General features: G+C 71.6%; 58 protein-coding genes, 1 tRNA gene and 1 pseudogene (2 of these 60 only partly in view). 24 read left to right on the forward strand and 36 right to left on the reverse strand.

Features of this window, described 5'->3' with window-relative positions; genetic code table 11:
- From ACFFBG_RS15815 to ACFFBG_RS15825, 3 genes are all read right to left on the reverse strand, one after another.
- Window positions 1–29 carry the beginning of a glutamyl-tRNA reductase gene (locus ACFFBG_RS15815; RefSeq protein ID WP_375480427.1) on the reverse strand. It extends 1,270 nt beyond the left edge of the window, so only the first 29 of its 1,299 coding nucleotides appear in the window; the start codon lies at window positions 27–29; its stop codon lies off the left edge, out of view.
- Window positions 26–712 carry a redox-sensing transcriptional repressor Rex gene (locus tag ACFFBG_RS15820; protein WP_375480429.1) on the reverse strand — a complete coding sequence of 229 codons (687 nt, stop codon included), beginning with the start codon at window positions 710–712 and terminating at the stop codon, window positions 26–28. Before ACFFBG_RS15820 ends, ACFFBG_RS15815 begins: the two co-directional genes overlap by 4 nt.
- Window positions 713–925: 213 nt before the next feature.
- A complete protein-coding gene (locus ACFFBG_RS15825) occupies window positions 926–1,174 on the reverse strand; it encodes a glutaredoxin family protein (protein WP_375480431.1) in 249 nt (82 codons plus the stop codon).
- A 165-nt stretch (window positions 1,175–1,339) separates the two neighbouring features.
- On the opposite strand from ACFFBG_RS15825, the gene ACFFBG_RS15830 reads away from it, so the two are divergent.
- The 3 genes from ACFFBG_RS15830 to ACFFBG_RS15840 all read left to right on the forward strand — a co-directional run bounded on the left by ACFFBG_RS15830 (window position 1,340) and on the right by ACFFBG_RS15840 (window position 4,497).
- Window positions 1,340–2,179, forward strand: coding sequence for a sigma-70 family RNA polymerase sigma factor (locus tag ACFFBG_RS15830; RefSeq protein ID WP_375480433.1), 840 nt, complete (start codon window positions 1,340–1,342; stop codon window positions 2,177–2,179).
- Between the two features lie 108 nt (window positions 2,180–2,287).
- Window positions 2,288–3,601: a DUF5667 domain-containing protein gene (locus ACFFBG_RS15835; protein ID WP_375480435.1), complete on the forward strand. Its 1,314-nt coding sequence runs from the start codon at window positions 2,288–2,290 to the stop codon at window positions 3,599–3,601.
- A 35-nt stretch (window positions 3,602–3,636) separates the two neighbouring features.
- Window positions 3,637–4,497, forward strand: coding sequence for an HAD family hydrolase (locus tag ACFFBG_RS15840; protein WP_375480437.1), 861 nt, complete (start codon window positions 3,637–3,639; stop codon window positions 4,495–4,497).
- Here ACFFBG_RS15840 and ACFFBG_RS15845 read toward each other — a convergent pair.
- The 8 genes from ACFFBG_RS15845 to ACFFBG_RS15880 all read right to left on the reverse strand — a co-directional run bounded on the left by ACFFBG_RS15845 (window position 4,421) and on the right by ACFFBG_RS15880 (window position 10,856).
- The gene (locus ACFFBG_RS15845; RefSeq protein WP_375480439.1) at window positions 4,421–5,368 is read right to left on the reverse strand and encodes a lysophospholipid acyltransferase family protein; all 948 of its coding nucleotides are present in this window, start codon (window positions 5,366–5,368) and stop codon (window positions 4,421–4,423) included. The two genes, ACFFBG_RS15840 and ACFFBG_RS15845, sit on opposite strands and share 77 nt — an antisense overlap.
- A 181-nt stretch (window positions 5,369–5,549) precedes the next feature.
- Window positions 5,550–6,614, reverse strand: coding sequence for an NAD-dependent epimerase/dehydratase family protein (locus ACFFBG_RS15850; protein ID WP_375480441.1), 1,065 nt, complete (start codon window positions 6,612–6,614; stop codon window positions 5,550–5,552).
- Between the two features lie 49 nt (window positions 6,615–6,663).
- Window positions 6,664–6,762 (reverse strand): 30S ribosomal protein bS22, encoded by a 99-nt coding sequence (locus ACFFBG_RS15855; RefSeq protein ID WP_012854759.1) that lies wholly within the window; start codon window positions 6,760–6,762, stop codon window positions 6,664–6,666.
- 82 nt (window positions 6,763–6,844) lie between these two features.
- Entirely contained in the window at window positions 6,845–7,099 is a 255-nt protein-coding gene (locus tag ACFFBG_RS15860; protein ID WP_375480443.1) for a helix-turn-helix domain-containing protein, read from the reverse strand.
- Between the two features lie 161 nt (window positions 7,100–7,260).
- A complete protein-coding gene (proC, locus tag ACFFBG_RS15865) occupies window positions 7,261–8,070 on the reverse strand; it encodes a pyrroline-5-carboxylate reductase (RefSeq protein WP_375480445.1) in 810 nt (269 codons plus the stop codon).
- A gap of 19 nt (window positions 8,071–8,089) precedes the next feature.
- A complete protein-coding gene (locus tag ACFFBG_RS15870) occupies window positions 8,090–9,040 on the reverse strand; it encodes a proline dehydrogenase family protein (RefSeq protein ID WP_375480447.1) in 951 nt (316 codons plus the stop codon).
- Between the two features lie 5 nt (window positions 9,041–9,045).
- Entirely contained in the window at window positions 9,046–9,894 is an 849-nt protein-coding gene (locus ACFFBG_RS15875; protein WP_375480449.1) for a sugar phosphate isomerase/epimerase family protein, read from the reverse strand.
- A gap of 29 nt (window positions 9,895–9,923) precedes the next feature.
- On the reverse strand, window positions 9,924–10,856 hold the full coding sequence (locus ACFFBG_RS15880; RefSeq protein WP_375480451.1) for a hypothetical protein: 933 nt from the start codon (window positions 10,854–10,856) through the stop codon (window positions 9,924–9,926).
- A gap of 34 nt (window positions 10,857–10,890) precedes the next feature.
- Between ACFFBG_RS15880 and ACFFBG_RS15885 the strand changes: the two genes are divergently transcribed.
- Window positions 10,891–11,685, forward strand: coding sequence for a hypothetical protein (locus ACFFBG_RS15885; RefSeq protein ID WP_375480453.1), 795 nt, complete (start codon window positions 10,891–10,893; stop codon window positions 11,683–11,685).
- Here the strand turns inward: ACFFBG_RS15885 and ACFFBG_RS15890 are convergent.
- On the reverse strand, window positions 11,682–12,362 hold the full coding sequence (locus tag ACFFBG_RS15890; RefSeq protein ID WP_375480455.1) for a response regulator: 681 nt from the start codon (window positions 12,360–12,362) through the stop codon (window positions 11,682–11,684). The genes ACFFBG_RS15885 and ACFFBG_RS15890 overlap by 4 nt on opposite strands.
- 19 nt (window positions 12,363–12,381) lie before the next feature.
- A complete protein-coding gene (locus tag ACFFBG_RS15895) occupies window positions 12,382–13,647 on the reverse strand; it encodes a sensor histidine kinase (RefSeq protein WP_375480457.1) in 1,266 nt (421 codons plus the stop codon).
- A gap of 144 nt (window positions 13,648–13,791) precedes the next feature.
- Between ACFFBG_RS15895 and phoU the strand changes: the two genes are divergently transcribed.
- Window positions 13,792–14,463 carry a phosphate signaling complex protein PhoU gene (gene phoU / locus ACFFBG_RS15900; protein WP_375480459.1) on the forward strand — a complete coding sequence of 224 codons (672 nt, stop codon included), beginning with the start codon at window positions 13,792–13,794 and terminating at the stop codon, window positions 14,461–14,463.
- Between the two features lie 9 nt (window positions 14,464–14,472).
- On the opposite strand, the gene ACFFBG_RS15905 is transcribed toward phoU, so the two are convergent.
- From ACFFBG_RS15905 to mshA, 3 genes are read right to left on the reverse strand one after another with little or no spacing between them, the layout of a single operon-like run.
- Window positions 14,473–15,216, reverse strand: a complete 744-nt coding sequence (locus tag ACFFBG_RS15905) for a phosphoglyceromutase (RefSeq protein ID WP_375480461.1) — start codon at window positions 15,214–15,216, stop codon at window positions 14,473–14,475.
- A 26-nt stretch (window positions 15,217–15,242) separates the two neighbouring features.
- Window positions 15,243–15,800: a YbjN domain-containing protein gene (locus ACFFBG_RS15910; RefSeq protein WP_375480463.1), complete on the reverse strand. Its 558-nt coding sequence runs from the start codon at window positions 15,798–15,800 to the stop codon at window positions 15,243–15,245.
- A 22-nt stretch (window positions 15,801–15,822) separates the two neighbouring features.
- On the reverse strand, window positions 15,823–17,133 hold the full coding sequence (gene mshA / locus ACFFBG_RS15915; RefSeq protein WP_375480551.1) for a D-inositol-3-phosphate glycosyltransferase: 1,311 nt from the start codon (window positions 17,131–17,133) through the stop codon (window positions 15,823–15,825).
- 150 nt (window positions 17,134–17,283) lie between these two features.
- Here mshA and ACFFBG_RS15920 point away from each other — a divergent pair, with 150 nt between their 5' ends.
- Complete coding sequence (locus ACFFBG_RS15920; RefSeq protein ID WP_375480465.1) at window positions 17,284–18,030, forward strand: SDR family NAD(P)-dependent oxidoreductase; 747 nt, start codon at window positions 17,284–17,286, stop codon at window positions 18,028–18,030.
- A 79-nt stretch (window positions 18,031–18,109) separates the two neighbouring features.
- On the opposite strand, the gene ACFFBG_RS15925 is transcribed toward ACFFBG_RS15920, so the two are convergent.
- Window positions 18,110–19,177: a UDP-N-acetylmuramate dehydrogenase gene (locus ACFFBG_RS15925; protein WP_375480467.1), complete on the reverse strand. Its 1,068-nt coding sequence runs from the start codon at window positions 19,175–19,177 to the stop codon at window positions 18,110–18,112.
- Between the two features lie 26 nt (window positions 19,178–19,203).
- On the opposite strand from ACFFBG_RS15925, the gene ACFFBG_RS15930 reads away from it, so the two are divergent.
- Entirely contained in the window at window positions 19,204–20,031 is an 828-nt protein-coding gene (locus ACFFBG_RS15930; protein WP_375480469.1) for a class I SAM-dependent methyltransferase, read from the forward strand.
- Window positions 20,032–20,172: 141 nt separating this feature from the next.
- Here ACFFBG_RS15930 and ACFFBG_RS15935 read toward each other — a convergent pair whose 3' ends face one another.
- Window positions 20,173–20,805, reverse strand: coding sequence for a GNAT family N-acetyltransferase (locus ACFFBG_RS15935; protein WP_375480471.1), 633 nt, complete (start codon window positions 20,803–20,805; stop codon window positions 20,173–20,175).
- A gap of 266 nt (window positions 20,806–21,071) precedes the next feature.
- Between ACFFBG_RS15935 and ACFFBG_RS15940 the strand changes: the two genes are divergently transcribed.
- The 3 genes from ACFFBG_RS15940 (at window position 21,072) to ACFFBG_RS15950 (ending at window position 24,552) form a co-directional block, all read left to right on the forward strand.
- Window positions 21,072–23,513, forward strand: a complete 2,442-nt coding sequence (locus ACFFBG_RS15940; protein ID WP_375480473.1) for a LamG-like jellyroll fold domain-containing protein — start codon at window positions 21,072–21,074, stop codon at window positions 23,511–23,513.
- Window positions 23,514–23,611: 98 nt separating this feature from the next.
- On the forward strand, window positions 23,612–24,439 hold the full coding sequence (locus ACFFBG_RS15945) for an alpha/beta fold hydrolase (RefSeq protein ID WP_375480475.1): 828 nt from the start codon (window positions 23,612–23,614) through the stop codon (window positions 24,437–24,439).
- A gap of 40 nt (window positions 24,440–24,479) precedes the next feature.
- Window positions 24,480–24,552, forward strand: a tRNA-Lys gene (locus ACFFBG_RS15950).
- A gap of 130 nt (window positions 24,553–24,682) precedes the next feature.
- Here ACFFBG_RS15950 and ACFFBG_RS15955 read toward each other — a convergent pair.
- On the reverse strand, window positions 24,683–25,264 hold the full coding sequence (locus ACFFBG_RS15955) for a TetR family transcriptional regulator (protein WP_375480477.1): 582 nt from the start codon (window positions 25,262–25,264) through the stop codon (window positions 24,683–24,685).
- 70 nt (window positions 25,265–25,334) lie between these two features.
- Here ACFFBG_RS15955 and ACFFBG_RS15960 point away from each other — a divergent pair, with 70 nt between their 5' ends.
- Window positions 25,335–26,222: an SDR family NAD(P)-dependent oxidoreductase gene (locus ACFFBG_RS15960; RefSeq protein ID WP_375480479.1), complete on the forward strand. Its 888-nt coding sequence runs from the start codon at window positions 25,335–25,337 to the stop codon at window positions 26,220–26,222.
- A gap of 170 nt (window positions 26,223–26,392) precedes the next feature.
- Here ACFFBG_RS15960 and ACFFBG_RS15965 read toward each other — a convergent pair whose 3' ends face one another.
- The 3 genes from ACFFBG_RS15965 to ppk2 form a co-directional block, all read right to left on the reverse strand.
- Window positions 26,393–29,269 (reverse strand): invasin domain 3-containing protein, encoded by a 2,877-nt coding sequence (locus ACFFBG_RS15965; protein WP_375480481.1) that lies wholly within the window; start codon window positions 29,267–29,269, stop codon window positions 26,393–26,395.
- A 173-nt stretch (window positions 29,270–29,442) separates the two neighbouring features.
- On the reverse strand, window positions 29,443–30,021 hold the full coding sequence (locus ACFFBG_RS15970; protein WP_375480483.1) for an anti-sigma factor antagonist: 579 nt from the start codon (window positions 30,019–30,021) through the stop codon (window positions 29,443–29,445).
- A gap of 151 nt (window positions 30,022–30,172) precedes the next feature.
- Window positions 30,173–31,063, reverse strand: a complete 891-nt coding sequence (gene ppk2, locus ACFFBG_RS15975; RefSeq protein ID WP_375480485.1) for a polyphosphate kinase 2 — start codon at window positions 31,061–31,063, stop codon at window positions 30,173–30,175.
- A gap of 103 nt (window positions 31,064–31,166) precedes the next feature.
- Between ppk2 and ACFFBG_RS15980 the strand changes: the two genes are divergently transcribed.
- From ACFFBG_RS15980 to ACFFBG_RS16000, 5 genes and pseudogenes are all read left to right on the forward strand, one after another.
- Window positions 31,167–32,288: a 5'-3' exonuclease H3TH domain-containing protein gene (locus tag ACFFBG_RS15980; protein ID WP_375480487.1), complete on the forward strand. Its 1,122-nt coding sequence runs from the start codon at window positions 31,167–31,169 to the stop codon at window positions 32,286–32,288.
- Window positions 32,289–32,387: 99 nt separating this feature from the next.
- Complete coding sequence (locus ACFFBG_RS15985) at window positions 32,388–33,110, forward strand: response regulator transcription factor (RefSeq protein ID WP_375480489.1); 723 nt, start codon at window positions 32,388–32,390, stop codon at window positions 33,108–33,110.
- On the forward strand, window positions 33,107–34,498 hold the full coding sequence (locus tag ACFFBG_RS15990; protein ID WP_375480491.1) for an ATP-binding protein: 1,392 nt from the start codon (window positions 33,107–33,109) through the stop codon (window positions 34,496–34,498). The genes ACFFBG_RS15985 and ACFFBG_RS15990 overlap by 4 nt, the downstream gene beginning before the upstream one ends.
- 155 nt (window positions 34,499–34,653) lie before the next feature.
- Window positions 34,654–35,325, forward strand: a pseudogene (locus ACFFBG_RS15995) (DUF222 domain-containing protein); the annotation flags it as partial.
- The gene (locus ACFFBG_RS16000) at window positions 35,283–35,933 is read left to right on the forward strand and encodes a DUF222 domain-containing protein (protein ID WP_375480493.1); all 651 of its coding nucleotides are present in this window, start codon (window positions 35,283–35,285) and stop codon (window positions 35,931–35,933) included. The pseudogene ACFFBG_RS15995 and the gene ACFFBG_RS16000, both read left to right, overlap by 43 nt.
- A 52-nt stretch (window positions 35,934–35,985) precedes the next feature.
- Here ACFFBG_RS16000 and ACFFBG_RS16005 read toward each other — a convergent pair whose 3' ends face one another.
- Window positions 35,986–36,459, reverse strand: a complete 474-nt coding sequence (locus tag ACFFBG_RS16005; RefSeq protein ID WP_375480495.1) for a hypothetical protein — start codon at window positions 36,457–36,459, stop codon at window positions 35,986–35,988.
- 186 nt (window positions 36,460–36,645) lie between these two features.
- Here ACFFBG_RS16005 and mptB point away from each other — a divergent pair, with 186 nt between their 5' ends.
- Complete coding sequence (gene mptB, locus ACFFBG_RS16010; RefSeq protein WP_375480497.1) at window positions 36,646–38,145, forward strand: polyprenol phosphomannose-dependent alpha 1,6 mannosyltransferase MptB; 1,500 nt, start codon at window positions 36,646–36,648, stop codon at window positions 38,143–38,145.
- Here mptB and ACFFBG_RS16015 read toward each other — a convergent pair.
- From ACFFBG_RS16015 to ACFFBG_RS16045, 7 genes are all read right to left on the reverse strand, one after another.
- Entirely contained in the window at window positions 38,129–39,451 is a 1,323-nt protein-coding gene (locus tag ACFFBG_RS16015) for a cytochrome P450 (protein ID WP_375480499.1), read from the reverse strand. The two genes, mptB and ACFFBG_RS16015, sit on opposite strands and share 17 nt — an antisense overlap.
- A gap of 28 nt (window positions 39,452–39,479) precedes the next feature.
- Complete coding sequence (locus tag ACFFBG_RS16020) at window positions 39,480–39,767, reverse strand: DUF2516 family protein (RefSeq protein WP_375480501.1); 288 nt, start codon at window positions 39,765–39,767, stop codon at window positions 39,480–39,482.
- Window positions 39,768–39,880: 113 nt separating this feature from the next.
- Window positions 39,881–40,558: a hypothetical protein gene (locus ACFFBG_RS16025; RefSeq protein ID WP_375480503.1), complete on the reverse strand. Its 678-nt coding sequence runs from the start codon at window positions 40,556–40,558 to the stop codon at window positions 39,881–39,883.
- Window positions 40,559–40,607: 49 nt separating this feature from the next.
- Window positions 40,608–41,045: a helix-turn-helix domain-containing protein gene (locus tag ACFFBG_RS16030; RefSeq protein WP_375480505.1), complete on the reverse strand. Its 438-nt coding sequence runs from the start codon at window positions 41,043–41,045 to the stop codon at window positions 40,608–40,610.
- A 109-nt stretch (window positions 41,046–41,154) separates the two neighbouring features.
- Window positions 41,155–42,222 (reverse strand): YgfZ/GcvT domain-containing protein, encoded by a 1,068-nt coding sequence (locus ACFFBG_RS16035; RefSeq protein ID WP_375480507.1) that lies wholly within the window; start codon window positions 42,220–42,222, stop codon window positions 41,155–41,157.
- Between the two features lie 10 nt (window positions 42,223–42,232).
- On the reverse strand, window positions 42,233–42,712 hold the full coding sequence (locus ACFFBG_RS16040; protein ID WP_375480509.1) for a Fur family transcriptional regulator: 480 nt from the start codon (window positions 42,710–42,712) through the stop codon (window positions 42,233–42,235).
- Window positions 42,713–43,036: 324 nt separating this feature from the next.
- Window positions 43,037–43,945, reverse strand: a complete 909-nt coding sequence (locus ACFFBG_RS16045) for a diiron oxygenase (RefSeq protein WP_375480511.1) — start codon at window positions 43,943–43,945, stop codon at window positions 43,037–43,039.
- 122 nt (window positions 43,946–44,067) lie between these two features.
- Between ACFFBG_RS16045 and ACFFBG_RS16050 the strand changes: the two genes are divergently transcribed.
- The gene (locus ACFFBG_RS16050) at window positions 44,068–44,781 is read left to right on the forward strand and encodes a TetR/AcrR family transcriptional regulator (protein WP_375480513.1); all 714 of its coding nucleotides are present in this window, start codon (window positions 44,068–44,070) and stop codon (window positions 44,779–44,781) included.
- A 113-nt stretch (window positions 44,782–44,894) separates the two neighbouring features.
- On the opposite strand, the gene ACFFBG_RS16055 is transcribed toward ACFFBG_RS16050, so the two are convergent.
- From ACFFBG_RS16055 to ACFFBG_RS16080, 6 genes are all read right to left on the reverse strand, one after another.
- Complete coding sequence (locus ACFFBG_RS16055; protein WP_375480553.1) at window positions 44,895–45,194, reverse strand: DUF1416 domain-containing protein; 300 nt, start codon at window positions 45,192–45,194, stop codon at window positions 44,895–44,897.
- Between the two features lie 88 nt (window positions 45,195–45,282).
- Complete coding sequence (locus tag ACFFBG_RS16060; protein WP_375480515.1) at window positions 45,283–46,116, reverse strand: sulfurtransferase; 834 nt, start codon at window positions 46,114–46,116, stop codon at window positions 45,283–45,285.
- 114 nt (window positions 46,117–46,230) lie between these two features.
- The gene (locus ACFFBG_RS16065) at window positions 46,231–46,338 is read right to left on the reverse strand and encodes a putative leader peptide (RefSeq protein ID WP_375480517.1); all 108 of its coding nucleotides are present in this window, start codon (window positions 46,336–46,338) and stop codon (window positions 46,231–46,233) included.
- A gap of 95 nt (window positions 46,339–46,433) precedes the next feature.
- Window positions 46,434–47,186 carry a DUF2993 domain-containing protein gene (locus ACFFBG_RS16070; RefSeq protein ID WP_375480519.1) on the reverse strand — a complete coding sequence of 251 codons (753 nt, stop codon included), beginning with the start codon at window positions 47,184–47,186 and terminating at the stop codon, window positions 46,434–46,436.
- Window positions 47,187–47,199: 13 nt separating this feature from the next.
- A complete protein-coding gene (locus tag ACFFBG_RS16075; RefSeq protein ID WP_375480521.1) occupies window positions 47,200–48,084 on the reverse strand; it encodes a hypothetical protein in 885 nt (294 codons plus the stop codon).
- Complete coding sequence (locus tag ACFFBG_RS16080; RefSeq protein ID WP_375480523.1) at window positions 48,077–48,907, reverse strand: alpha/beta hydrolase family protein; 831 nt, start codon at window positions 48,905–48,907, stop codon at window positions 48,077–48,079. The genes ACFFBG_RS16075 and ACFFBG_RS16080 overlap by 8 nt, the downstream gene beginning before the upstream one ends.
- A 154-nt stretch (window positions 48,908–49,061) precedes the next feature.
- Between ACFFBG_RS16080 and ACFFBG_RS16085 the strand changes: the two genes are divergently transcribed.
- The 6 genes from ACFFBG_RS16085 to pstB form a co-directional block, all read left to right on the forward strand.
- Window positions 49,062–49,844 carry a DNA-binding response regulator gene (locus tag ACFFBG_RS16085; RefSeq protein ID WP_375480525.1) on the forward strand — a complete coding sequence of 261 codons (783 nt, stop codon included), beginning with the start codon at window positions 49,062–49,064 and terminating at the stop codon, window positions 49,842–49,844.
- Window positions 49,845–49,871: 27 nt separating this feature from the next.
- Window positions 49,872–50,717: a mycothiol synthase gene (gene mshD / locus ACFFBG_RS16090; RefSeq protein ID WP_375480527.1), complete on the forward strand. Its 846-nt coding sequence runs from the start codon at window positions 49,872–49,874 to the stop codon at window positions 50,715–50,717.
- Window positions 50,718–50,877: 160 nt separating this feature from the next.
- Window positions 50,878–52,002 carry a phosphate ABC transporter substrate-binding protein PstS gene (gene pstS / locus ACFFBG_RS16095; RefSeq protein WP_375480529.1) on the forward strand — a complete coding sequence of 375 codons (1,125 nt, stop codon included), beginning with the start codon at window positions 50,878–50,880 and terminating at the stop codon, window positions 52,000–52,002.
- A 117-nt stretch (window positions 52,003–52,119) separates the two neighbouring features.
- On the forward strand, window positions 52,120–53,241 hold the full coding sequence (gene pstC, locus ACFFBG_RS16100) for a phosphate ABC transporter permease subunit PstC (RefSeq protein WP_375480531.1): 1,122 nt from the start codon (window positions 52,120–52,122) through the stop codon (window positions 53,239–53,241).
- On the forward strand, window positions 53,238–54,200 hold the full coding sequence (gene pstA, locus ACFFBG_RS16105) for a phosphate ABC transporter permease PstA (protein ID WP_375480533.1): 963 nt from the start codon (window positions 53,238–53,240) through the stop codon (window positions 54,198–54,200). Before pstC ends, pstA begins: the two co-directional genes overlap by 4 nt.
- Before the next feature lie 20 nt (window positions 54,201–54,220).
- Window positions 54,221–54,753, forward strand: the 5' portion of a protein-coding gene (gene pstB, locus ACFFBG_RS16110) for a phosphate ABC transporter ATP-binding protein PstB (RefSeq protein ID WP_375480535.1). 247 nt of this gene lie beyond the right edge of the window; 533 of the gene's 780 nt are visible here — the first part of the coding sequence; the start codon lies at window positions 54,221–54,223; the stop codon falls past the right edge of the window.

Below are 54,753 nucleotides of genomic sequence, written 5' to 3' on the forward strand. Positions count from 1 at the left end.
TGCGAAAGCCCGACGACTAAAAGCGTCATCCCTGGGCCACCCGGGTCGACCGCTCGATCGCCTTGCGGGTCTCGTGGAAGGAGAGGATCTGCAGCTCGGCGGCGAGGTCGACCTTGCGCAGGTCGACGTGCGGCGGCACGGCCAGCACCACCGGCGCGAAGTTCAGGATGCTGGTGACGCCGGCCCCGACGAGCTGGTCGCAGACGTCCTGGGCGGCAGATCCGGGCACGGCCAAGACGGCGATCGTGATCTCGTGCTCGGCGACCAGTTCGGCCAGCTCGGCTGCGTCCCGAACGGGCAGGCCGTGCACCACGCGGCCCACGCGCTGCGGATCGGCGTCGACCAACGCGGCGATCCGGAACCCTCGCGAGGCGAAGCCCGCATAGCCGGCGAGCGCCTCACCGAGGTGGCCGACCCCGACGAGCACGACATTGCGGTGCACGGTGAGCCCGAGCGTGCGCGAGATCTGCTCGGTGAGGGTGGTGACGTCGTAGCCGACCCCGCGGATGCCGTAGGAGCCGAGATATGAGAGGTCCTTGCGCAGCTTGGCCGAGTTCACCCCGGCGGCCACGGCGAGTTCCTCCGAAGACACGGTGGCCACGGCTCGCTCGGCCAGGATTGACAGCACGCGCAGGTAGGTCGCCAGCCTGGCGACCGTGGCCTCGGGCACCCGGCTGTCGCCGGACGCGCGGCCCACGCGCGGCTCAGTCATCGGCACCCTCGAGGCGACTCGGCGCTCGCGCTGCGGAGGCGGTCCGTCGACTTGCGACAGCACCCCGGGACGCGCGGCCGGACCCGTGTGGTAGAAGCGGATTGATCGAGAGCGAACGCTACGCCGCTCGTGAAAGTTTTCCCAAATCGCGGCGGGCGTGCTATTGGCGTTGTCGCAGCCGTCGTCAGCGCCGCAGTCGCGGTTTCGCTGTCGTCAACGGGCGAGGCGGGCGCGCAGCCGCGCCTCCTCGACGCGCCAGTACCCGTGCTCCTTGCCGTCGACCACGATCACCGGCACCCGGTCGGAGAACGCCGCCAGCAACGCCGGCGCGGCGTCGACGTCCACCTCGTCGTAGCCGAAGCCCAGCTCCGCGGCCAGCGAGCGCAACACGCTTTCGGCCTCTGCGCAGAGGTGGCAGCCAGCCCGCGTGACGAGCGTGACGCGGTGATCGCGGGGCGGCATCGGCGCTCGGCTCCGTTCGAGGACAGGACGACGGTAGGACAACCGACCGAGTTCGGGTTAGCGTTATAGCGATCTTCGCACGGGAACCTTTCAGTTCTGACCGCCGCTGAGGAGCTTGCTGTGTCGCCTGGCGCCGTGCCGTCGCGCCAGCTGCGACCTGCCCGGATGCCTGGTCCTGCGGCGCCGCCAGCACCGTCGTCGGCTGGGTTGCGGGAGCTGTTCGAGCTGCTCAACGACGCGCTGGCCGCAACGGTTACGCGCCGGTCCGGCGTGGCCGCGGCGGCCTGTGCTGGTTCTCCCGGCGGGTTCGCGATGGCGTCGCTCGGGACGGACCTGTCGACCGGCCGCGGTCGGCGTCGGGCGAGCCGTTCGGCGCAGCCCGCGTCCGGCCCGCAGCCGGAACCGCGCGCCGGACCGGGCGAACCGGGTTCGGACGGGGCAGCTGGGGTCGATGCGGAGCACGCCGAGATCTGGCAGCTGGTGCGGCGCGCGCAGGACGGCGACGGCGAGGCGTTCGGCCAGCTCTACGACCGCTATGTCGACGTCGTCTTCCGCTTCATCTACTACCGGGTCAACGATCGCGCGCTCGCCGAGGACTTCACCAGCGAGACGTTCCTGCGGGCGCTGCGCCGCATCAGCGGCATCAGCTACCAAGGCCGAGACATCGGCGCCTGGTTCGTGACCATCGCCCGCAACATCGTGCTCGACCACGTGAAGTCCGCGCGCAACCGGCTCGAGACGCCGACCGCGGACACCCTCGAAGGTCGGGAGCGCCAGCCGAGCACCGAGAGCGCGGTGCTCGCCCACCTGCAGTCCGAGCAGCTCATGGCGGCGGTGTCCCAACTCGGCGGCGATCAGCGCGAATGCGTTCTGCTGCGCTTCGTGCAGGGCATGTCGGTCAGCGAGACAGCGCAGATCATGGGCAAGAACGACGGCGCGATCAAGGCGCTCCAGCACCGTGCCGTGCGCAAGCTCGCTGATCTGGTCGGAAACGAGCTCAGATGACCGGGTTGCTGAGTAACGAACCGCGGCGCCGCTCGTTGATCTCGGCGGACCGCATACCGCGGACCTGCCGGCATCGCGGCATGCAGATTCGCCTGGGAGGCCGCCGACATGCGTGAGCATCGCGTTCCCCTGCGGGGCGGCTCGCTGCGCCGGCGCCGGCATCCCGACCCCGATCGGTCCGCCGACCCACGGGTCCAGGCGGTTCTCGCCGGCCTGCGGGCAGCGCCCGCGCCCTCGCCGCGGGCCCACTTTCGCGCGGAACTGCGCGCCCAACTCGTCGCCGTCGCACCCAGGATCGTCGCCGAGGGCGAGCCGACCCTCGCCACCCGGCCGACAACCGAGCCGGCGGCGGCCGACCCGGGCAGCGTCCGCGCGGCCGGCCGCCCGACGCCTGGCGCGACTCGGCGTCGGGACGCCGCCAGCCGAGGCGCCCGGAACGGCTCCGCGCACGGCGCCCGACACGGCGACGGCGTGCTCGCCGGCCACGGTCTCGCCGCGGCGCTGGCCCGGCCGTTGAAGATCAGCGCGGCCGCCCTGCTCGTCCTCGCGCTCGCACTCGGCGGGGCGGTCTGGCTCAGCCGCGGCTCGTTGCCCGGCGACGCGCTCTACGGCCTCAAGCGCGCCAGCGAGAACCTTCAGCTGGCCACCGCATCCGGGCCGACCGACAAGGCGCACGACTACCTGGGCTTCGCCGGCACGCGGGTGGGCGAGGTGCAGGACCTCCTCGACCAGTCGTCCACCTCCAGCCTCGGGCGCGGGCCGTCGGCGGCCGGGGCCGTCGACGCGCACACCGCGAAGCTGGTCACGGACACGCTTGGCGCCGCCGACTCGGACGTGCGCTCGGCGGCCGCGCTGCTCGGCAAGCAGGCCGTGTCCACGCGCTCGGCCACCCCGCTCGCGGTCCTGACCACGTGGGCCCCGGCCCAGCTCGCGCGCTTGCAAACGGTCGCGGGCCGGCTGCCGGGCGGCTCGCTCAAGCAGCGGATCGTGGCGTCCGAGGCTGTTGTCCAGACCGCGAACAGCCGGGCGAGCGCGCTCGAGCGGACTGCGCCCTGCGGCTCGCAGCACGGCGCCGACGAGTTCGGGCCGATTCCAGGGGCCGCGTGCTCGGCGCAGAACACGCCGTCGACCTCGGCTCCTCCGTTGCCCGGCACGGCCAGCACGCGCGGCGCGCCCCGGGCGCACACCCCGCGGGTGTCCGCGCCGAAGAACTCCGGCCACGCAGGCGGCAGTGGCCTGACCGGCTCGATCGGCGGCGGGTCCAGCACGTCGCCGGCGGCGCCGCGCCTGCCGATCACGTCGGCGCCCAAGTTGCCGATCACCGGCGGCTCGTGCGGGATCAGCGCGTCGCTCGGCGGCGCCGGCGTCGGGGTCGGCGTATGCACCCCCGGGGTTCAGGTGTCGACGCCGACGGTGAAGTAGCCCGAGCGCAGCGGTATCTCGTTACCCTGGCGCGCATGGCGACGGGCCCCGACGTTTCCGACCCGTCGGCCGCCGCTTTCTTCGATGTCGACAACACGATGATGGTCGGCGCGTCGATCTTCCACTTCGCGAAGGGCATGGCGGCGCGCGACTTCTTCTCCTGGCGTGACCTGCTGTCCTTCACCGCCCGCCAGGCCCGCCTGCGCCTCGGCGGGGAGAACTCCGCCGACATGCACACCACCCGCGAGTCGGCGCTCGCGTTCGTGGCCGGGAAAAAGGTGGCGGAGATCGTCGCGCTCGGCGAGGAGATCTACGACGAGGAGATGTCCGATCGGATCTGGCGTGGAACGCACGCGCTGGCGAAGCTGCACCTGGAGGCGGGCCAGCGGGTGTGGCTGGTGACCGCCACACCGGTCGAGCTCGCCCGGATCATCGCCGAGCGGCTCGAGCTGACCGGCGCGCTGGGCACGGTCGCCGCGTCCGTCGACGGCGTCTACACCGGCCGGCTCGTCGGCGACGTGCTGCACGGCGAGGCGAAGGCCGCTGCGGTCCGGGCCCTCGCCGCGCGCGAAGGCCTCGACCTGGCGCACTGCTCGGCGTATTCGGACTCGATCAACGACCTGCCGATGCTGTCGATGGTGGGCCGGGCGGTCGCCGTCAATCCGGACTCGGCGCTGCGCGCGGAGGCGAGGGCGCGCGGATGGGAGATCCGCGATTTCCGCGCCGGCCGCAAGGCCGCGCGCATCGGGATTCCGGCAGCGCTCGGCCTCGGCGCGACGGCGGGCGGCGTCGCCGCGACGATCGCGGCGCGACGCAGCCTCAGCGCCAGACGGACCGGCGCTGGGTCAGCAGCCGGTACAACGCGCTCTGGATGGTCTCGCGGACCCGGTCGGTGAGGTCGAAGACGGTGACGGGGTCCTCGGCGGCGTCCGGGGCGTAGCAGTCGGTCTCGATCGGCGCGCCGAACTCGATGTACCACTTGCTCGGCAGCGGCACCAATCCCAGCGGGCCGAGCCAGGGGAACGTCGGGGTGAGCGGGAAGTAGGGCAGGCCGAGCACCCGGGCGACGGTGCGCGCGTTGCCCAGCACCGGGTGGATCTCCTCGGCGCCGATGATCGACACCGGGATGATCGGGACCTGCGCCTTGAGCGCGGCGTACACGAATCCGCCGCGGCCGAAGCGCTGCAGCTTGTAGCGGTCCCGGAAAAGCTTGCCGATGCCCTTGAAGCCCTCGGGCCAGACGCCGACGAGTTCGCCGGCGGCGAGCAGCCGCTCGACGTCGCGGGCGCACGCGAGGGTCGCCCCGGTCTTGCGGGCGAACGCGCCGAGGCCCGGGGTCCGGAAGACGAGGTCGGCGCCGAGCATGCGCAGATAGCGGCGCTGCGGGTGCTCCCGGCGGACGGCGAGCGCGGTCATCGCGGCGTCCATCGGCCAGAGGCCGCCGGCGTGATTGGCCACCAGCAGCGCGGCGCCCTGCGCCGGGATGTTCTCGACGCCGTTGACCTCGACCCGGAACCACCTGTCATACAACGGGCCGAGCAGCGGCACGACGACGTGCTCGGTCAGGTCCTGGTCGAATCCGAACTCGTCGATCGCGTAGTCGCCCGTCATCCGGCGCCGCAGCACGGCGAGCACGTCGGCGACGCTGGCCTCCCAACTCGCCGGCGTCCCGTCGGGCCCCGGCATCTCGGCCCGCTCGCCCGGCCCAAGGTCGACCAGCCCGGGCTCGACCGGGCTGGTCTCGCCCGGTGCGGGCAGCGCATGCACCGAAGCGCCGGCGCCGCCAGAACCGGAGCCGCAGCCGGAGCCGGCAAAATCGTGCGCGCCGAGCAGCGCACGGCTGCGCCGGTCGGCCGCGCGGCGTTCGCGTGCCGGCGCGTTGTCGTCATCGGCGTGCAGCGGGATGACGCGGGCCTGCGGTGTCTCGCGGTCGATGTCGCACCGCCTCTCAGACCGTGATCTGCGGCCGTCGCCGAGCTGTCGTCGCGCGGTCGCTGCGGCGAGCGTGGAGCAAATCCGACCCTACGCCGAGAACGGACAGGCCCAGGCGGGGGATTGCGGGCACGCCGTTGCCGAACGCGTCCACCGTCTGCTCGGTCGTGTACGCCGGCCGGTAGCCGAATTCGGTGAGCAGGCGCGTCGTGTCGACGACCCGGCCGAAGCGCAGGTAGCCGGCTTGCTGGGCGTCGAGTTCGGCGGCAGCGGCGTTGCGGGCGACCGCGCCCGCGGCGGCCAGCGCGAGGCCGGGGACCGGCACCCGGAGCCGGCCCAGGCGGCGCACGATCTGGGCGAGCGACAGCACGCCGGCGCCGGCGACGTTCACCACGCCGGGCCGCGCGGACACCGTCGCGAGCCGCAGCGCCTCGACGGCGTCGGACTCGTGCAGCAACTGCAGCCGCGGATCGAACCCGGCCGGCGTGGGCACAATCGGACCGCGCAGGTAGCGGCCGAGCGCGGTGTCGGCGCCCGTGCCCAGCACCGGCGCGAAACGCAGCACGGTGACGTCGACGTCCGGCCGGCGCCGCGCGAACCCGCGCACGTATCCCTCGACCTCGGCGGCGTCCTTGGAATACCCGCTCAAGCCGCCATCGCCGGCTGGCCCGTCCTCGACGAACACGGCGGGATCACCCGAGCCGGCGCCGTACACCGCGGTCGTCGAGCGCAGGACGACCCGGCCGACGGTGTCAGACTTCTGGCAGGCGGCCAGCAGCTGCATCGTGCCGATGACGTTCATCTCCTGCGTCGACGTGCGGCCGCCGACGCTGCCGACGCCGTCGAGCAGGCCTGCGTGCACCACGGTCGTGACGCCGGCCTGGGACACGACCTGGGCGATCAGCGGGTTGCGGATGTCGGCACGGACGAACTCGGTGCGCCCGAGCAGCGGCAGATCGGCTCTGCGCGGCGGCGCGGTGTCGATGCCGATCACCCGCTCGACGGTGGGGTCGGCAGCCAGCTGCGCGGCCAGCCGCAAGCCCAGCGAGCGGCTGACTGCGGTGATCAGAACAACGGACATGGCAGTCCTGGCGGCGAGGTCACGAGAGGAGGGCTCGCGCTCGCGGCGGCTACTTCTTGTTGCGCCGCTGCACGCGGGTTTTCTTCAGCAGCTTGCGGTGCTTCTTCTTCGCCATCCGCTTGCGCCGCTTCTTGATAACTGAACCCATGAAATGACCTCGTTGCGTTGCCTGGTGGTTGGGCCCAGCCTACCGGGAGGCGCGCACGCGTCGACCGGGCGTGAACCCAGACTCAACCGGCCTCGGTGAAGGCGGCGCGCAAGTAGTCGTGCACGGCCTGCTCGGGCACCCGGAAGGAGCGGCCGAAGCGACCCGCGGGCAGCTCGCCGGCGTGCACCATGCGGTAGACGGTCATCTTGGACACCCGCATGACGGCGGCGACCTCGGCGACGGTGAGGAACTTGACGCCGTCGAACGAGGCGTCGAGCGTCGGCTCGACCGGACGGACCGGCGGTTTGGGCTGGTCGTCGCTGTCGCGTGCGGGCATGAGTCACCGGGTGCTTTCGGCACGTGTCGGTGCGTCGGCTTCCCCACCGACGAACGGGACACGCACGTGCTGTGCCCGAGACTAGCGGTACCAGTGGGGCGCATGCGATACCTGGCCCCCACCTGACGGCGACGACCTGCCGGTTTTCCGCGGGTTTGCGGCTATTGCGCCTCGCCAAGTTCCTTGCTGCGGCGCGCGGCGGCCTCGATCGCGGCCAGCAGGGCCGCCCGCACGCCGTGCGCCTCGAGCTCCCGGATCGCGGCGATCGTCGTCCCGCCCGGGCTGGTGACCGCCTCGCGCAGCTGCACCGGGTGCTCGCCGGAGTCGCGCAGCATGGTCGCCGCCCCCACGGCGGTCTGCACGATGAGCTCGGCGGCGAGCGTCCTGGGCAGGCCGAGCAGGATGCCGGCGTCGATCATCGCCTCGACGAGGAAGAAGAAATACGCAGGACCCGACCCGGACAGCGCGGTGACCGCGTCCAGCGAGGACTCCGGCACGCGCACCACCCGGCCCACGGCCCGCAGCAGCGATTCCGCGACAGCGAGGTCGGCCTCGCTCGCGTGGCTCCCACCGGCGACGGCAGTCATCGCCTCGTCGACGAGCGCAGGCGTGTTGGGCATGCACCGCACGACCGCCGTCGCCTCGGGCAATGCGCGCTCGATGCGCCAGGTGGGGACGCCGGCGGCCACCGAGATGATCAAGTGTCCGGCGGTGGTGACGGTCGCGAGCTCGGCGAGCAGCGCGTCGATGTCCTGGGGCTTGACCGCGATGATCGCGATGCGCGCCTGGGCGAGCGCGCCGGCGACGTCGACGGACTTGACCCCGTAGGCGTCGAACAGCTGGGACGCCCGCTCCGGGTACTTCTCGCAGACCACGATGTCGCTTGCGGTGTGCGTTCCGCGCAGCAGCCCGGACAGCAGCGCCTCGCCGATCTTGCCGCCGCCGAGCACGGCGATCGAGTCCGTCGTCATGCGCCGATCATCGCGCGGCTCATCGCCTGGACGCCAACGCCCGCGCGAAGAACGCGAGGTTCGCCGGCCGCTCGGCGAGGCGCCGCATGAGATACCCGTACCACTGCCCGCCGTAGGGCACGTACACGCGCACCAGGTTGCCGGCGGCGGCCAGCCGGCGTTGCTCGTCCGGGCGGATGCCGTAGAGCATCTGGTACTCCAGGCTCTGCGCCGCCGTGCCGAGCGTGGCCGCCCGCGCGCCGACGATCTCGATCAGCCGCGGGTCGTGCGTGGCGAACATCGGGTACCCGCCGCCGGCCAGCAGGATGTTCGCGCAGCGGACGTAGGAGCGGTCGACGTCGATTCGCCGGTCGAAGGCGACCGACGGCGGCTCGTCGTAGGCGCCCTTGCACAGCCGCACCCGGCTGCCGGCGTGCGCGAGGTCGCGGCAGTCGCTCTCGGTGCGCCGCAGGTAGGCCTGCAGCACTGCCCCCGTCTCGGGGAAGTCGATCCGCAGATCGCGCAGCACGCCGAGCGTCGAGTCGGTGGTGGTGTGGTCCTCCATGTCGAGGGTCACCGTGGCGTTGCGCCGGCGCGCGGCGTCGGCGATCGTCCGGGCGTTGTCCAGGGCGATCTTGCCGCCGTCCGCCCCGAGGGACTGGCCGACGGCGCTGAGCTTGACGCTGACCTCGGCCTTGGCGCGCAGCTGCCCGATGCGCTCGGTGAGCCCGGCGTCGTCCAACGCGGCGAGCAGGTCCAGGTAGGCGGCGACGGTGGCGTCGGCCTGCGCGCGGTTGCGGGTGTCCTCGCCGAGGTGGTCGAGGGTGACGGTCAGGCCGGCGGCCGTCAGCCTGCGCGCGGTCTCGACTGCGGCGGCGGTGTCCGGTCCGCCGACGAAGCGGCGGACGACGCCGCGGGACACGGGCGCCCGGGTGACCAGCTGTTCGAGCCGGGCGTTGCGGGCGGCCGCCAGGATCGCGCTGCGCAGCATGCGTTTCAGGCTAGGTCCGCGACCCCTGGGGTGGGGCGCGGGGTGACGAGGTGCAGGCGGCAGAACGCGAGCGCCTCGGCGAGGTCGGCCTCGCGCTCGGCGCGATCGAGGGCCCGTCGCGTGTTGATCTCGACGATGACGTGCCCGGCGAAGTCGCGCGCGGCCAGCCGCTCGAGCACCGCCGCGCACGGCTGGCCGCCGCGGCCGGGGACGAGGTGCTCGTCCTTCGGCAGGCCGGTGCCGTCGGCGATGTGCAGGTGGGTCAGCCGGTCACCCATCGCCTCGAGCATGCCCAGGGCGTCGGACTGCGAGACGGCGGCGTGCGACAGGTCCAGGGTGTAGTCGCGGTAGGGCTCCTGCGCGGCGACGTCCCAGCTCGGCTGGTAGGCCGACACCTCCCGGCCGCGCACCCGCAACGGGAACATGTTCTCCACCGCGAACCGGACGTCGGTCTCCTGCGCCAGCCGGCGCACCCCGTCGCGGAAGCCGCGCGCGTAGTCGCGCTGCCAGCGAAACGGCGGATGCACCACGACGGTCTTCGCCCCGACCAGCTCGGCGGCGAACTGCGCCTTCTGCAGCTTGGTCCACGGATCGGTGGTCCACACCCGCTGAGTGATGATCAGGCAGGGCGCGTGGATCGCGAGCACCGGCACGGAGTAGTGCTGGGACAGCCGCTGCAGCGCGTACGGGTCCTGGCTCACCGGGTCGGTCCACACCATGACCTCGACGCCGTCGTAGCCGAGCTTGCCGGCGAGCTCGAAGGCGACGGCGGCGGACTCCGGATACACCGATGCGGTCGACAGACCCACCAACGACCGAGCCGGCTCCCACAGCCGCGGGCCTTCCGGACTCATGGGCGCCGAGGGTAGTCCGTCGACCCTGTTCAGCCGCCTTCCAACCAGTCAAGCCGGCGAAGGATCACACCCTCGCGCAGCGCCCACGGACACAGCTCGAGCTCGTCGACGTCGAGCGCGTCCATCGCGGCCGTCGCGACGACCGCGCCGGCGAGCACCTGGTGCGCCCGGCCGACGCTCACGCCGTCCAGCTCGGCGAGGTCGTCGGAGGCCATCCGCGCGATGAACGAGCCCACCTGGCGCAGCCCGGTGCGGGTGAGCATCCGCCTGGCGCGCGGGCCCTCCGACGACGGCGCGGCGCCGGCCAATCGGGCGAGGGTGCGAAACGTCTTGCTGGTCGCGACGACGCGATTGGGCGGACCGGCCTCCAGCAGCCGCGCCGCGGGCTTGGCCAGGGTCTTCTCCACGTGCTCGCGGAGCGCGGCAAGTTCGCCGCGGGGCGGCGGGTCGGCGCTGAACCAGTCGTGGGTGAGCCGGCCGGCCCCGAGCGGGACGGAGAACGCGAGCTCCGGATCCTCGTCCTGCCCGGCCGCGAGCTCGAGTGAGCCGCCGCCGATGTCGAGGCTGATCAGGTTGCCGGCGCTCCAGCCGAACCAGCGGCGCACGGCCAGGAACGTCAGGCGCGCCTCGTCCTCGCCGGACAGCGAGCTGAGCTCGACGCCGCTCTCTCTCGCGACCCGCCTGAGCACCCGGGCGCTATTGCCGGCGTCGCGCACGGCCGAGGTCGCGAACGCGAGCAGCTCGGCGCAGCCCATGGCGTCGGCCTCCGCGCGCGCGGCGGCCGCGGCGTGCACGAGCGCGTCCGCGCCGGCTTTGGTGAGATCGCCGTTGCGGTCGAGGTTCTCGGCGAGCCGCAGCTGGATCTTCGACGAGTGCTGGGGCGTCGGCTCGGCCCCGCGGTGCGCGTCGACCACCAGCAGGTGGACGGTGTTCGACCCCACGTCCAGCACGCCGAGCCGCATGCCGCCCAGACTATTGATCTCGTAGGCTCCACGGGTGCCGGTCTCCGAGGTGTCGCTCGACTTCCCGCGTGAATACGTCGAGTTCGAGGACCCGGCCGACGCCGAGCACTGGATCCGCGCCGACCTGACCTGGTTGTGCTCGCGCTGGACCTGCATCTTCGGCCGCGGTTGCCACGGCACCGTCGAGGGGCAGGCAGCCACCGGCTGCTGCAACCACGGCGCGTACTTCTCCGACGACGAGGACGAGCAACGCGTCGCGGAATTCGCGGCCAAGCTGACCCGCGACGATTGGCAGCTCTACGACGTCGGCCACAAGACGAGCAAGCGCGGCGAGACCAAGCTGAAGTTCACCCAGAAGGCGGACGACGACGACACCCGGCGAAAGACGCGGGTCGTTGATGGCGCGTGCGTCTTCGCCAACCGCGCCGACCATCCCGGCGGCATCGGCTGCGCACTTCACGGCTACGCCATACGCAAGGGTATGGAACCGCTGGAGACGAAGCCTGAGGTGTGCTGGCAGCTACCAGTGCGCCGCGAGCAGGAATGGGTCGACCGGCCCGATGGCACCCGCATCCTGCGCTCGACCATCGCCGAGTTCGACCGGCGTGGCTGGGGCGAGGGCGGCCACGATCTCGACTGGTACTGCACATCCTCGCCCGAGGCGCATGTCGGCGGCGAGGCGATGTACGTGTCGTACGCCCCGGAGCTCACCGCCCTGATCGGCGCGAAGGCCTACGCCGAACTCGCCGCCCTCTGCGCCAAACGCCTCAAGCTCGGCTTAGTCGCCGTCCACCCCGCCACCGCGGCAGCGAAGCGGGCGACCCGCTAACTTTCGAACTTGTAGCCGAGGCCGCGGACCGTCACCAGGTATTTCGGGTTGGCCGGGTCCGGCTCGATCTTGGCGCGCAGCCGTTTGACGTGCACGTCCAAGGTCTTGGTGTCGCCGACGTAGTCCGCCCCCCAGACGCGGTCGATCAGCTGGCCGCGGGTGAGCACCCGGCCGGCGTTGCGCAGCAGCAGCTCGAGCAGGTCGAACTCCTTCAGCGGCAGCGCGACCTGATGCCCGTCGACGCTCACGACGTGCCGCTCGACGTCCATCCGGACCGGCCCGGCCTCGACGACGTTGAGCATCAACTCCTCGGGCTCCGCGCCGCGGCGGAGCACCGCGCGGATGCGCGCGACCAGCTCGCGGGAACTGAACGGCTTGGTCACGTAGTCGTCGGCGCCGAGTTCGAGGCCCACGACCTTGTCCACCTCGGAGTCGCGCGCGGTCACCATGATGATCGGCACGTTCGAGCGCGCGCGCAGCTCGCGGCACACCTCGGTGCCGGACAGCCCGGGCAGCATGAGGTCGAGCAGGACGAGATCGGCCCCGCCGCGGTCGAAGCTCTGCAGCGCCTCGACGCCGGTCACCGCGATCTCCACCTCGTAGCCCTCGCGCCGCAGCATGTAGGACAGCGCGTCGGAGAACGAGTCTTCGTCCTCCACAACGAGCACCCGCGTCACGCGAGCACCTGCATCGACTTCACGGTCGGCTTCCTCTCGCTGTGGGCTGCCCGGCAGGCAGTGTCTCGCGGATACTCTCCACCGGCGCCGACGATGGCCCACCGGGATGAACACGCGGTAGCCGGATGGTGAATGTCGACCCGGATCCGCTCACGCTCCAGACCGAGATCTCGCCGAGGTGGTTCGTGACGATGTTCTTGACGATCGCAAGGCCAAGGCCGGTGCCGCCGGTGGCCCGCGAGCGGGCCGGGTCGGCCCGGTAAAACCGCTCGAAGATCCGGTCCCGTTCGGCTTCCGCGATGCCGATGCCCTGGTCGGTGACGGCGATGTCCACCGTCGGCCGGCCCTCCTCGTCGATCGAGTCGCGCGCGGTCACGGCGACCCGGGTCCAGCTGCCGCTGTAGGCGACGGCGTTGTCGACGAGGTTGGCCAGCGCCGTGGCGAGTTGCGCCGCGTTGCCGCGCACCCGCAGACCCGGCGTGCAGGTCGCGGACACCGTGATCGACGCCTGCTCCGCGGCGAGCCGGGTGCGCTCGATCGCCTCGTCGACGATCACGTCGACCTCCACCTCGGCGGCCCCGGGCATCGGCTCGGCCCCCTGCACGCGCGACAACTCCATCAGCTCGCCGACGAGGCGGGCGAGCCGATTGCCCTCGTGCTGGATCCGGCCGGCGAACCGCGCCACCGCGGCCGGCTCCTCGGCTGCGTCCTGGATCGCCTCGGCCAGCAGCGTGAGGGCGCCTACCGGCGTCTTCAGCTCGTGTGAGACGTTCGCCACGAAGTCGCGCCGGACCGCCTCCAACCGCCGCTGCTCGCTGACGTCGGCCAGCAGTAGGCACACGCCGGTCACCCGGTCGTCCGGGCCGCGCAACGGCACCGCGTTCACCGCAAGCGCGATCGGCTCGCGGCCGAGCCGGCCCATCGGCAGATCGATCGAGGCGGCCCGCGTGGCACCGGTCTCGATCACCCCGCGGGCGAGCGCGACCAGCCCGGGGAAGGCCAGCGTGTCGACGTCGAGGATCCCCATCGCCCGCGCCGCCGGGTTGACGAGGATCGCCCGCTCGTCCCGGTCGACCACGACCACGCCGGAGTCGAGCGCCTCGACGACGAGCGACGCGACCGACGAGCCGCGGTCGCCGCCGCCGGTGGGCGCGGCCGACGTGGCGGCCTTCGGCAGCCGTCGGGCGCCTCGCCCGGACGCCTGGCGGGCGGTTGCGGACACGAAACCCAGCGTGGCGCCAGCTGCCAGCGCCACGACGACGATGATCGTCACCGCAATCGCCACGATTCGATCGTACGATTGAAGTAGGCTGGTCCATGACGATGAGGCAGCGGCCGTCCCCGACGACACGTGCTGTTCACCTCGGCGCCCGGCGCAGTTAACGCGGCCAGCACTGCCTCGTTGTTCCACGGACGGAGGGTGCTTACTATGCGTGACGTCTTCCACGACGAACTGGATGAGATCGGCGCTGGCGTCGCCGAGATGATCCGGCTCGTCGGCGTCGCCATCGAGCAGGCGACCGGTGCCCTGCTGGACGCCGACTTGGTGAGCGCCGAGCGCGTCATCGCCTCGGACGAGCGCGTCGACGGGCTGCGGGTCGACCTCGAGGACCGCGCGTTTCAGATGATCGCCCGCCAGCAGCCGGTGGCCACCGACCTGCGGGTGCTCGTCACGACGCTGCATCTCGTGGCCGATCTCGAGCGGATGGGCGACCTCGCGTTGCACGTCGCCAAGATCGCCCGGCTGCGTTTCCCGGAGGCAGCGGTGCCGGAAGAGGCGCGCGACGTCATCGCGCAGATGGGTGAGGTCGCCCAGTCGCTCGTGCACAAGGTGGGCGACGTCGTGGACGGGCGCGACCTGTCGCTCGCGCAGGCCATCGAGGCCGAGGACGACTCGATGGACGCGTTGCGCCGCAAGCTGTTTACGCTGGTGCTCTCGCCGCGGTGGGCGCACGGCACCGAGGCCGCCATCGACATGACGCTGCTCGGCCGCTACTACGAGCGATACGCCGACCACGCCGTCGCGGTGGCTCGGCGGACGATCTTCATCGTCACCGGCGAGCGGCCGGCGCCGGCCAACGGCGCCATGCCGCAGCGCTGATCGCCGACGCTACCTCTTGCCCTGGTTCGCGACTGCGGCGATCGCCTCCTCGGCGGCCGCGGGATCCAGGTAGCGCCCGGGGCCGACTGGCCGGAGGGTGGCGTCGTCGAGCTCGTAGTGCAACGGGATGCCGGTCGGCACGTTCAGCGACACCACCTCGTCGTCGGAAAGCCCGTCGAGGTGCTTGATCAGCGCGCGCAGCGAGTTGCCATGCGCGGCCACGAGCACCACCGGCTCGCCACGTAGATCGGGCACGATCGCGTCGTACCAGTAGGGCAGCATCCGGCCGACGACGTCGGCGAGGCATTCGGTGCGCGGCAGCGTCTCCAACAGGTCGGCGTAGCGGACGTCGAAGACCTGGCTGTGCCGGTCGTCGTCGGCCAGCGGCGGCGGGGGCACGTCGTAGGACCGCCGCCAGAGCATGAACTGCTCGTCGCCGAACTCCGCGCGCACCTCCGCTTTGTCCTTGCCCTGCAGCGCGCCGTAATGCCGTTCGTTGAGCCGCCACGTGCGGCGCACCGGGATCCAGTGCCGGTCGGCGGCGTCGAGCGCGATCTGCGCGGTGCGGATCGCGCGGCGCAGCAAGGACGTGTGCACCACCGCGGGCAGCAGGTCGTGCTCGGCCAGCAGCTCGCCGCCGCGCCGGCCCTCGGCCTCGCCGGCCGCCGTCAGGTCGACGTCCACCCAGCCGGTGAACAGGTTCTTCTGGTTCCACTCGCTCTCGCCGTGGCGGAGCAGGACGAGCTGTGCCATGCCGCTCATCCTGCCAAAGAGCGGGTCTAGTCGACCGGGAGCTGGTCGACTGGTCGCTGGTCGACTGGTCGCTGGTCGACTGGTCGCTGGGCGAAGTGGGCGAACGCCGCGAGGTTCGCCAACGGCTGGTCGTTCTTCACCCGCCAGGCCCACTCGCGCCGGATCGAGGATCCGAAGCCGATCTCCAGCAGCACGTTGAACGCGCCGTCCGCGTACTCGAGGACGCTGCCCAGGATTCGGTCGAGCTCCTCGGCGCTCACCGCGGCGAGCGGCATCCGGCCGGTCAAGTAGATGTCGCCGACGCGGTCGATCGCCCAGGACACCGCGTACATCCGCGTGTTGCGTTGCAGCAGCCAGGCGTAGACCTGCTCGCGCTGCTCCTCCGGCGCGCGCAGCACGAAGGCCTCGATGTTCAGCGCGTGGGCGCCGATCGTGAGCAGGCACGCCGTCTTGAGCCGTTTCTCGCCGGGCAGCGCGACGGCGAAGGTGGTGTCGTCGAGCCGTTGCCATTCGAGGTCGAGCTCGCCGACCGCGCTCTCGATCACCGCGGCGACCGCCGCTTGCTGCGCGTTGCTTCCGCTCATCGCGCCGCGCCGCCGGCGACGCTCATCGGGCCGGGCCGCCCGCCGGGTCCAGCGCCAGCCGAGCGGCCCGCCGACCGGCACGAGGTCCGGGTGGAAGTCCGGCCTGAACTCCGGCCCGGCGTCCGGCGGCGGCCTCGGCGTAGGTGGCCAGCAGGGCGTCGGCCGTCTCGTCCCAGCTGAACCGGCTGGCGTGTCGACGCGCGCCGGCGGCCAGGCGGGCCAGCACGTCGGGGGCGCCGAGCACGCCGGCCAGCGCCTCGGCCCACTGCGCGGGGTCGTGGCCGTCCACGAGGACGCCGGACACGCCGTCGGCGACAGCCGTCGGCAGGCCGCCGACGGCGGCTGCGGCGACCGGCGTTCCACAGGCCTGCGACTCCAGCGCGACCAGGCCGAAGGACTCGTTGTAGCTCGGCACGACGGTCAGGTCGGCGGCGCGGTAGTAGTCGGCGACGACTTCGCGCGGCGCGGGCGGACGGAACACGACGACCCCGCCCAGCCCCAGCTCGGCGCGCAATTTCGCGAGCTGATCCGGATGTGCGAGGCCGGAGCCGCTGGGCGCGCCCAGCACCACCACCTGCAACCGGCCGGCGAGCGCGGGCGCTCGCTCGAGCAGCGCGGCCGCGCGGAGCAGCACGTCCGGGCCCTTGAGCGGCTGAAGGCGTCCGACGAACAGCAACTGCACGGCGTCGGGTCGCAGGCCGAGCGCGGCGCGCGCCGCGGACCGCTCCCCCGGGCGAAAGGTGTCGAGGTCGACCCCGGGAGCGACGGTGACCACCCGCGCCGGGTCGGCGCCGTAGAGCTGGACGAGCTGGCGGGCCTCGTCGCGGGTAGAGGCGACGAGCCGGTCGGCCTCCGCGACGACCTGCTGCTCGCCGAGCACCCGGGCGCGGGGCTCCGGGGCGTCGCCGTCGGCAAGCAGCGCGTTCTTGACCTTGGCGAGGGTGTGGGCCGAGTGCACCAGCGGCACGCCCCACCGTTCGCGGGCGAGCCAGCCGACCTGGCCGGAGAGCCAGTAGTGCGAGTGGACGAGGTCGTACCAGCCGGGCGCCTGCATGGTCTCGGCGCGCAGGACACCCGCGGCAAAGGCGCACAGCTGCGCCGGCAGGTCGTCCTTGGCCAAACCCTCGAACGGTCCGGCGAGGACGTGCCGGACCGACACCCCAGGACAGAGCCGCACGATCGGCGGCTGGTCTCCGGCGGTCGCCCGGGTGAAGATCTCGACCTCGACGCCACGGGCCGCGAACCGCTTGGCGGTCTCAACGATGTAGACGTTCATGCCGCCGGCGTCCCCGCCGCCGGGCGCGTCCAGCGGCGACGTGTGGACGCTCAGCATCGCCACTCGGCGCACCGCTCGCTCGCCCGACCGCACTATCGATCCTCCCGACGTCCTCATCGAGGCTGCCCAAGGCCGAAACGTCTCGGTTCAGGGTTTCATGCCCACCCGCGCTGTCGCCCGCCTCCCCCGACACAGCAGAATCGAGGCATGGGACGCGGAACGGCAGTGATCACCGGTGCGAGCAGCGGAATCGGCGCGGCCACCGCGCGGCGGCTCGCCGCCGAGGGCTACGACGTCATCGCCGCCGCCCGGCGGGTGGAGCGCCTGGAGCAGCTCGCCGCCGGGACGCCGGGCATCCGGCCGTTCGCGTTGGACGTGACATCGGCGGAGTCGGTGGCCGCGTTCGGCGCCGAATTCGGCGAGCAGGACGTCGCGGTTCTGGTGAACAACGCCGGCGGGGCGCTCGGCGTCGATCCGGTCGAGTCGGCGGATCCGGCGGACTGGCAGCGGATGTACGAGACGAACGTGCTCGGCGTCCTGCGGGTGACGCAGGCGTTGCTGCCGGCGCTCGAGCGCGGCGCGGGCGGCCATGTGCTGGTCACCGGCTCGATCGCCGGCCATGTCGTCTACGAGGGCGGCGGCGGTTACACCGCGGCCAAGCACGCGGCGTCGGCGGTGGTGCAGACACTTCGGCTCGAGCTCAACGGCCGCCCGGTGCGGGTCACCGAGATCGCGCCCGGGATGGTGCGCACCGAGGAGTTCTCCCTCGTCCGGCTGGGCGGTGACAAGACCGCCGCCGACCGCGTGTACGCAGGCGTCGCCGAGCCGCTGACCGCGGACGACATCGCGGACTGCGTCGCCTTCGCGGCGACCCGGCCGGCGCACGTCAACATCGACCTGCTGGTGGTCAAGCCGCTGGCGCAGGCCGCGCCGCACAAGATCGACCGCCGCTGATCGGCCACCCGTCGTGATCTCGGCAGCGCCGTGCGCTTTCGCATGCTCCGGCCGAGATCATCCCCATCGGGACGGGTTTTCAGAGTTCGACGCCGACGAGGCGCGCCTCGGGGCGCAGCCGGACTCCGAAGCGGCGCTCGACGCCGTCGCGGATGACCTGCGCGAGGTCCAGCAACTCGGCCGTCGTGGCGTCGCCGCGATTGGTCAGCGCGAGGGAGTGCTTCGTCGACACCGCGACCGCCCCGCGCCCCTGATCCAGCCCGAAGCCCCGGCCGAAGCCGGCGTGCTCGATCAGCCAGGCCGCGGAGAGCTTGACCTGCCCGGCCGTGCCGTCGTCGACGGACCAGTGGGGGCAGCCGGGCGGGATGTCGTCGGGCTCGACGAACGGGTTGACGAAGAACGACCCGACGCTCCACGTGTCCGGGTCCGCGGCGTCGAGCACCATGCCCTTGCTGCGGCGCAGCGCGAGCACGACCTCGCGCACCTGCGTCGACCGCGCGCTCCGGCCTGGCTCGACGCCGAGCCGGCTAGCCAGCTCCAGGTAGCGCACCGGCGGGGCATCCGGTGAGCGCCGCAGCTCGAACGTCACGCTCAGCACGACGTACCGGTCGGTGTGCTTGAAAGCGCTGGTGCGAAAGCCGAATCCACCTCGCTCCGGGCTCCAGTCTTCCACTGAGCCGGAGTGCCGATCCAGCACCTGCAGGCCGGTGATCACGTCGGCGACCTCGCTGCCGTACGCGCCGACGTTCTGCACCGGCGTCGCTCCGGTCAGCCCTGGGATGCCGGACATCGCGGCCAGGCCGGACCAGCCGGCGTCGACCGACCGGGCGACCAGGGCATCCCACTGCACGCCGGCGTCGACGCGCACCGCGACCTGATCTTCGCCCTCGACGACCTCGACCGCCGAGCTGCGCACGAGGACCACCACACCCGGCCAGCCCTCGTCGGCGACCACCAGGTTGCTGCCGCCGCCGACCACGAGGACCGGCTCGCCCGCGGCGTCGGCAGCACGCACCAGTCGCACGAGGGACTCGGTGTCGGGCGCCGTCACGACCCGCGCCGCCGGGCCGCCAAGCCGCAGCGTCGTCAACTCGGCGAGCGGCTGGGACAGCGGCTCGCCGAGCGGCTGGACCACCGGCTCGGACACGGCCACGGACGCTACCCTGGCGCGTCGTGGCCACACCCACGCCGCCGCGTCGGACGAATCCGCGGTTGGCGGCCGGCCGCGCGCGGGCGCTGGGACTGCCGACCCGCGGCACCACGAACCCGAACCGCCTGCGCCGGATGGACAACTGGATCCTCGCGCGGCTCGGCGGCGCGTTGCGCGCCGCGCCGGACCCGCTGGTGATCGACTTGGGTTACGGCAGGACGCCGGTCACCACCGTCGAGCTGGCCGGCCGTCTCGCCCGGATCCGGCCGGACGTGCGCGTGCTCGGCCTCGAGCTGGACCCGCAGCGGGTCGTCGACGCGCAACCGGCCGCCGACCCGCCGCGACTCGCGTTCGCCCGCGGTGGCTTCGAACTTGCCGGCTTGCGGCCGGCAATCGTCCGGGCGGCCAACGTGCTGCGTCAGTACGACGAGTCAGCGGCGGCGCAGGCGTGGACCCGGCTGCGCGCGGGACTCGCCCCGGGCGGCCAGCTCGTGGAAGGCACCTGCGACGAGCTCGGCCGCGTCGCCTGCTGGGTGTTGCTCGACGCCGACGGACCGGTCTCGCTGACGTTCGCGTGCCGGGTGAGCACACTCGGACGGCCGGGCCAGTTGGCCGAGCGGCTGCCGAAATCCTTGATCCACCGCAACGTGCCGGGCGAGCGGGTGCATGCGCTGCTGGCCGCGTTCGACGCCGCCTGGGCCGCAACCGCGCCGACGTCGGCCTTCGGCGCGCGGCAGCGTTGGTCCGCGGCGTGCGCCGCGCTGGCCGCGGACGGCTGGCCGGTGGACGCGAGCAGGGCGCGGGCCGGCGAACTCACCGTGCCATGGCACCTCGTCGCGCCCGCGACCTGAACCTGCGCCGCGGCCGCCGACCGCCGACCGCCGACCGCCGTCAGCTCCGCTTCTCGTAGTTCCGTGCGGTCCGTTTGGGGCCGGATTTCGAGCATCACGAAACCAGGAGAAGGGAACGGGTGGGCCCCGCGCCCTCGCGGCTCAGCCGGCGAGGCGCTGGCGGACCGAGCCGAGGCCGAGGGTGGCGGACTCGGGCAGGTAGGTGTGCAGGTGCAGATCGGTGTCCGGCACCATCCGGGTGCGGCCGACCTCGATCATCAGCCGCTGCGCGGCGCTGACGGCGGTCGCCGGGTAGGCGATCAGCTCGTGGTAGCCAACCACCTGCGCGACGCCGGCGAGGTGCGCCACCAACTCGCTGCCAATGCCCAGTCGCTGCCAGCCGTCCTGCACGAGCAGGCCGATGGTCGCGCACAGGTGGTTGTGCGCGCGGTCGCGGGTGAGAGTGCCGTGCGCGACCACGCTGCCGTCCGGGCATGCCACCACGACGCTGAACGGCGCGCGCAGGCTGTGGTCCAACGCCGCGACGGCTGGCGGCCGGCCGCCAGCCCGGTAGCGGTCCAGCAACGATCGCGGGGTGCACCGGCTGTGCATCTGCGCCACCGCGGCGAGGTCTCGCGCCGAACTGGGCCGGACGATCATCGGGGTCTTGCCGACGCGCAACGTCCAGGGGGTCGCCACCAGATCGCTGAGCTCGTCGTGCTGCGTGCGCAGGGGCTCACCGGGATCGGTGACGGTGCTGAGCGGCCGCATGCAGGTGGTCGAGGTGCTTCTCATGGCACGGACGCTCGCATTGCCGCGTTTCACGAATATGTCCTGCGCTCGACGAAAGTGCGACATCACTCTTCCGCATTGTCAGACGCTGCGCTGCTCGGTGGCCAGTGACACGCCCAACTCGTCGCGACAGAACCTGGTGTGAATCAGGTCATGACCCTTCGGGACGGACGGCCACTTGACACATACTTAGCGCACACTTAACTTCGAGCGAGCGTCGAACGGCGCTGGGGATCGCGCCCGCTGGGCGCGGCAATGGGGGACGTCTCATGCACAGTGCGCTGCGCACTGGCACTTTTCGCCGCCTGAGCGCGGCTGTCGCGGCGGTGCTCGCGGTGATCACCATGCTCGTCGCGGTCGCCGGACTCGCCGCCGCGGGCCGCCCGGCCGGCGCCGACACCAACCCGGCGAGCGGGCTGCCGACCACCGTCAGCGCGGACGGGCTGCCCACCGCGCAGATCAACGGCGTCGCCTGGGCGCAGGTCGTCGTCGGCAACACCGTCTACGTGACGGGCAGCTTCTCCCAGGCCCGCCCGGCTGGCGTCAAGGTCGGCGGCGCCGGCACGGTCGCCCGCTCGAACCTGCTGGCGTACAACCTCACCACCGGCGCGCTGATCAGCACGTTCAACCACACGCTCACCGCCACCGGCTACTCGATCGCCGCGTCGCCCGACGGCTCGATGATCTACGTCGGCGGCGCCTTCACCACGGTGGACGGCGCGTCGCATCCGTACCTCGCGGCTTTCACCACGTCCAGCGGCGCACTGGTGACCGGCTTCAAGCCGACCTTCAACAACACCGTCCGCGCACTCGCGGTCTCGAGCAGCACCTTGTACGCCGGCGGCGCGTTCACCGCTGTCAGCGGCGTCGCCCGCAGCCGCCTTGCCGCCCTCAACCGGACGACCGGCGCCGTGACGGCGTGGAACCCCGGCGTGAACGCGACCGTCCAAGCGTTGACGCTGCCAGCGGGCAGCGGCCGCCTCGTCGCCGGCGGATACTTCACGACGATGGCCGGTAAGGCTGCGATCGGGATGGGCTCGGTAGACGCGACATCCGGCGCCAGCGAGCCGTGGGCGGCCAACAGCGTCATCCAGGACAGCGGCTCGAGCGCGGCGATCTACTCGCTGACCAGCGACGCGTCCAAGGTCTACGGCACCGGCTACTTCTACACGACCGGCGGCAATTTCGAGGGCCGCTTCGCGGCAACCCCGTCGAGCGGCGCCATCTCCTGGCTGAACAACTGTCATGGCGACTCCTACAGCGTCGCGGCGATCGGCACGGTCCTCTACAGCGCCGGCCACGAGCACGACTGCTCGGACATCGGCGCGTTCTCGCAGGACAACCCGAGCCCGACGGCGTCGACGCACCACTTCCTCGCCGCGGAAATGACGACGCCGAACGGGGGCGTCGACCGCAAGCCGCTCTACCCCGGCGGTGCCCCCGGCCCGACCTACCACGACTTCTCCGGCCAGCCGACGAGCACCCAGCTCGACTGGTACCCGACGCTGACCGAGGGCACCTACACCGGCCAGTACCAGGCCGCGTGGACGGTGACCGGCAACTCGACCTACCTCGTCGTCGGCGGCGAGTTCCCGACAGTGAACGGCGCCGCGCAGCAAGGCCTGGTGCGCTTCGCAGTACCGAGCAAGGCGCCCAACAAGGTGGGCCCGACCAAGGCGACGTCGCTCACGCCCGTCGTGGTGTCCCAGCGCTCGGGCACCGCGCGGATCGCGTGGCAGGCGACGTGGGACGAGGACAACACCGCGCTCACCTACAAGCTGTACCGGGACTCCAGCACCACGCCGATCTCCACCCAGACCCTCGATTCCACCTTCTGGAACCGGCCGGCGCTCGGCTACCTCGACAAGGGGCTGACCGCGGGCTCGACGCACACGTACAAGGTCGTGGTCACCGATCCGCGCGGCAACGCGCTGACGAGCGGCACGACGTCGGTGGTCATCGGTTCCGCGACGCCGGGCACCTACGCCGCGCGGGTGGCGGCGGACGGCGCGACGGACTTCTGGCCGCTGGGCGAGGCGTCCGGCGCGACGTCGTTCGACCACACCGGCTACGCCGATCTGGCGCTAACCGGCGGATACACCCGATCCGCCAGCGGCGGCCCGGCCGGCGGCGGGGCGACCGCCCTCGCCGGCGGCGAGACGACGCCGCCGCAGCAGACCGGCAAGCCGCCGCCGCAGCCCGTGCCGAACGACACGGTGGGGACGGTCGCCACCGCGGCGCCGGCCAGCCTGCCGGCGTTCTCCCTCGAGGTCTGGTTCAAGGCGTCCGCCGGCAAGGGCGGCGCGCTGATCGACGACGGCCTCTATCCGTCGGCGGACAGCGCGGCGATCGACCGGGCGATCTACCTCGACGACACCGGCGGCATCCACTTCGGCGTGCAGAACAACACCGCCGTCCAGACGATCGGTGGCGGCGCGGGGTACAACGACGGCGCGTGGCACCTGGCCACAGCCACGTTCGGCTCGGCCGGCGCGGCCGTCTACGTCGACGGCGCGCTGGTGAAATCGACGGCGTCGATGACCGACGACATCATCTTCCCGGGCCACTGGCGAGTCGGCGGCGACAGCCTGCGGAACTGGCCCTCCGCGCCGAGCAACAACTACCTGGCCGGTTCGGTGGCCGACGCCGCCGTGTACCCGACCCAGCTGTCGGCGGCAACGGTCGCCGCGCACTACGCGGCGGCTGGCTGACCCAGGGCGCCGATCGGTCCAAGCTTGCCTGCCCTTTGCGGTTGGCAGGGAAGGGCGGACGGGTCGCGGCCACGTCGCGGATGCGGTGAGATGAGCGGGTGCAGACCTACGCCCGCGGCGACCTCGTCTTCGACCTCACCGACGCCGGACCGCCAGACGGCGACCTCATAGTGCTGCTGCACGGCTTTCCGCAGAACCGGCACAGCTGGGACAAGGTGATCCCAGCGCTTACCGGCGCCGGTTACCGGGTGCTGGCGCCTGACCAGCGCGGGTACTCCCCCGCGGCGCGGCCGCTCGGGCGGCGGGCGTATGTCACGAAGGAGCTCGTGGACGATGTGCTGGCCCTGCTCGACGCCGCCGGCGCCGAGCGAGCCCACCTGGTCGGCCACGACTGGGGCGCGCAGGTGGCGTGGTCGATCGCGTCCAGCGCGCCGGAGCGGCTGCGCAGCCTGACGGCGGTCAGCGTGCCGCACCCGGTCGCGTTCTTGTCCGCGATGCGCCGCGGCCAGGCACTCAAGTCCTGGTACATGCTTGCCTTCCAGGCGCCGTTTGTGCCGGAGGCGCTGCTGCCAGGCAGGTTCGGCGCCCGTTTCCTCGGCGGCAGCGGGCTCTCGCCGGAGCAGATCAGGTTCTATCTGGACCCGCTTGGTCGCGACGGCCTGACGGCGGCGATCAACTGGTATCGAGCGCTGCCGTTCTCGCGCAAGGACTCCGGGGCGTACGGCCACCGCGTCACGGTGCCGACGCTGTACGTCTGGAGCGACGGCGACGTCGCGCTGACCCGAGCGGGCGCCGAGGCGACGGTCAACTACGTCACCGGCCCCTACCGCTTCGAGGAACTCGCCGGCGTCAGCCACTGGATCCCAGAGGAGAAGCCGGACGTGCTCGCCGGAATGATCGTGGAACACCTCGCCGCGCATCCATGACGTCCCGCGCGTTCGGCGTCGTCTGCCAGACTTGCGAGGCGGGCCTCTAGCTCAGTTGGCAGAGCAGCGGACTTTTAATCCGTGGGTCGTCGGTTCGAGCCCGACGGGGCCCACCCGTTTGTCAGGCCCACCCGTTTGTCCCCCGGTGTTTACTGCCCTGCGGCGTCTCGGTCGAGTTCCGGGAACATGATCAACTGGGCGTTCGTCCGCAAATAGTCCGCAGCAGGTGTCTGCCGGGGCAGTTCAAGTCGGATTCGGCTCGAGCAGGCGAATGGCGGAGGCAAGGTGGGCGGAAAGTTCGCCGCCTTGGGCGAGCCAGGTCTGGTATCCGGCGGTGAATGTCGCGAATGCGACGCCGGCCCACCATCGGGGGCGGACGTCTTCATCGACAGCCACGCGGAGCCTGATGGCGAGATGCTCGGCGAGCAGTTGTTCGACGGCGGCCCGTTTGGCCAAGTTCCGGTCTCGCAGCACGGCGGCTTGGTTGAGCAGTTGTTCCCGGATGGCCAGTTCGGCGTGGCTTCCGGCGAGGCGCTCGGTGATGGCGGCGAGCACCGAGCGGACCACCGTGATCGGGTCGGCGCCGTCCGGCTCTTGCCGCAGCGCGTCGCGGACGATTTCCAGCACCTCGTCGTCATGGGCGAACAGCAGCTCGACCTTGTCCGGGAAGTAACGGTGGAAAGTGCGAGGTGAAACGTCTACGGCAGCTGCGATGTCGGCCACGGTGACGGCTGCGAAGCCATGCTCGGCGAACAGCTGTATTCCTGCGGCGATCAGCGCATCCCGCGTCTGCGCCTTCTTCCGTTCGCGCATCGACTGGACCATGGACCCATTGTGACAGACGTAGACATGTGTCATGCTATGACATATGACAGATACAGACAAAGTTCTACTCGTGACAGGCGGCACCAGCGGCCTCGGGCTGCGGTTGGCGCAGACACTCGCCCGGGACAAGGGGTACTCGGTGCTCCTGACCGGCCGGTCACGAGCGAGCGCGGAGGCTGCGGCGCAACGTGTCGGGGCCCGGGGCTTGGCTCTTGACCTAGGTTCGCTTGCTTCTGTGCGCACGTTCGCTGCCGAAGTGGCGGCGCTGACCGGTGGCCGGCGGTTGTCCGGGCTGGTGTGCAATGCCGCCATCCAGGTGGTGGAACGTTCCAGCACCTCCGATGGATTCGAGACGACGTTCGGGGTGAACCACGTCGGCAACGTCGCGCTGATCGAGGAGCTGCTGCGCACCACCGGTGCGCCGGAGCGTCTCGTGCTGGTGGCCTCGGGCGTCCACGATCCTGCTCAACGCACCGGGATGCCCGCTCCGCTGGAGGAGGCATCCGTCGTTGAGCTCGCCTACCCACAGCCGCGGCAGCCTTCGGACGAAAACGAGGCGCTGGAAGGACGTCGGCGCTACGCCACCTCGAAACTGGCCAATGTCCGGACCGCGATAGAACTGTCTCGCCGACTATCCGGGTCCACGGTGGTGACTTCGTTCGACCCCGGCCTGATGCCGGGCACCGGCCTGGCCAGGGATGCCGGGGTGGTGCAGCGCGTGTTGTGGGCCAGCGTGTTCCGTCTGCTGCTGGTGATCCCGGCGGTGCAGACGCCTGCGCAGTCGGCGCGCCAGCTGGCGCGCCTGCTCACCGACACCCCGACTTTCGCCTCCGGAACCTATGTCGAACGGGGACGGCCGCGCCAACCGTCCCTGGCGGCCCGCGACACCACCGTCCAGCGCACCTTCTACGCCGACACGCTCGCGCTCATCGCCCAGGCCGACCATCCGGCCCGCTGACGCTCCACTTCAACCCCGGTGCAGTGGGGGCCGACGGCGCCAGATCCACGTCATTGGCCAGCCTTCCGGCGGGCAGTCGTAGTGTCCGCCACCGGCGCCCAAGTGGCGGACTGGCCGGCTTGCGGTGGCCGCCGAGGCCACTCGACAGCCCGGGCTCGTCCGAGGTGTCGCTACCGGATGACACGCAGCCTGAGCACGTGCACGGTGTGCCCGACTTTGATTCCGATGTTCCAGTACCGGTGCGAGCGGAGCTGAGGTTGCATGTAGTCGCCGAGCGCCCACCGGCGGTGGCCGAGTGAATGGAAGGCGGCGTCGAGCCCGGCTGGGCGGCGCGGCGCGGTCGCGGCGTCGACGTACCTCGGTCGGCGGTGCGCCACCGCGAGCAGGGTGTACGTGTGGTCGAGTCGCACTGTCCACGCGCCGTGTGAGAAAGCGGCGCCTCGGATTGCGAAGGTCAGCAGCCTCACGGTGACCGACCGTCTGCTCTTGTTCCCGGCCTTGTCCGTCGCCGTTGCGGTGAACGTCTCCCGCCCGCCGCGGGTGTGGTGGGTGAGCTTGCACGTCGCGATCCCGGACAGCGAGTCGGCTGCGGCGCACTTCGCCGCGGGGGCGCTCGCGAAGTACCTGCGGTCGTGCCGCACCCCGACGACGTGGACGCGCGGGGCGCGCCGATCGATGTCGATGCCCCGGACGTTCACGGTGGCCACGCCGCCGTCGGTGGCGGAGATCGTCCGCGACACTGCCTGGGCGGCGCCGTTCGCGGAGAGTGTGACCGGCGCGGGACAGGTTGCGGTGAGCGCCGCGCCGTTCGTCGTGCAGGTGAAGGTGACCCTGACCGGTTGGCGATACCAGCCGAAGCGGGACTTGCGCGCGGCACTGGACACCTGGGCGCTGATGGCCGGGTCGCTGCGCGAGAGGGAGTTGGACGAGGGCAGGAAGCTGGCGTCGCCCAAGTAGGCGGCCGCCACTTGCTGCTCGCTGTCGGTGGGAACCGCGTAGGCGAGCGTCGCGACACCGTTGACGAGTGGGCTCGTGCCGACGAGGTGGCCGGCGATGCTGAAGATCACCAGACCGCTCGGCGTGCCGCTGCCCGGCGCGACGGGCGACACAGTGGCCGACACGCTTGCGCTGGTGACGTCGACAGCCGACGTGGTGGCCGCCTGGTCGACCGTGAGGGTCTGCGCCAACGCAGTGGCCGGGGCATAGGTCCCGAGGTCGGTCGGCGTGAACACGGCCGTGACCGGGTGCGCGCCGACCGCGCCGATGAGGGGCGCGCTGATCGCGGTGCCCGCGTTGCTGACGCTCACCGGCGTGCCTGCCGGCGAGCCCGACACCTCGAACTGGATGGTGCCGGCCTGGGTGCCGGACACGGTCGCCGTCGCGGTCGTCGACTGGCCGAAGACGACGGTCGACGTGTCGAGCTGCACCGACACGGCGGTGGCGTTCAGCTGCACCGCGACGGTCTGGGTGAGCGTCTGGGCGGCCGGGTAGTCGGCAGTCGCGGCTTGGGCGGCGGCCACGACGCAGGCGCCCACTCCGGTGAATGTGACGGTGCTGCCGGTGACGGCGCAGGCCCCGGAGTCAGATGAGGAGTCGACCCCGAACACGACCCCGCCGGCAGATGTGCTGCTCGCCGACAGGGTCTGCGACGACCCCACCGCGGCTGGACTGCTCAACGGGTCGAAGGTGATGGTCTGCGTCCCCTGGGCGACGGCGATCGTCTGCTGCACGGTCGGCGCCGCGGAGTACTGCGCGTTGCCGTTCTGGTCGGCGTCCAGGACGCAGTTCCCGACGTGGTCGAAGGACACCACGCCGGCGGTCACCGAGCACGCCGCGTTCTCGGTCGAAGCGTCGACACTGATCACAACGGGCTGCCCAGACGCGCCACCCGAGGTGGCCGGCGTGTAGGTGTCACCGCCCACGACCGGGTTCTGCGGCGGCTGAGAGGTGAAACCGGCCGTCTGCGGCAGCGCGGTGAGGGTGAGGACGCCGAGTGCGGAGACGTCGCTGACCGACGCGTCAGTGGCCGTGACGCTCACGTCGCCCGCAGTGCTGCTGGCGGTCACCGGCACGCTGTAGGTGCCGTCCAGGTTGTCGGTCACCGCGCCGAACTGCACGTCCGGGTCGCTGGCAACGACGGAGATCACGTCACCCGGGACGCCCTGGCCGTAGCTGTCGTCGACGGTCATCGACAGGGTGCCCTGTGCGACGCCGTCGGCGGGCAGCGTGAAATCGGTCAGCGAGGCGGTCGCGGCGGTCGGCGCGATATAGGTGATCGTCACGAACGGCGCGGAGCGGTCGCCGAGCGCGACGGTGCTGTCGTGCAGTCCGACGCCGGTCGCCACGTAGCTGGCGCCGCCGGCGCCGCCGCCGAATTCCCCGCCGCCGCCGCCGTAGTAGCCGCCACCACCACCGCCGCCGCAGCATCCGCCGCCGCCGCCCTGTCCCAGGCCGCCGTCTCCACCTTGATAGCCGTTGCCCGCGTTCTCCGCGGCGCCACCGGCCGAGGAGCTGCCTGGCTGGGCGCCGGTGTCGTAGTACCCGGCGCCGGGCTGTCCGGCGTCACCGCCGGGAGCGTAGAAGCCCCCTCCGCCGCCGCCGGCTGCGACGAGGATGCGCCCGGCGAGGTCGTCGGTGCCGGTGCGCAGGTCAGAGGCGCCGCCGCCGTTTCCGCCGTTGCCGCCGGCGTAGGGGCCGCCGCCGCCGGCGCCGTTTCCGCCGTTGTCGGCGCCGACGTGCACGTAATACTGCGTGCCCGCGGTGACGTCCAGGTCAGTGGTGACGCGTTCGCCGGCGCCGCCCCCGGAACCGTTGTAAGCGCTGCCACCCGAGCCGCCGAGCAGTCCCACCTGCACCTCGCTCACGCCCTGTGGAACCGTCCACGTGCCACTCGAGCCGACAGCGAAAGTCTTGACGGCCGTCCCGGCGGAGGCCGGCGCGGCAGGGGACACCACGGCGACCGTCGCGAGGACGAGAGCAGATCCGAGGAGCAGGGCGAGGTGCCGGGTGCCGATGCCAGGTCGCGACGGGCGCGGGTGCAGACGCATGAATGATCTCTCGGGGAGGGGATTGCGGCATTTAAGATCCGCGTGAGCTATCAGGCACTCTACGCGCATATCAGCCTTATGCCCGCCGCCGCCGATCCCAGCCGTCATAGCGGCTCGCGCCAGCGATAGTCACCGAGAGTCACAATTGCAGAAGTGCACCCACCGCCAGCTCGTCAGCGGCCGCCGTTGGCGCGCGGCGGCTCAGGCAGCGACCCGGTCAGCGCGACCTCAGCCGCGATGTCGGTGAGCTTGCGGTTCGTCCGCTGACTGATCTGCGCCAGCAGGCCGAACGCCTCTTCGGCGCTCAGCTTGCGCGTGGCCATGAGAACGCCTTTCGCCTGGCCGATCACGTCGCGATTGAGCAGCGCGCGGCCCAGGCCGTCCACCTGCCTCTCCAACCGGGCGATCTGCTCCTGCGCGTCCTGCAACTGCTCGACGGGCGGGCCCGCGACCGACTCCTCGACCTGCAGCACGCCGTCGAGGTGCGCGATTTCCAACACCCGCCGGATCCGCGGCGCGACGTTGGCCAGCGCCATCGTGAGCCCGACCTGCTGGGCGCGCGCCTGCGTGGCCACCAGCGCCGCCAGGGCGGTCGAGTCGACGAACGAGACGTCGCCGCAGTCGATAACGAGGTGGTTCGTCGAGCCGGCGAACGCAGGCGCGACCAGTTCGCTGATCAGATGGGCGTTCGCGAGGTCGAACTCGCCGGTCAGGTCGACGCGGAAGACGCCCTTCGCGATGGTCTCGGTCACCACGATCCCCTTTGCCGTGCACAACCAGCCGCACACCCGAACATGGTTTGCCCCGCCGGCGTGGCTTGCAAGACGACAATAGCCGATTGGCTTACCGGCTAAGCGCCGACCTGGGCGAGTTGCGCACTTGTGCTCAGTTGCTGTCAGGAGATCAGTCGCCGACGGCATCGATCCCGCGTCGCACCAGCAGCGGGTCGGGCGTGCCGACCACCGCCGGGTTCTTGCCGTCGTAGTCGAACTGCGCGAGGAAGTGCCGCATCGCGTTGATCCGCGCCCGCTTCTTGTCGTTCGACTTGATGGTCGTCCACGGCGCGATGTCGGTGTCGGTGCGCCGGAACATCTCCTCCTTGGCGGCGGTGTAGGCATCCCACTTGTCCAGCGACTGCAGGTCGATCGGCGACAGCTTCCACTGCCGGACCGGGTCCACCTGCCGGATGATGAACCGCGTTCGCTGCTCGGACTGGGTCACCGAGAACCAGAACTTCGTCAGATGCACGCCGCTCTCGACGAGCATCGCCTCGAGCAGCGGCGTCTGGCGCATGAACTGCGCGTACTCCTCATCCGTCGCGAAGCCCATCACCCGCTCGACGCCGGCGCGGTTGTACCAACTGCGATCGAAGAGCACCGTCTCGCCCGCCGTCGGCAGGTGTTGGACGTAGCGCTGGTAGAACCACTGCCGCTGTTCGCGGTCCGTCGGCGTGCCCAGCGCGACGACGCGGGCGTAGCGCGGGTTGAGGTGCTCCATGAAACGCTTGATCGTTCCGCCTTTGCCGGCTGCGTCACGCCCTTCGAAGACGATGACGTGCTTGCCGCCGGTCTCGGTGGACCAGTTCTGGAACTTCAGCAACTCCACCTGCAGCAGGTACTTCTGCTCGTCGTAGTCGTCGCGGCCCAGCCGCTCGTCGTAGGGGTAGTTCTCGCGCCACGTGTCGACGGCGCGGCCGTCGGCGTCGAGCAGCTCGGGATCGTCGTCGTGGTCCGCGCCGATCGTGTGCCCGGCGATCTGCAGGCGGTCGATGTACTCGCGAACGTCGGTCAGCACCGGGGCGATCTTAGGCGCGCCGGGTGAACGGACGGCCGCGGCGGCGTGAACGGCGCCGGCCCGCCGTCGCCGCAACGTCGCCGGCGCATGCCAGAGTAGGGCGGTGCCGCCGTCCACCGTGCTCGCCATCGACGGCAACTCACTCGTGCACCGCAGCTTCCACGCCCAAGCCCGCACGGACACCCGCACCGCCGACGGCCGGCCCTGCTGGGCGGTCCGCGGGCTGTTGTTGCAGCTGATGGCGGCGGTCGACCGGGTGCGCCCGGAATTCGTCGTCGTCGGCTTCGACGACCCGAAGGAGTCGCAGCGCCGGGCGCGCTGGCCGCAGTACAAGGCGCAGCGCGGCGACAAGCTCGACACCCTGGTGGAGCAGCTGCTGGCGGCGGCTGCGGCGCTGGCCGAGCTCGGCGTGCACGTCGTCGTCCCGCCAGGTTTGGAGGCCGACGACGTGCTCGCCTCGGCCGCCGCGTTCGGCGCGGCGCGCGGCCTGCAGACGGTGATCGTCACCTCCGACCGGGACGCGTTCGCGCTCATCGACGAAACGACCCGTGTGCTGCGCATCATCAACGGCGGCGTCGAGGCCTCGCCGCTGATGACCGCCGACCGGCTCGAGCTGCTGCTCGGCGTGCGGCCGCAGCAATATCGCGATTTCGCCGCGCTGCGCGGCGACCCGTCGGACAACCTGCCGGGCGTGCGCGGCATCGGGCCCAGCTCGGCGGCGCGGCTGCTGCGGCGCTTCGGGAGCGCGGGCGCCGCCTTCGACGACCTTGACACTGTGCGCGCGGAACTCGGGGACGGCATCGCCGCCCGGCTGGCCGCCCCCGGCGCGCGTGCCGCGTGGGAGCTGAACTGCCAGGTGATGGCCATGCGCCGCGATGTCGCGTTGGGCACTGACGGCACTGACGGCACTGACGGCACTGACGGCACTGACACCGGCGGCGAGTTCGGCGGCGGTACGTCATGTGGGCGATTGCCGCTGGCCGCTGACGCGGTGCGCCGGGTCTTCCGGGCAGTGGGCCTGACCTGGACGACGCGCGACGCGGTGCGCGTGCTGGCCGAGGTCGAGGACGACGTGCCGGCGCCGGTGTTCGCGCACGCTGCCCAACCGTTCACGCAGGGCCGGCCCGACGACCGCGCGTGGCCGCCGAGCGGCTGGTCCCGGCCGCAGCTGCCGACGCTGCCGCCCCGGCGGCCGCAGGCGGCGCAGCTTTCGCTGTTCGACTGAGCCTCGTTGGCCGCGGCCGCCGCAGCAGTCCGCGGACTCAAACACGATCCGAACGCTGCGCAGACGCCTGGGCGCGAGCCCCCGGATTACAGTGCGCACGTGTCGACCGCGGGAACCGCCGCCGGCCGCGCGCGCGGGCTCGTCCTGGTCGTCGAGGATGAGCCTGCGATCGCCGACGTCGTGCGCCTCAACCTGGCCAAGGCGGGCTACGGAGTGCACGTCGAACACGACGGCGAGCGCGGGCTCGCAGCCGTCGAGCGGCTCCGGCCGGCGGCGATCATCCTGGACGTGGGCCTGCCGGGCCTGGCTGGCGACGAGGTGTGCCGGCGGCTGCGGGCCGGCGGCGACTGGACGCCGGTCCTGTTCGTGACCGCCCGCGACGACGCGGTCGACCGCATCGTCGGGCTCGAGATGGGCGCCGACGACTACGTCACTAAGCCGTTCTCGCCGAGGGAGCTCGTCGCCCGGGTGACTGGCGTGCTGCGCCGGGCGCAGGGCGTGCCCGACGCCGCGCCGCAGCGCGTCGGCCGGGTCACCCTCGACGCCGTGCGCCGCCGGGTGTTCGTCGGCTCGGCCGAGATCGCCCTGACGGCCACCGAATTCGACCTGCTGGCGCACCTCATGCGGCGACCGGGCCGGGTGTTTAGCCGCGAGCAGCTGCTGAGCGAGGTCTGGGGCTACTCCTCGGTCGCGGGCACCCGCACCGTCGACGTCCATGTGGCCCAACTGCGGGCGAAGCTCGGCGGCGCGAGCCCGATCCGCACCGTGCGCGGCGTCGGGTACGCGGTCGAGCACAGCAGCGCGGCCGAACCGTCGCCGTGAGCGGCGCCGCCGAGACCAGCCAGGCGCCGCGCCGGCGCGGCACGCTGGCCGTCCGCATCTCGGTGCTGAGCGTGGCGATCGCGGTGATCACCGCGGTCATCGCGGGCACGCTCGCGATCGGCCTGATCCGCAACGCCGGCGCCGGCGCGGCACGCAAGAACCTCGCTCGCGTCGCCGACGTCGCTCAGGCCGTCGCCGTGCGGAACAACGCGACGACGCAAAGACGGCTGCGCACGGCGCTGGCCGGGCTCAACGTGCGCGGTGGGGTAATCCTGCGCGACGGCACGCTGACTCCTCGCACAGTGGCGCTGGTGCGCCAGACGGTGGACGCCCGGATCGTCCAGCAGGTGCTCGCCGGCGAGGACGTCTCGACGACGAGGAACGTCGATTCGACCACGGTGTTCGTCGAGGCCCGCACGACGCCGCGCGGCGGCATCGTGCTCGTCCAGCGGCAGGTGGACGCGACCGCTGCGAATCGGCAGGCGATCCGCCGGTTGCTGCTCGCGCTGCTGGTCGCCGGCGGCCTGGCCGCAATCCTCGGACTGCTCGTCGCCTGGCGGCTGGCGCGGCCGCTGCGCCGGACCGCCGCGGCCGCGCATTCGCTCGCCACCGGCAACCGCGACGTACGGCTGCCGGCCCAGGGTCCGGCCGAGGTCGTCGAGGTCAGCGAGGCGGTGAACACCCTCGCCGAGGCGCTGCGGCACTCCGAAGGGCGACAGCGGGAGTTCCTGCTGTCGGTGTCGCACGACCTGCGCACGCCGCTGACCGCGATCACCGGCTATGCGGAGTCCCTCGCCGAAGGCGTCGTCCCACCGGCGGACACCGCGCACGTCGGCGCGGTGATGCTCGGCGAGTCGCAGCGGCTGAACCGGCTGGTGGGCGACCTGCTCGACCTCGCCCGGCTGGACGCGCAGGACTTCCGCATCGACCTCGCGCCGGTCGACCTCACCGCTCTCGTCCACGGCGCGGCCGGCGTGTGGTCGACGCGGTGCGCCGCCAGCGGCGTGCGGTTCCATCTGCAGGCGATGCCGTCGCCGCTCTGGGTCACCACCGACGCCGCGCGGGTCCGGCAGGTGCTGGACGGCCTGTTCGACAACGCCCTACGGGTCACCCCGGCCGGCGCCCCGATAGTGCTCGCGGCGTCCGCCGAACCGGGCGTCGCAGTGGTCGAAGTGCGCGACGGCGGCCCGGGCCTGTCGCCGGACGACCTGACGGTCGCCTTCGAACAGGGCGCGCTCTACGAGCGGTACCGAGGCGTCCGCCGGGTGGGCACCGGCCTCGGCCTGGCGATCGTCCACGGGTTGACGACCAGGCTCGGCGGCCGGGTCGAGGCGGGACACGCCGCCGAGGGAGGCGCCCGGTTCACCGTCCGCCTCCCTGTCGGATAGCGCTCGGGGTTGTCGAGTTGCGCTCTCGGATCTGGTTTCGCTGTCGTTCGGCGCTGCTCGGGGTGCGGTTTCGCTGGTGGCGGAAGTGACTGGAGGGGCCGGATTTGTTGGGCTAATGCTGTTCTCGCTGACCCGTTTCGGGTAGAATCGAATGCATGAGCGATACGTCGGTCGGGCCGGATCTCACGGCCGCGCTCGTCGGCGCTAACACCGCTATCGACGCCCTGCTGGCCGGGGACCTGACCGCCTACAGCGACGAACAAACGATCGCGCTGCTGCGCGAGACCGAGCGACTGCGGCGCCGGTTGGCGCCGGTCGACCACGCCCAGATCCTCGAGCTCGAACGCCGCGGGGTCGCGGCCGCGACAGGTGCGCGGACGGTGCCGCAGTTGCTGTGTCACCTGCTTGATCTGGACCCAGGCGAGGCTCGCGCCCGACACCGCGCCGCCGAGGCCGCCGGCGCGCGCCGCTCCCTGCTCGGACAGCTGCTGCCCCCGGCCTACCCGGTGGTCGCCGCCGCGCAAGCTGAGGGAGAACTGTCGGCGCGGCAGGCGCGGGTGATCACCGAGTGTGTGGAGAAGCTGCCCGACGCGGTCAAGCACGAAGGCCCAGGGGTCGAGGCACGCCTGGTCGGGTTCGCCCGCGACCTGCACCTGCCCCCACACCAGTTGGCGCAAGCCGCCCAGCGCGAGACCGACTGGCTCGACCCCGATGGCAAACACGCCGACGTGGAGTACCGGCGCCGGCAGCGGTCCTTCAACAAGCACACCCGCCCGGACGGATCGTGCAGCGGCACCTTCGAAGGCACCGCCGAGTTCAGCGAGTTCCTCGACGTCGTCTTGCCCTGGCCGCCCCGAAACCCGAAGCGAACGGTCAGAAAGACACCCGAACCCCGGGGCAGCGGCGCCACGACGCTCTGCTCGATCTCGCCAAATACGCCGTGCGGACCGGGGACCTGCCCGACGCCGGCGGGGTCACCACCACCGTGGTGCTCACCATGACCGAAGAGCAGTTCACCCGCGGGGAAGGGTTCGCCCGCACCGGGCACGGTGCTCAAGTCCCCGTCACCGAAGCCCTGCGGTGGTCCGGCGGCGACACCCGCGTCATGGCCGTCGTCTTCAACAGCCTCAAAGCCGTGATCGCCTATTCCACCTGCCACCGCTTCTTCACCGAGAACGAGCGCCTGGTCATGAACGCCAGAGACGGCGGCTGCGTCTTTCCGTCCTGCGCCGCCCCGCCGGGCTGGTGTCAGGCGAATCACGTCACCGAGTGGCAGCACAGCAGACGAACCAGCGTCGACGACGGGGTGTTGCTGTGTGGCTACCACCATCGGGAGTTCGAAAATTTGGGCTGGCGTCTCGTCATGACCGACGGCCGCCCCATCTGGACACCTCCGATATGGGTCGACCCTCAACAGAAGCCCATCCGCATCTAGCGACACCTCATAGTGGCGGCCGTGATCACGTACCGGCTGCCGCCGCTGGGCGTTACTTGGCGCCCTTCACGTCGACCACGTGCTTCGCCGTGAACGTCGAGGCGCCGGTGCCGGCCACGGCAACCTTGTCGCCGGTCGCGACCTTCGAGATCGTCGAGGCGCTGCCCTTGCCGTCTTCACGCATCCGCACCTTCGTGTCCTTGGTGATCACGAAGGTCTCGGACTTCTTGTCCGCCGCCTCGACGGTGATCGACGTCGCCGAGACGGACGTGACGGTGCCGCGAATGAGGTCGTGGGTGACGAACACGCCGCCCTTGCCCTTGGTGACGAACTGGCCGTGGGCGAGCCGGCGCAGCAGCTTGTTCTTGCCCTGCTTGCCCTTCGCGGCGTGCTGACTCGCGGCGGCGGACGTCGTGGCGGCGGCGCCGGACGTCGTCGCGTCCGAGCCGGTCACCGCAAGGGCGGCGCCCCCGGCGCCGACGATGGCCGCGGCGGTCATTCCGCCGATCAAGATCTTGCGGTACATGGTGTCCTCCTGGACGCGTGGTGCGGTACCGGGCCAACGATCACCTCCGCCGGTTCACGTGGCGGCAAGATCGTGTTCGGGTCCGGTAAATGGCGTTCGCCGCAAGCGATGCGGACGTGCTGCGGGCGCACTGCGGGCGCACTGCGGCGGCTCGCCATAATGAGGCACCTCGTTCCGCGGAGAAGAGTGAACGACCTCGCCGAGAAGGCCCTGCACGGGCTCGACGTCGCGCGCCGGCAGGTGCGCGGCCATGCCGTCGTGTCCTTCGCGGCGGCGGGCTTCGCGTTGGCCGCGACGGTCGTCGTCGCGGGCGGAGCAGTCGGCGCGGCGAATTCGACCCGCCCGCTCACCTCGTGGCTGGGGCTGCAGGACCGGCACCCGCCGCGCGCGACCGACAGCGGTCCGGCGACGGTCATGCTCGCCGCCGTCGTCGCCCTGCTCGCGCTCTGGATCGCCGCGACCGCCTATGTGCGACGCCGGCCGCAGCCGCCGGCGCGCGTCTGGTTGCTGGCCGCGGCCTGGGGCGCGCCCTTCGCGCTGGGACCGCCGCTGCTGGACACCGGCGTGTACAGCTACACCGCGTTCGGCCTCGTCCAGCGCGCGGGCGGAAACCCCTATCACTCGGCGCCGGCCTCGCTGGGCGATCTGCCGATCGTGGCCGCGATAGACCCGGGCGCGCGCGGCACGCCGAGCGGTGTCGGCCCGCTCGGGACGCTGGTCGAGCACTTGGCGGTGTCGGTCGGCCGAGGCAGCGCGCTGGCCGCGGTGCTGGTGCTGCGGGTGCTCGCCGTCGTGGTCGTCGGGTGGATCGGGCGGCTCGCCGCCGAACTGGGCGGCGACCACGCCGACCGCGCGCTGACTCTCACGGCGCTGAACCCGCTGGTGCTGCTGTTCGTCGTGTCCGCGGCCCATCTGGACGGTCTGGTCGCCGCGCTGGTGTTGGCCGCGCTCGTCGCGGCTCGCCAGCGGCATTGGGCCCGCGCGGTGGGGCTGGCGTGCGTGGCGGGGTCGGTCAGCGGGCCGGGCTTCGTGGCCGCGTTCGCGCTGGTCGTGGCGCATGCGGTGACGATGCGCAGGGCCTCCCAACGACCCGCGACACGATGGCGGGCGACCGCGCTCGACCTCGGCGTGGCGGCCGCCGTCACGTGCGCCGCAGGGTTCGCCGTGCGCGGCCGGTTCGGGTGGCTGCAGACGGCGAGCAAGCAGTTCGCCGACCACACGGTGTACTCCGCGGCCGGCGCCGTCAGCGCGCTGCTGGCGCCGATCGTGCGCGGCGCGTCCTATGACGACGTCGCGATCGGCGGCCGGGTGACGGCGCTGGCCGCGCTCGCGTTCGCGCTGGGCTACCTCGCCGCGACGGCGCCGAGACGGCCGACTCGGCACACCGTCGGGTACGCGCTGCTAGCGCTAGGGCTGCTCGCGCCCGCGCTGCACCCCTGGTATCTGCTCTGGGGAGTGCTGTGCCTCGCGCCGGACGCCACCGGCGCGAGGCGGCTGGCGGTCGTCGCGTTGAGCGCGGCCGGGTGCGTGCTCGCCCCTGCGGGATTCTCCCCGACGGTGGCCGACGCCGTCACCGGCGGACTGCTCGCCGTGATCGCGTGCGGGGTGGCGTTCGCGCTGTGCCGCAAGCCCGGGGAACCGCGTGCGGAGCCCGCGCGGGACGGCACGCTCAGCGCGGCAGGCTGACCAGCCGCGCCCCGCGGGCGGGCACCGTCGTGATGTTGCGCGTCTTGGGCCGCTCCGACCGGCCGACCGGCGCGAGGTCGACCGCGCGCAGGACCGCCTTGAGCACCGCGACCGCCTCGACCATCGCCAACGACGCGCCAAGGCATCGCCGCAGGCCGCCGCCGAACGGGATCCAGGTGGCCGGCGGCGGGCTGCCGTCGAGGAATCGCTCGGGTCGGAACTGCGCCGCGTCGGCGAAGCTGTCCTCGCGGCGGTGCGCCAGCACGATCGAGGGCAGCAGCACCACGCCCGCCGGCAGGTCGTATCCCGCGACCCGAGTCGGTTTGGCGAGCGCCCGCGCGACGTTGCGGATCACCGGCCGCAGCCGCATGGCCTCCTTGACCGTCGCCTCGAGGTACTCGTCGTCGTCCTCCTCGGCGGCGCGCCGGACGCGGGCCAGCAGCTGCGGGCGGCGGGCCAGGTCGTGCAGCGTCCACGCCAGGGTCGAGGCGGTGGTCTCGTGACCGGCGAGCAACAGCGTGATCAAGTGGTCGCGCAGCTCGGCGTCGGTCTGCTCGGGCGCGGCGATCAGCAACTTGGAGAGCACGTCCGTGCGCTCGCCGAGGTCGGCGACGCCACGCCGATCGGCGATCTCGGCATAGAGCAGGTCATCGACCCGGGCTTTGAGCTCATTGAACCGCCGCCAGGGCCCGACCCGCTGCAGCTGGGGATACACCCACCCGACGAAGATCACCGGGCCGATTCGGATCAAGCGCTGCAGCAGCGGCCTCATCTCGGCCAGCCGCGCCTCGTCGCTCACGCCGAAGACGATTCGCAGGATCACCTCGAGGCTGATGTCGTTGAGCCGCGGGTGCACGGCAAACGGCTCGCGCACCGGCCACTCGGCCACCCGCTCGGCCGCCAGCTGCTCGACAATCGGCGCCCAGCCGGAAATCGATTCGCCGCGGAAGGCGGCCATGATCCGCTTGCGGGCGACCCGATGGGCCTCCTCGTCGATCAGCAGCACCGAGTGCTCGCCCATGATCGGGCCGAGGATCGCGTTGCCCTCGCCGGCGTGGAAGGTGTCGGCGGCGCCGGCGAAGACCTCTCGGATGTGTTCTGGGCGGTTGAGCACGACGGCGCGCCCGGCCGGGGCGACGGTGATGGTGAAGACGTCGCCGTAGCGGCGCTGCCAGCGCGGCGCGATCCACGGGTTGTGCGTCAAGAAGAGGATCGATTGGATCAGCGCGGGCAGCCGCGGACCGGGCGGCAGCTGCTCGGTCGGCGGCAGCTCGCGGTCGGTCGCGAAGCGTTCGATGACGGCCATGGCACGACCCTCCCAGATTCCGGACGAGTCAGCCGCCGGAGATCTCTCGGACGGCGGGACGCACGTCGGCCAAGTACACGCCGCAGATCACCGCGGAGATCAGCGAGAACGGGTAGGCCGGACCTCCGATGAACTGGCCGATCACGCCGGAAATGACGAGGATCGCCAGCCACGCCGGCTTGGTCAGCTTGTCGACTGCCGGAAACGCGGCGGCCTTGCGGGTGACGCAGTCCGCGATCGTCCAGACCCGCAGCGCGGCAAGCGCCCAGAACAGCGTCCAGTTCGTGTAGTAGTACAGGTCGTACAGGGCGTCCACTAGCGCAGCCTACCGAGTCCGCAGACGAGGCTGCCCCGCCCCGAATCCGGGACGGGGCAGCTGGCACGACCCTCGGCACCCCCGCGCGCGGGGCCGCGCCGTCGAGCGGCGAGTCAGCCCTTGGCCGGGCGCTTCGCCGGCGCCTTGCGTGCGGTGGGCTTGCTCGCCGGCACAGTGGTCGGCTTGGTGGTCGGCTTGGTGGCCGGCTTCGTCGCGACGGACTTGCGCGCTGCGCGGGCCGGCGACGCCGCTGTCGACTTCGCGGTTGTCGACTTCGCGGCGGGCGTCGGGCGCGGCGACGGCTTCGCGACCGGCTTGGCGACCGGCTTCGCGTCCCGGCCGACGAGCGACTGGACGGGCCGCACGACGTGCGTCTGGACGCTGCCGACGACCACGCCGGTCACCGACTCGGCGCTGTCGACGAGTTTCGCCACGCGCTTGTCCGAGCGGACGCCGTTCACCAGGCCCTCGACGCGGTCGGTGACGGCCGAGGTGTACTGCTTGAACTGGGCGAGATAGGGCTCCAGCGCCGCGGTCAGCGCGTCCAGGTTGACGGCCTTTTCGGCGCTGGCCCGCAGGTCCTGCGCGACGCCGGTCGCCTTGTCGGCGATGTCGGTGACGTTCTCTCGGGCCTTGGTCACGATCCCGTTGGCGTTCGAGCCGAACGAGCTGGTGACGTCGGTCAACTGGGCCTGGGCTGCGGTCAACTGGACCTGCGCGGCGTCGAGGGCCTGCTTGCCCTGGCTGACCGCCGTGTCGGCGTACGAGCGGAGATCGCTTGCGATGGACATGTGCACTCCTGTGTGAGGACGGAAATGAGAGGACGGGATAGCGGCTGGCTCAGGCGCCTGCGCCAGCGATGGAACGGGGGTCCGGCGCGCCGGGGACGGCGTCGACGGTGTCTCGGTCGCCTGTGGTGTTCTCGCGTCGGAACGACTCATAGATGTCGAGCAGCACCTGCTTCTGTCGCTCCCCGAGCTGCTCGTCGGCCAGGATCGCTGCGACGATCTCCTGGTTGCCGTCGCGGAACTCGAGAAACCCGGCTCGGATGTAGAGCTGTTCGGCAGAGATCCGCAGACCTTTCGCGATCTGCTGCAGGATGTCGGCGCTCGGCTTGCGCAGGCCGCGTTCGATCTGCGACAGGTACGGATTGGACACGCCGGCGACCCGGGCCAGCTGGCGCAACGACACCTGCGCCTGCTCGCGTTGCTCCCGGATGAACTCGCCGATCGCGGCCCCGCTGCGCTTGGCCTGCTCTTTCGGGCCTTCAACGATCACGCGGTCGAGTTTACCGCTATTGCTAGCTGTAGCAAGCGCACAGCAAGCACTGTGAGCGGTGACATCCGCTCATGGCACGCCTACCGACGCATAGGCCAGCGGCGCCGGCTCAGCCGGGCGAGCCCGCGCCGGTGTCGGCGGCGGGGTCCTCGTCGACAAGGGCGACGTGCCGGCCGACCTGCAGCTCGGCGGCGGACGGCAGCGAACGCTTGAGCACCGCGAGAGCGACCGGGCCGAGTTCGAAGTGGTGGACGGCCGTGCCCAGGAAACCAACCGCGCGGCCGGCGAACTCCACGGGGGTGCCCGGCGCCGGCAGCTCGTCGGATTCGCCGGAAAGGTGCACGAGCACCAGCCGCCGTGGCGGACGGCCCAGGTTCTGCACCCGCGCGACGGTCTCCTGGCCGCGGTAGCAGCCCTTGTCGAGATGCACGGCGGCGCCGATCCAGCCGACCTCGTGCGGAATCGTCCGATGATCGGTCTCGGCGCCCAGCCGCGGGCGACGGCTCTCGACGCGCAGCGCCTCGAAGGCCCATAGGCCGGCCGGCGTGGCGCCCGCCCCGGCGAGCGCTGTCAGCGTGGCGTCGGCGGCCGGCCGCGGCACGATCACGTCGTACGCGCCGGGCGCCGGCCACGGCGTCAGTCGCACGAATCCGCCGGCCGGGATCGCGACCGCGCGTCCCACCGCGGGCGGCACCGGCAAACCGGCGAGCGCGACCACCGTGCCGGCTGCCGGGCCGACGACGGTCAGCACCGCCCATTCGGCAGACACGTCGGCGGGGTCCACCCGCTTGAGGAACTGCATCTTGCGCAGGTAGCCGAGCACCTCGGCGGCTGCGCCGGGCTCGGTATCGATCCACACCTGGTCGCCGAGCTCGGTCAGCTGCCAGTGCTGCTCGACGTGGCCGTGCGGCGAGAGGACCAACGCCTCGGTCGAGTCGCCGTCGGCGAGCGCGGCGACGTGCTGGGAGCAGATCGAGTGCAGCCACGGCAACCGGTCCGGGCCAGGTACGACGAGCACGTCGCGGTTGCGCCGGTCGACCACGCCCGCGCCGGTGGCGAGCCGACGCTGCTCGCGCAGCGGGTCGCCGTAGTGCCAGGGGACGCCGGCGTCGCGACCCTCGGCGGCGACGGCGTGCAGATCGACGGCGTGCAGATTCGCGACGGGCTGAGTAGTCATGACACCTTGGTCATCGCGTCCCGGACGCGCTTTGTTCCCCGTCGCCGGAGGCCACGCACGCCGCGCATCGGCCGAAGACGGTGAAGTGCGAGCGGTCCAGCTCGAAGCCGCGGTCGTCGGCGAGCTGGTCGGCGAGTGCGGTGACGAGCGCCGGGTCGGCATCGGTGACGCTGCCGCAGCTGTGGCATACGACGTGGATGTGGTCGTCGTCGGCGGGCCGGTACGACGGCGCGCCGTGGCCGAGGTGGGTGTGCCGCACCAGGCCGAGGTCCTCGAGCAGCTCGAGCGTGCGGTACACCGTCGCGACGTCGACGTCCGGCGCGGCGTCGCTGATCTGCTCCGGGGTGGCGTGCCGCAGCTCGCGGACCGCGCGCAGCACCTGTTCGCGCTGGGGCGTGACCCGCAGGCCCCGCGCGCGCAGCTCGGCGACGAGGTCGGCCGCGGCCTGCGCCGACCGGTCCCGCTCGTGGTGCGTGTGCGTCTCGGGCATCGTCGACCATCGTAGGTAGCCCGACCGCCTCGCCAGCGATCGGCGAGGGTGCGCTGTCGGTGAAAGCCGTTGTCTGCGGTCCGCCGTCGTCGTACCGTGATCGCACACGAGAGAGGAGGTGGTCCACAGTTGAATACTCGTCGGACACGTGAGGTGGCTTCCAGCTGACCACCGCAAGACCATCGGACCTGCGAGGAAGTGCCCGCGCCGCGGTTGTCGCGGTGGACAGCACTACCTGGTAGTCACCCGGCCCCCGAGTCGCCGGCCCGTCCAGCCGGCCCGCTTCATCCGGAGCGGACAGGACTCGGGGGCTGTCTTGCGCCGTCAGATCAGGTGCGCGGCCTTGTACAGCGGCCGCGAATACCAGGTGACCATCCCCTGCTCGGCCAGGAAGGCCATGATCTTCTCGGCCATCCAGCGCCGGGTCTCGTGGAAGTTCGGGTTGCGCTTCGCCGCCGCGACCGCCTCGCGGCGGTCAAGCCCGACCTGGACGTAGACGTCCGGACTGATCAGCGAGGACGCGACGAAGCCGGCGACGACCGCCGACACCAGGTTGCTCGCCGCCTTGGCGACCGGACCGATCGCCGCCATCTGCCGCGCGACCTCCTCGCGGGCGAACCGGACGTGCCGCGCCTCCTCCACCACATGGATGCGGTTGACCATTCGCACGAGCGGGTGCACCGACTCGTCGTTGACCATGTCGCGCTGCAGCCGGTCGGTGATCTCCTCCGCCACCAGCACCGGAGCGAACAGCGCCGGTCCGGCGGCGACGGCTTTGTAGACGCGGGCCAGTTGGTCGACGAACCGCCGCGGCCGGTAGGTGGGCGTCCCGAGCCGGGCGATCGCCTTCGCGAACATCAGGATGTGCCGCGTCTCATCACCGACCTCGGTGAGCGCGTACTGCGTGCGCGGGTCCTGCGGGTCCTGGTGGTAGGCCCACCGCGACAGCAGCTGGATCAGGATGATCTCGAACCACAGCCCGGTCGACGCGACGCTTGCGAGCTCCTGCCGGGACAGTTCGATGCGCTGCTCGGGGCTCATCCGCGCCCACAGCTCGGTGCCGTACAGGGACGTGCGCTCGAACGGCATGAACTTCATGTTCAGCTCGACCGGCGCCTCCCAGTCGATGTCCAGCCCGGGGTCGTAGGAGTTCTTCGTCGACGACCCGAGCAGCCGGGTGGCGGTCTTGCGCACACCGTCGATCGGCGGGCGCTCCATCGGGGCAGCAGTCATGATCGTCTCCCGTCCGACCCGGCAGCGCCTCGCGCGTTACCTATAACGAGGTGTACCACTCACATTCGCCTCTGACAAGGAGTCACACATACTTCTCGGACCACGGGACATAGGGTGCGTCCATGGTCGAATCGGCGAGCCCTCCGGCAGCCCGAGTGGCCCGAGCGCCGCACGCCGCAGCCGGGCGCGACGGCCGCTCGACCCGCTGGGACCCGCACCGCCGCGAGCGCCGCACGGCGATCATCGAAGCCGCGGTGGAGGCGATCGAACAGTTCGGCCCGGACGCGCTGACGGCGCAGATCGCCGCGAAGGCCGGCGTCCCGCGGACCCACGTCTACCGGCACTTCGACGGCAAGCCGGCGCTCGACCTCGCCGTCTCGACGTATGTGTCGAATCAGATCGGCGAGCAGATCCGAGCCGGTCTCGCGACTCGCGGCTCGGCTCGCGATGTCATCCGCGCGTCGGTCGACAAGCACCTCGGCTGGATCGAAGCGCACCCGAACCTGTACCGCTTCCTCGCGGCGAACGCCTACGCCATCACCGGCCGCGACGGCGCGGCGCCGACGGACGCGAAGGCCGCTTTCGCCCGCGAGCTGACGACGTTGATCCGCGGCTACGCGGCTGCGTTGGGGGCGAGGCTCGAGCCGCCGCCGCGGGTGATCGTCGGCGTCGTGGCGCTGGTGGACGCGACGGCGGCCTGGTGGGTGGACCGACCGGACCTGCCGCGTCCTGAACTCACCGCCGAGCTCACCGAGCAGGTGTGGCTGCTGCTCGAGCGCAGCGCCCGTCAGCTCGGCCTCAGCCTGACGCCGGACCAGCAGCTGCCCGCGCTCTGACGGGTCAGCGCTGACCGGCGAACAGCTTTGCCAGGATGTACACCGAGACCACGGCGATCGCGACGAACACCGCGATCAGCAGCACCAGGTAGGCCGTCTCCACGGCCTCGAGATTACTGCAGCTGCAGCGGCACCTGGACCAAGCCGGGCGCGAGCGCCTGGACGTCGCGCCGGGCCTTGCCGTCTCGGTGCAACACCGACAGCGTCCATTTCCCGGGCGCGGCGAAGAACCGGAAGTCGCCGGTGGCCGAGGTGACGACCTCGGCGGTGAACTCGCCGGTGCCGTCGAGCAGGCGCACATAAGCGCCCGGCACCGGCGCGTCGCCGGCCGCGACCACGCCGTAGATCAGCGTCTCTTTCTCGAGATCGATGCCCGGCGGCAACGTCGGCGTCTGCGCCGGCGCCCCACACATTTCAGATACCTCGCTCTTCGCGCAAGCGCTCATCGCACGCTCGCTCCGCTCCTCGGGCCGCGGGCGGCCCTGCGATGCTCACTCGCATTTATGCGCCCTTTTCGATCGGCACGCCCACCAGCGAGCCGTACTCGGTCCACGAGCCGTCGTAGTTCTTGACGTTCTGGTGGCCCAGCAGCTCGTGCAGCGCGAACCAGGTGTGGCTCGACCGCTCGCCGATACGGCAGTAGGCGATGGTGTCCTTGCCGTCGTCGAGGCCCTCGTCGCCATAGAGCTTGGCGAGCTCGTCGTCGGACTTGAAGGTGCCGTCCTCGTTGGCCGCCTTGCTCCATGGCACGTTGAGCGCGGTCGGGATGTGGCCGCCACGCTGGCTCTGCTCCTGCGGCAGGTGCGCGGGGGCGAGCAGCTTGCCGGAGAACTCGTCGGGCGAGCGGACGTCTACGAGGTTCTTCGTGCCGATCGCGTTGACGACCTCGTCGCGGAACGCGCGGATCGAGGTGTCCTGCTCGTGAGCGGTGTACTGGGTGGCGGGCCGGGAGACGGTGTCCTTGCTCAGCTCGCGACCGTCGAGCTCCCACTTCTTGCGGCCGCCGTCGAGCAGCTTGACGTTTTGGTGGCCGTAGAGCTTGAAGTACCAGTACGCGTACGCGGCGAACCAGTTGTTGTTGCCGCCGTAGAGCACGACAGTGTCGTCGTTGCCGATGCCCTTGTCCGACAGCAGCTTCTCGAAGTGCTCCTTGTCGACGAAGTCGCGACGGATTTGGTCCTGCAACTCGGTCTTCCAGTCGAGCTTGACGGCGCCGGCGATGTGCCCGCCGTCGTAGGCCGAGGTGTCTTCGTCGACCTCGACGAGCACGACTCCGTCGGTGTTCAGATTCTGCTCGGCCCAATCGGCCGAGACCAGCGCGTCTGCGCGGCTCATGGGTTCTCCTCGGGTTTGCGGTGTGGACGCGCGCTGCGGCGCGGTGGTGTGCGAGCTGCGGCGGCAGCCGCGGATGCGGCGTGGATCAGGCGCGACGAGGCGCGCCGGCGCCGGTCAGGCGCAAGGACACAGGCAGCTGCCGACGCGGCACAGGTCCACCGCGCGGCGGGACGTGAGCAGCGCGAGAACTGGCATGCGCATGCAGACGAGCCCCTTACCCATGGCGCGAGCCTAGCCGCCGGCGTGCGGCGGGCGCCACCGGCGTGCGGCCGTAGCCGCCGGCGTGCGGCCGGCGCGCGTGGGAACGAGCGTCGGCTCTACCTGAGAACTACGGGCGTCGGGACGGGCGGGGCCCGGAACACGACCGCGGACGCGGAGCAGTCCACCACCAGGCCGGCGGCGCTCGGCGTCAGCTCGTCCAGCCGCAGGCCGTAGGGCAGCGCCGGCAGGCCGATCGGCATCGTCAGGGCCGGGACCAGCTGGCGCAGCGCGAACGCCGGCACGACGACGCCGGCGACCGAGACGTTCTTGATGCGAAGCCACACGCCGCCCTCGCGCAGCGTCAACACGGCCTCGCCGCTCACCCGGGTGAACTGCTCGAAGCCCGGGACGGACATCGGGAGCGCGGCATGCGCGGTCAGCCGTCCGCCGTCGAAGGCCAGCACCAGGCCCGGCATCCGGGTCGCCCGCGCCAACCCGTCGTAGGGCAGCACCAGGCGGCCGGAGACGTGATCGCACGGCAGCTCGCGGGCGCCACCGCCGAGCAGCGCGCGCAGCGGCAACCTGGCGTTCGTCAGGTGCGCGACGAACGAGGCCGAGCCGATGTCGCCGACGCGAACGGCGCCGATCACCTCGACCTCGCGGTAGCAGCCCCGCAGCGCCTGGGTCACGAACCGCCGCGCGCGCACCCGGACGATCGCCGGCTCGCCCGCCGCGCCGAGCGGCGCAGCGAGGTACTCGGCCGCCTTGCGTTCGGCGAGCCGCGCCGCCGCGCGATTGAACGACAACGCGGCGAAGGGCACCGCACAGACGATAAGCACCAGCACCGCGATCAGCACCGCGATCAGCACCGCGGGCCGCCGGTCAGGCGCGGACCGACAGGCACAGCAAGAAGGCCACCGGAGCCAGCACCGACACCGGCAGCAGCGTTCCGACGACTGGCCGCAGCCGGGCGCCCAGCGCCGACGCGGGTCGGTTCGCCGAGTGCAGCACGAACGATGCCGCGACCGACAGCAGCCCGGCCAGCGCGCCGAGACCGGCCCCGACGAAGACGGCGCGGCCGTCGGCGAACGCGTGGACGTCGCGCAGCAGCAGCGAGCCGACCGCCGCCCCGACACCCGCGGAGCCCACCAGCGCCAGCAGCCCGCGCGGCACCGCGGCGTCGAAGCGCGGCACCGGCGCGACCAAGTCGAGGAGATAGCCGGTCAGCAGCGCGGCGGTGATGGCGCCGGCGGCCGCCGCCGACACCCGGCCGCCGGAGTCGGCGCCGCCGCCGAACTCGTGTCGCAGCTGTAGCAGCGCGGGCAGCGACGCCTCGGCCAGCACCAGCAAGGCGATGGCCGACAGCGAGGAGACCACCTCGACCCGGGTCGCGCCGCGGGCCAGCTGATGGGCGAACATCACCGGCACCGCCACGGCGAGCACCGCGAGCTCGACCCCGAGCCGCCCTTGCGGCCACACCGACATCGCGACATCGGCGCCAGCCGCAGCCAGCGCCGCGATGACCACGCCGCCGAGCCGGCCGGGGATGCCGGAGCCGAACACCCAGGCGAACGCCAGCACAGCCTGCAGCGCGGCCGCGGCGACGAGCAGCGGCAGCGCTCCGAAGTGCGCCGTCAGCACGAGTGCGGCGCCCACCACGACGGCGACCGCGGCGCCGACGACCAGTCCGGCGTTGCCGTCCGGATCCAGCGGCGTCGCGACGGCCGCCGTCGGGGCGGCCGCCGTCGGGGCGGCGGCGTCAGTCACGGCCGTCATGGTCGCAGACCGCTGTGCTCGGCCGGTCGCAGACGGCGGTGCTCGGCCGGTCGCACGCGGCGGCGCCCGGCCGAGCGGCGGCGAGCACCCAGTCGGCGATGCGCTCGACGAGCCGGGCGGAGGTCGCGACCTCCGCGTGGCCCATGCTCGGCTCGACCCAGACGTCCGCGCTCGGCGCAGCCGCGGCGATGGCGTCGACGTGCCGCCTCGGGAAGTAGCGGTCCGCGTCGCCGTGCACGAGCAGCAGCGGCCGCGGGGCGATCGCGCCGGCGACCTCGGCCGGCGCTTCCGGCATGGTCTGCCAGCCGAGCGGGGAAACCCGGGTCCGCCGCAACACCCGGGTGGCGGCCCGGCCGGTGCGCTTCTCGAACATCCAGTGGACGAGCCGCATCGGCCGCGTCCCCCGCTCGAACCACATGCCGGGCGCGCTGACGCTCACGACCGCGTCGGCGTCGCCGCCCAGGCCCGCGTGCCGCAGCACCGCCGTGCCGCCCATCGACCAGCCGAGCGTCGCGACGAACTCGTATCCCTGCCCGCGCAACCAGGCGACGGCCGCGGCGACGTCGTGGATCTCGTCCGCGCCGGCGGTGCCAAATCCGCCGGACCGGCCGTGGCCGCGGAAATCGACGGCGAGCACCCCGACGCCACGATTGACGAATCCATGGCAGATGCGCACGACGTGCGGGTTGCGGGACGAGCCGGTGAAGCCGTGGCCGACGACACAGCCGATCCGGCGGTCCGCGCCCGGCCAGTACGCGGCGACCAGGGAGACGCCGTCGGTGGTGCGCAGAGGCACGGTGTCCGGGTCGCTCATCCGTCACATTCTGGCCGCACCGCCGTGATCCGGCTGGGGCGCCGTCGGCGGTCCGGTAGTCTGCAAGCACTTGAGGGCAACGCCGCCCGCCGGAATCCGCGTCTGCGGTCCCCCGGTTTGTTCACCCGCCCGATCTGATCGACCGGAGGCGAGTGTGGAGCTTCTTCTGCTCACCGCAGCCAAGCAGCCGACCGCCGAAGTGCTGCCAGCGCTGGGTTTGCTCCCGCACCAGGTGACGGTGCTGCCGCAGGACGCCGGTGCCCTTGTCGAGCGCAGCCTTGGCGACGTCGTGCTGGTGGACGCGCGCCGCGATCTCATGGCCGCGCGGTCGTTCGTGCGGCTGCTCACGGCGATGGGCACCGCCGTTCCGGTGCTCGCCGTGCTCACCGAGGGCGGCCTGATCGCCGTGTCCGGGGACTGGGCAGTCGACGACTTCGTCCTGGACACCGCGGGCCCGGCCGAATTGGACGCCCGGCTCCGGCTGGCCGTCGAGCGGCGCGCCGCCGTCTCCGACGAGTCCGGCGGCCGGCTCGAGCTCGGCGAGCTCGCCATCGACGAGGCCACCTACACCGCCCGGCTGTCCGGCGTCGCGCTCGACCTCACCTACAAGGAGTTCGAGCTGCTGAAGTTCCTCGCTCAGCACCCGGGCCGGGTCTTCACCCGCTCGCACCTCGTCCAAGAGGTGTGGGGTTACGACTACTTCGGCGGCACCCGGACCGTCGACGTCCACGTCCGCCGCCTGCGCGCCAAGCTCGGCGCCGAACACGAGGCGATGATCGGCACCGTCCGCAACGTCGGCTACAAGTTCGTCCGCCCGGCTGACCTCGCCGGCCGGCGGGACACCGACCAGTCGGCCGACGCCGCCGACGCGATGGATCTCGCCGACGCCGACCCGCAGCGCGGCGACCTCGCATCTCGACTCCAGTCAGGGCGCTGACCGACGCCGGAAGCTAACGTCACGGGCGTGCCCGTGACCTTGTCGACCGGCGTTCCGGACGACGCGTCGCGCCGTGCCATCCGCGCGCTGGCCGATCGCGTCGAAGAGGCGGACGGCGCGGCCGCGCTCTCCGACCAAGCGCGCACGCTGCTCGGCTCGGCAGACGTCGCGCAGACCGTCGCGCGCGACGCCGAAGGCGTCGTGCTCGGTTACGCGCAGCGCGCTGGTGACTCGGCCGAGGTCGTCGGCGAGCCGGCCGCCCTGCCGGCGCTGCTCGACGCGGTGCTGGCGCCCGGCGTGCTGATCTGGACGCATGGGGAGCGTTCGCGGCTGCTCGCCCCGCTCGCCGAGCGCGGGCTGTTGCGCGTTCGTGAGCTGCTGCAGCTGCGTCGCCCGCTCGGCGACGGGGCCCCGCTCCCGGCCGATCCGCCACTGCCGCCGGGCGTCGAGATACGCACGTTCGAGCCGGGTCGCGACGACGCCGCGCTCCTCGCGGTCAACGCCGCGGCGTTCGCCACCCACCCGGAGCAGGGGACCTGGACGCAGGCCGACCTGGACGCCCGTGTGGCCGAATCATGGTTCTCCGCCGCGGGCGTCCTACTCGCCGTCCGCGGCGCCCAGTTGCTCGGCTTCCACTGGACGAAGATCCACCCGGACGGCTTCGGCGAGGTGTACGTGCTCGGCGTCGACCCGGCCACGCAGGGAACCGGGCTCGGCAAGGCGCTGCTCGTGCGCGGCCTGCGGCTGTTGGCGGACGAGGGGTGTCCGACGGCCTTGCTCTATGTCGACGGCGACAACAGCGCGGCGGTGGCGCTCTACGAGCGGCTCGGGTTCACCCGGCACGACCTCGACGTGCAATGGGCGGTTCGCTGAGCCTGCTGTTACGCAGTTCACTCTTTGTAAATTTCGCGCCTTTCTTGTCGTCATCCTGTTGCGCTCAGTCATTCACCTCTCGTTCACCGACGGACCCCCGCCCAGCCATATCGCACTCTTACGGTCGCTGCGGAACGTCACCTGTCGAAAGGGAACCGAAGTGAAGCTGAACCGAGTCGGCCTCGGCGCCGGCGTGCTGCTCACCGCAGCGGCGCTGGCCGCGTGTAGCAGCAGCGGGAGCGGGGGCGGCGGAACGTCCACGACCGCCAGCAACAGCGGCTCGTCGAGCTCATCGAGCTCCGGCGCCTGCGGGAGCGGCAACCTCAGCGGCGAGGGCTCGACCGCGCAGACGAACGCGATGACCTCCTGGATCAACGGCTACACGAAGAAGTGCCCCGGCACGAAGATCAACTACAATCCCACCGGCTCAGGTGCCGGCGTCACGAGCTTCACCGCCGGCCAGGTCAACTTCGCCGGCTCGGACTCGCCGCTCGACCCGACCAAGGGCGAGCCGGCCGCCGCCAGCAAGACCTGCGGCAGCACCGCCATCGACCTGCCGATGGTCGTCGGCCCGATTGCCATCGGATACAAGCTGTCCGGCGTCGACAAGCTCGTGCTGACGCCTGACCTGCTCGCCAAGATCTTCACCGGCAAGATCACGAAGTGGAACGATTCGGCGATCGCTGCCAAGAACTCGGGCGCGAAGCTGCCGAGCACCGCCATCAACGTGATCTTCCGCTCGGACGCCTCGGGCACGACGCAGAACTTCGAGAAGTACCTGGCGGCCACCGACCCGACGGACTTCACGGCGACGCCGGCCAAGGACAACGCGGCGACGGTCTTCAAGGGCCAGGGCAAGGCGAAGAGCCAGGGTGTGGCCGCGGCGATCGCGGCGACCGAAGGCTCGATCGGCTACGACGAGTACTCGTTCGCAGTGAGCAGCAGCCTGAGCACCGCGCAGATCGACAGCGGCGCGGGCCCGGTGACGGTTGACAAGACCAGCGCGAGCGCCGCAGCCGGCGAGGCGACCGTCACCGGCACCGGGGACGACCTGACGCTGAAGCTGAACTACAAGCCGACCGCGGCCGGGGCCTACCCGCTGATCCTCGTCACCTACGAGATCGCCTGCACGAAGTACAAGGACGCCGCGATCGGCAAGTTCGTCAAGAGCTTCCTGGACTACACGGCGAACGACGGCCAGGCGGGGTTGCCCGCGCTGGGTTACGCCCCGTTGCCCGCTGCCCTGCAGACCAAGGTGAACGCCTCGATCGCGAAGATCAGCTGAATTATCGAAAGGTCGCTGGAAGTCTCAGCTGCCCCGCTGGTGGCCGGATACGGTGACCAGCGGGGCACCGCCTCGATTGACGACGGGTAGCCATCACTCATGCCAGAGCGAGACGCGATGACAGAGCGGACCAGCAAGCCTGAGCCCGGCGGCGCGCCGCTGCCGCCGCCCAGCATCGGCGGCGAATCGGTGACTTCCACCGACGGCTTCGACCTCGAGCACGAGGCCCCGCACTACCCGTCTGCAGAGATCGTCGGCTCGTCGCAGCCGCTGGCCGTCGGCTTGACCGAGGGCCCGCCGGTCGTCGGCGCCGGCCTGGTCGGCGCGGGCGGCAAGTCCCGAGTCGGCGACCGCGTCTTCAGTGGTTTGACCACCGGCTCGGCCGGCTTCATCATCCTGCTCGTCGTCCTGATCGCCACGTTCCTGCTGATCAAGGCCGTGCCGTCGATCCTCGATGACAAGGACAACTTCTTCACCTCGACCAACTGGTCGCCGGAGGCCGGCAACCTGCACTTCGGCATCGCCAGCCTGCTCTGGGTCACGGTGATCATCTCGATCGTCGCGATGGTCATCGCCGTGCCGATCGCGGTCGCCGTCGCGCTGTTCATCACCCAGTACGCGCCACGGCGCATCGCCCGCCCGGTCGCCTACATCCTCGACCTGCTCGCGGCGATCCCGTCCATCGTCTATGGCGTGTGGGGCGCCTTCACCCTGACCACCGCGCTGGAGCCGGTGCAGCGGGTGCTGTCGCACATCCCGATCCCGATCTTCAACCTCGAGCACGCGACCGGCACGATCTTCGACGGCGCCGTGGTGCTCGCCGTCATGGTCCTGCCGATCATCACCGCGATCAGCCGCGACGTGTTCGAGCGGACGCCGCGCGCCAACATCGAGGCCGCCCTCGCCCTCGGCGCCACAAAGTGGGAGATGATCCGGATCGCGGTGCTGCCCTACGGCCGCGCCGGCGTCGTCAGCGGCTCGATGCTCGGCCTGGGCCGCGCGCTCGGCGAGACCATCGCGGTCTACCTGATCGTCTCGACGGTCAGCCCGCCGTTCAAGTTCTCGATCTTCACCGGCGGCTCGACGTTCGCCTCGCAGATCGCGAACGGCGCGGCCGAGTTCAACAACCCGCAGTCGACCGGCGCCTACATCGCCGCCGGCCTGGTGCTCTTCGTGCTGACCTTCGTTGTCAACTCCGCAGCCCGCGCGATCGTCAACCGCAAGAAGGACTTCGTATGACGACCATTTCCCCGGCCGCGAGCGGGCTCGGCTTCGCCAAAGCGCGCGGCTCGCGCAAGGTCAAGAACAACGCGGCCACCGGCGTCATGTGGCTGGCCTTCGGCATCGCCCTGGTGCCGCTGGTGTGGCTGCTGTGGACGGTGATCAGCAAGGGTAACCACGTCATCTTCTCTTCCGGCTGGTGGACGTCGGACCAGGCCGGCATCAGCTCGAGCGTCCAGGGCGGCGGCGTGTCCGCGGCGATCATCGGCACCGCCGAGCAGGTCGCGCTGTGCACGGTGATCTCGGTGCCGATCGCGGTGCTGGTCGGCGTCTACCTCGTCGAGTACGGCCGCGGCCCGTTCGCGAAGATCACGACCTTCATGGTCGACATCCTGACCGGCGTGCCGTCGATCGTCGCGGCGTTGTTCATCTACGCGCTGTTCGTGACGACGTTCGGCGGCATCCGCGCAGGCTGGCTGGTGTCCTTCGCGCTCGTCATTCTGATGATCCCGGTCATCGTCCGGACGACGGAGGAGATGCTGCGGCTCGTGCCGAACGAGCTGCGCGAGGCGTCGTACGCCCTCGGCATCCCGAAGTGGAAGACGATCATGCGCGTCGTCATCCCCACGGCGTTCAGCGGACTGATCACCGGCATCGTGCTCGGCATTGCCCGGGTGGCTGGTGAAACCGCGCCGCTGCTGATCCTGGTCGGCTACTCGACCACCACGAACACCAACCTGCTGTCCGGATTCCAGAGCTCCCTGCCCGGTTTCATCAACGCGCAGTTCATCAACATCAACTCGTCCTCCGGCAAGACGGCCTACCACCTCGACGCCAACGGCAACCAGGTCGCCGGCGGGGCATCGAACTTCGCGCCGGACCGCCTCTGGGGCGCCGCCCTGACGCTGATCATCATCGTGATGGCGCTCAACCTCATCGCGCGGCTCATCGGCCGGCGCAGCAAAGTCTCGTCGTAGAGAAAGCAGGAGCAACCGACATGGCCAAGCGCATCGAGACCAAGGGTCTCGACATCTACTACGGCAAGTTCCTCGCCGTCTCCGACGTCTCGCTGACTGTCGCCCCGCGCAGCATCACCGCGTTCATCGGCCCGTCCGGCTGCGGCAAGTCGACGGTGCTGCGGACGCTGAACCGCATGCACGAGGTCATCGCCGGCGCTCGCGTCCAGGGCAAGGTGCTGCTCGACGGCGACGACATCTACGGCCCGTCGGTCGACCCGGTGGACGTCCGCCGCACCATCGGCATGGTGTTCCAACGGCCCAACCCGTTCCCCACGATGTCGATCTACGACAACGTCGTGGCCGGGCTGAAGCTGAACAGCAAGCGGCTCAAGCGCTCGGAAACCGACTCGATCGTCGAGAAGTCGCTGCGCGGCGCGAACCTCTGGGAAGAGGTCAAGGACCGCCTCGACAAGCCCGGCGCCGGTCTTTCCGGCGGCCAGCAGCAGCGGCTGTGCATCGCGCGGGCGATCGCGGTCGAGCCGCAGGTGCTGCTGATGGATGAGCCGTGCTC

Origin of the sequence: uncultured Jatrophihabitans sp. (assembly GCF_964251945.1) — a bacterium.
Classification (GTDB): domain Bacteria; phylum Actinomycetota; class Actinomycetes; order Mycobacteriales; family Jatrophihabitantaceae; genus Jatrophihabitans.

Bases quoted from the DNA above. Each gene is read 5' to 3' on its own strand.
- ACFFBG_RS15940 (WP_375480473.1), top strand. From the start codon at position 21,072: ATGCACAGTGCGCTGCGCACTGGCACTTTTCGCCGCCTGAGCGCGGCT.
- ACFFBG_RS16080 (WP_375480523.1), bottom strand. From the start codon at position 48,907: ATGAGCGACCCGGACACCGTGCCTCTGCGCACCACCGACGGCGTCTCC.
- pstC (WP_375480531.1), top strand. From the start codon at position 52,120: ATGACAGAGCGGACCAGCAAGCCTGAGCCCGGCGGCGCGCCGCTGCCG.
- ACFFBG_RS15920 (WP_375480465.1), top strand. From the start codon at position 17,284: ATGGGACGCGGAACGGCAGTGATCACCGGTGCGAGCAGCGGAATCGGC.
- mshA (WP_375480551.1), bottom strand. From the start codon at position 17,133: ATGCTGAGCGTCCACACGTCGCCGCTGGACGCGCCCGGCGGCGGGGAC.
- ACFFBG_RS15880 (WP_375480451.1), bottom strand. From the start codon at position 10,856: ATGCGGCTCGGCGTGCTGGACGTGGGGTCGAACACCGTCCACCTGCTG.
- proC (WP_375480445.1), bottom strand. From the start codon at position 8,070: ATGACGACGGACTCGATCGCCGTGCTCGGCGGCGGCAAGATCGGCGAG.
- ACFFBG_RS16025 (WP_375480503.1), bottom strand. From the start codon at position 40,558: ATGTCCATCGCAAGCGATCTCCGCTCGTACGCCGACACGGCGGTCAGC.
- ACFFBG_RS15955 (WP_375480477.1), bottom strand. From the start codon at position 25,264: ATGGTCCAGTCGATGCGCGAACGGAAGAAGGCGCAGACGCGGGATGCG.
- ACFFBG_RS15870 (WP_375480447.1), bottom strand. From the start codon at position 9,040: ATGCTGCGCAGCGCGATCCTGGCGGCCGCCCGCAACGCCCGGCTCGAA.
- ACFFBG_RS15875 (WP_375480449.1), bottom strand. From the start codon at position 9,894: ATGAGTCCGGAAGGCCCGCGGCTGTGGGAGCCGGCTCGGTCGTTGGTG.
- ACFFBG_RS15825 (WP_375480431.1), bottom strand. From the start codon at position 1,174: ATGCCGCCCCGCGATCACCGCGTCACGCTCGTCACGCGGGCTGGCTGC.
- ACFFBG_RS16050 (WP_375480513.1), top strand. From the start codon at position 44,068: ATGGTCGAATCGGCGAGCCCTCCGGCAGCCCGAGTGGCCCGAGCGCCG.
- ACFFBG_RS15840 (WP_375480437.1), top strand. From the start codon at position 3,637: ATGGCGACGGGCCCCGACGTTTCCGACCCGTCGGCCGCCGCTTTCTTC.
- ACFFBG_RS15835 (WP_375480435.1), top strand. From the start codon at position 2,288: ATGCGTGAGCATCGCGTTCCCCTGCGGGGCGGCTCGCTGCGCCGGCGC.
- ACFFBG_RS16040 (WP_375480509.1), bottom strand. From the start codon at position 42,712: ATGCCCGAGACGCACACGCACCACGAGCGGGACCGGTCGGCGCAGGCC.
- ACFFBG_RS16005 (WP_375480495.1), bottom strand. From the start codon at position 36,459: ATGTACCGCAAGATCTTGATCGGCGGAATGACCGCCGCGGCCATCGTC.
- ACFFBG_RS15850 (WP_375480441.1), bottom strand. From the start codon at position 6,614: ATGTCCGTTGTTCTGATCACCGCAGTCAGCCGCTCGCTGGGCTTGCGG.
- phoU (WP_375480459.1), top strand. From the start codon at position 13,792: ATGCGTGACGTCTTCCACGACGAACTGGATGAGATCGGCGCTGGCGTC.
- ACFFBG_RS15905 (WP_375480461.1), bottom strand. From the start codon at position 15,216: ATGGCACAGCTCGTCCTGCTCCGCCACGGCGAGAGCGAGTGGAACCAG.
- ACFFBG_RS16015 (WP_375480499.1), bottom strand. From the start codon at position 39,451: ATGGCCGTCATCGAACGCTTCGCGACCGACCGCGAGCTGCCGCCGACC.
- ACFFBG_RS16060 (WP_375480515.1), bottom strand. From the start codon at position 46,116: ATGAGCCGCGCAGACGCGCTGGTCTCGGCCGATTGGGCCGAGCAGAAT.
- pstA (WP_375480533.1), top strand. From the start codon at position 53,238: ATGACGACCATTTCCCCGGCCGCGAGCGGGCTCGGCTTCGCCAAAGCG.
- ACFFBG_RS16045 (WP_375480511.1), bottom strand. From the start codon at position 43,945: ATGACTGCTGCCCCGATGGAGCGCCCGCCGATCGACGGTGTGCGCAAG.
- ACFFBG_RS16065 (WP_375480517.1), bottom strand. From the start codon at position 46,338: ATGGGTAAGGGGCTCGTCTGCATGCGCATGCCAGTTCTCGCGCTGCTC.
- ACFFBG_RS15820 (WP_375480429.1), bottom strand. From the start codon at position 712: ATGACTGAGCCGCGCGTGGGCCGCGCGTCCGGCGACAGCCGGGTGCCC.
- ACFFBG_RS15860 (WP_375480443.1), bottom strand. From the start codon at position 7,099: ATGCCCGCACGCGACAGCGACGACCAGCCCAAACCGCCGGTCCGTCCG.
- ACFFBG_RS16055 (WP_375480553.1), bottom strand. From the start codon at position 45,194: ATGTGTGGGGCGCCGGCGCAGACGCCGACGTTGCCGCCGGGCATCGAT.
- ACFFBG_RS15855 (WP_012854759.1), bottom strand. From the start codon at position 6,762: ATGGGTTCAGTTATCAAGAAGCGGCGCAAGCGGATGGCGAAGAAGAAG.
- ACFFBG_RS15830 (WP_375480433.1), top strand. From the start codon at position 1,340: ATGCCTGGTCCTGCGGCGCCGCCAGCACCGTCGTCGGCTGGGTTGCGG.
- ACFFBG_RS15910 (WP_375480463.1), bottom strand. From the start codon at position 15,800: ATGAGCGGAAGCAACGCGCAGCAAGCGGCGGTCGCCGCGGTGATCGAG.
- ACFFBG_RS16035 (WP_375480507.1), bottom strand. From the start codon at position 42,222: ATGACTACTCAGCCCGTCGCGAATCTGCACGCCGTCGATCTGCACGCC.
- ACFFBG_RS15935 (WP_375480471.1), bottom strand. From the start codon at position 20,805: ATGAGAAGCACCTCGACCACCTGCATGCGGCCGCTCAGCACCGTCACC.
- ACFFBG_RS15965 (WP_375480481.1), bottom strand. From the start codon at position 29,269: ATGCGTCTGCACCCGCGCCCGTCGCGACCTGGCATCGGCACCCGGCAC.